General features: G+C 71.0%; 49 protein-coding genes and 5 tRNA genes (2 of these 54 running past the window's edge). 39 read left to right on the forward strand and 15 right to left on the reverse strand.

What is annotated here, in order from left to right:
• Window positions 1–2,704: the 5' portion of a nitrate- and nitrite sensing domain-containing protein gene (locus OHU35_RS30215; protein ID WP_405507538.1), read on the reverse strand. The gene continues 1,190 nt to the left of window position 1, outside the view; only the first 2,704 of its 3,894 coding nucleotides appear in the window; its start codon is at window positions 2,702–2,704; its stop codon lies beyond the left edge, outside the window.
• Between the two features lie 601 nt (window positions 2,705–3,305).
• Between OHU35_RS30215 and OHU35_RS30220 the strand changes: the two genes are divergently transcribed.
• From OHU35_RS30220 to OHU35_RS30265, 10 genes are all read left to right on the forward strand, one after another.
• Window positions 3,306–3,497 carry a hypothetical protein gene (locus OHU35_RS30220; protein WP_184598748.1) on the forward strand — a complete coding sequence of 64 codons (192 nt, stop codon included), beginning with the start codon at window positions 3,306–3,308 and terminating at the stop codon, window positions 3,495–3,497.
• Between the two features lie 173 nt (window positions 3,498–3,670).
• A complete protein-coding gene (locus tag OHU35_RS30225; protein ID WP_189727922.1) occupies window positions 3,671–4,447 on the forward strand; it encodes a fumarylacetoacetate hydrolase family protein in 777 nt (258 codons plus the stop codon).
• On the forward strand, window positions 4,440–5,924 hold the full coding sequence (gltX, locus tag OHU35_RS30230; protein ID WP_359896463.1) for a glutamate--tRNA ligase: 1,485 nt from the start codon (window positions 4,440–4,442) through the stop codon (window positions 5,922–5,924). The genes OHU35_RS30225 and gltX overlap by 8 nt, the downstream gene beginning before the upstream one ends.
• A 167-nt stretch (window positions 5,925–6,091) precedes the next feature.
• Entirely contained in the window at window positions 6,092–8,308 is a 2,217-nt protein-coding gene (locus OHU35_RS30235) for a FlgD immunoglobulin-like domain containing protein (RefSeq protein WP_405507541.1), read from the forward strand.
• A gap of 29 nt (window positions 8,309–8,337) precedes the next feature.
• Window positions 8,338–9,069: an HAD family hydrolase gene (locus tag OHU35_RS30240; RefSeq protein ID WP_189727929.1), complete on the forward strand. Its 732-nt coding sequence runs from the start codon at window positions 8,338–8,340 to the stop codon at window positions 9,067–9,069.
• Window positions 9,070–9,160: 91 nt separating this feature from the next.
• Window positions 9,161–9,232 (forward strand) — tRNA-Gln (locus tag OHU35_RS30245).
• A 21-nt stretch (window positions 9,233–9,253) separates the two neighbouring features.
• Window positions 9,254–9,326: transfer RNA gene (locus tag OHU35_RS30250), tRNA-Glu, on the forward strand.
• Between the two features lie 40 nt (window positions 9,327–9,366).
• A tRNA-Glu gene (locus OHU35_RS30255) sits at window positions 9,367–9,439 on the forward strand.
• Window positions 9,440–9,459: 20 nt separating this feature from the next.
• Window positions 9,460–9,531: transfer RNA gene (locus tag OHU35_RS30260), tRNA-Gln, on the forward strand.
• A gap of 28 nt (window positions 9,532–9,559) precedes the next feature.
• Window positions 9,560–9,632 (forward strand) — tRNA-Glu (locus tag OHU35_RS30265).
• 123 nt (window positions 9,633–9,755) lie between these two features.
• Here the strand turns inward: OHU35_RS30265 and ndgR are convergent.
• On the reverse strand, window positions 9,756–10,472 hold the full coding sequence (ndgR, locus tag OHU35_RS30270; RefSeq protein WP_184598579.1) for an IclR family transcriptional regulator NdgR: 717 nt from the start codon (window positions 10,470–10,472) through the stop codon (window positions 9,756–9,758).
• Between the two features lie 196 nt (window positions 10,473–10,668).
• Here ndgR and leuC point away from each other — a divergent pair, with 196 nt between their 5' ends.
• From leuC to OHU35_RS30290, 4 genes are all read left to right on the forward strand, one after another.
• Complete coding sequence (gene leuC, locus OHU35_RS30275; protein WP_189727931.1) at window positions 10,669–12,096, forward strand: 3-isopropylmalate dehydratase large subunit; 1,428 nt, start codon at window positions 10,669–10,671, stop codon at window positions 12,094–12,096.
• A gap of 6 nt (window positions 12,097–12,102) precedes the next feature.
• Window positions 12,103–12,696, forward strand: a complete 594-nt coding sequence (gene leuD / locus OHU35_RS30280; protein WP_189727933.1) for a 3-isopropylmalate dehydratase small subunit — start codon at window positions 12,103–12,105, stop codon at window positions 12,694–12,696.
• 277 nt (window positions 12,697–12,973) lie between these two features.
• On the forward strand, window positions 12,974–13,204 hold the full coding sequence (locus OHU35_RS30285) for a hypothetical protein (protein ID WP_189727935.1): 231 nt from the start codon (window positions 12,974–12,976) through the stop codon (window positions 13,202–13,204).
• A gap of 136 nt (window positions 13,205–13,340) precedes the next feature.
• Entirely contained in the window at window positions 13,341–13,985 is a 645-nt protein-coding gene (locus OHU35_RS30290) for an HU family DNA-binding protein (protein ID WP_189727937.1), read from the forward strand.
• 71 nt (window positions 13,986–14,056) lie between these two features.
• On the opposite strand, the gene OHU35_RS30295 is transcribed toward OHU35_RS30290, so the two are convergent.
• Both OHU35_RS30295 and cofC read right to left on the reverse strand, forming a co-directional pair.
• Complete coding sequence (locus tag OHU35_RS30295) at window positions 14,057–14,260, reverse strand: hypothetical protein (protein WP_184598572.1); 204 nt, start codon at window positions 14,258–14,260, stop codon at window positions 14,057–14,059.
• Window positions 14,261–14,269: 9 nt separating this feature from the next.
• Entirely contained in the window at window positions 14,270–14,908 is a 639-nt protein-coding gene (cofC, locus tag OHU35_RS30300) for a 2-phospho-L-lactate guanylyltransferase (protein ID WP_189727939.1), read from the reverse strand.
• Between the two features lie 159 nt (window positions 14,909–15,067).
• Here cofC and OHU35_RS30305 point away from each other — a divergent pair, with 159 nt between their 5' ends.
• From OHU35_RS30305 to OHU35_RS30315, 3 genes are read left to right on the forward strand one after another with little or no spacing between them, the layout of a single operon-like run.
• A complete protein-coding gene (locus OHU35_RS30305) occupies window positions 15,068–15,865 on the forward strand; it encodes a 1-acyl-sn-glycerol-3-phosphate acyltransferase (protein ID WP_189727941.1) in 798 nt (265 codons plus the stop codon).
• Window positions 15,862–16,872, forward strand: coding sequence for an NAD(P)H-dependent glycerol-3-phosphate dehydrogenase (locus tag OHU35_RS30310; RefSeq protein ID WP_189727943.1), 1,011 nt, complete (start codon window positions 15,862–15,864; stop codon window positions 16,870–16,872). Before OHU35_RS30305 ends, OHU35_RS30310 begins: the two co-directional genes overlap by 4 nt.
• Before the next feature lie 59 nt (window positions 16,873–16,931).
• Window positions 16,932–18,089: a D-alanine--D-alanine ligase family protein gene (locus OHU35_RS30315; protein ID WP_189727944.1), complete on the forward strand. Its 1,158-nt coding sequence runs from the start codon at window positions 16,932–16,934 to the stop codon at window positions 18,087–18,089.
• Between the two features lie 24 nt (window positions 18,090–18,113).
• Here the strand turns inward: OHU35_RS30315 and OHU35_RS30320 are convergent, their stop codons facing one another.
• Both OHU35_RS30320 and OHU35_RS30325 read right to left on the reverse strand, forming a co-directional pair.
• The gene (locus OHU35_RS30320; protein WP_372498786.1) at window positions 18,114–18,632 is read right to left on the reverse strand and encodes a DUF3515 domain-containing protein; all 519 of its coding nucleotides are present in this window, start codon (window positions 18,630–18,632) and stop codon (window positions 18,114–18,116) included.
• A 20-nt stretch (window positions 18,633–18,652) separates the two neighbouring features.
• Complete coding sequence (locus OHU35_RS30325) at window positions 18,653–18,886, reverse strand: Lrp/AsnC family transcriptional regulator (RefSeq protein WP_189727946.1); 234 nt, start codon at window positions 18,884–18,886, stop codon at window positions 18,653–18,655.
• A 206-nt stretch (window positions 18,887–19,092) separates the two neighbouring features.
• Here OHU35_RS30325 and OHU35_RS30330 point away from each other — a divergent pair, with 206 nt between their 5' ends.
• Together OHU35_RS30330 and thiD are read left to right on the forward strand one after the other, a co-directional pair.
• A complete protein-coding gene (locus OHU35_RS30330; RefSeq protein WP_184598561.1) occupies window positions 19,093–20,058 on the forward strand; it encodes a thiamine-phosphate kinase in 966 nt (321 codons plus the stop codon).
• Entirely contained in the window at window positions 20,055–20,846 is a 792-nt protein-coding gene (thiD, locus tag OHU35_RS30335) for a bifunctional hydroxymethylpyrimidine kinase/phosphomethylpyrimidine kinase (protein WP_189727948.1), read from the forward strand. Before OHU35_RS30330 ends, thiD begins: the two co-directional genes overlap by 4 nt.
• Before the next feature lie 90 nt (window positions 20,847–20,936).
• Here the strand turns inward: thiD and rpmB are convergent, their stop codons facing one another.
• Window positions 20,937–21,122, reverse strand: a complete 186-nt coding sequence (gene rpmB, locus OHU35_RS30340; RefSeq protein ID WP_004924906.1) for a 50S ribosomal protein L28 — start codon at window positions 21,120–21,122, stop codon at window positions 20,937–20,939.
• 264 nt (window positions 21,123–21,386) lie between these two features.
• Between rpmB and OHU35_RS30345 the strand changes: the two genes are divergently transcribed.
• Window positions 21,387–23,138 carry a DAK2 domain-containing protein gene (locus tag OHU35_RS30345; protein ID WP_405507547.1) on the forward strand — a complete coding sequence of 584 codons (1,752 nt, stop codon included), beginning with the start codon at window positions 21,387–21,389 and terminating at the stop codon, window positions 23,136–23,138.
• A gap of 9 nt (window positions 23,139–23,147) precedes the next feature.
• Here the strand turns inward: OHU35_RS30345 and OHU35_RS30350 are convergent, their stop codons facing one another.
• Both OHU35_RS30350 and OHU35_RS30355 read right to left on the reverse strand, forming a co-directional pair.
• Complete coding sequence (locus OHU35_RS30350; RefSeq protein WP_405507549.1) at window positions 23,148–26,090, reverse strand: tetratricopeptide repeat protein; 2,943 nt, start codon at window positions 26,088–26,090, stop codon at window positions 23,148–23,150.
• Complete coding sequence (locus tag OHU35_RS30355) at window positions 26,087–27,925, reverse strand: HSP90 family protein (protein ID WP_359896474.1); 1,839 nt, start codon at window positions 27,923–27,925, stop codon at window positions 26,087–26,089. The genes OHU35_RS30350 and OHU35_RS30355 overlap by 4 nt, the downstream gene beginning before the upstream one ends.
• 189 nt (window positions 27,926–28,114) lie before the next feature.
• Between OHU35_RS30355 and OHU35_RS30360 the strand changes: the two genes are divergently transcribed.
• The 8 genes from OHU35_RS30360 (at window position 28,115) to mutM (ending at window position 36,393) form a co-directional block, all read left to right on the forward strand.
• Window positions 28,115–31,357, forward strand: a complete 3,243-nt coding sequence (locus OHU35_RS30360) for a helicase-related protein (RefSeq protein WP_405507550.1) — start codon at window positions 28,115–28,117, stop codon at window positions 31,355–31,357.
• Window positions 31,358–31,441: 84 nt separating this feature from the next.
• Window positions 31,442–32,029: a 16S rRNA (guanine(966)-N(2))-methyltransferase RsmD gene (gene rsmD, locus OHU35_RS30365; RefSeq protein ID WP_189727956.1), complete on the forward strand. Its 588-nt coding sequence runs from the start codon at window positions 31,442–31,444 to the stop codon at window positions 32,027–32,029.
• Between the two features lie 26 nt (window positions 32,030–32,055).
• Window positions 32,056–32,535, forward strand: coding sequence for a pantetheine-phosphate adenylyltransferase (gene coaD, locus OHU35_RS30370; protein ID WP_189728227.1), 480 nt, complete (start codon window positions 32,056–32,058; stop codon window positions 32,533–32,535).
• A 58-nt stretch (window positions 32,536–32,593) separates the two neighbouring features.
• Window positions 32,594–33,694 (forward strand): cell division initiation protein, encoded by a 1,101-nt coding sequence (locus tag OHU35_RS30375; protein WP_405507552.1) that lies wholly within the window; start codon window positions 32,594–32,596, stop codon window positions 33,692–33,694.
• 128 nt (window positions 33,695–33,822) lie between these two features.
• Entirely contained in the window at window positions 33,823–34,467 is a 645-nt protein-coding gene (locus OHU35_RS30380) for a DUF177 domain-containing protein (protein WP_189727960.1), read from the forward strand.
• A gap of 2 nt (window positions 34,468–34,469) precedes the next feature.
• Window positions 34,470–34,643 (forward strand): 50S ribosomal protein L32, encoded by a 174-nt coding sequence (rpmF, locus tag OHU35_RS30385; protein ID WP_003951102.1) that lies wholly within the window; start codon window positions 34,470–34,472, stop codon window positions 34,641–34,643.
• A gap of 19 nt (window positions 34,644–34,662) precedes the next feature.
• Window positions 34,663–35,457 carry a ribonuclease III gene (gene rnc / locus OHU35_RS30390; protein ID WP_189728229.1) on the forward strand — a complete coding sequence of 265 codons (795 nt, stop codon included), beginning with the start codon at window positions 34,663–34,665 and terminating at the stop codon, window positions 35,455–35,457.
• 75 nt (window positions 35,458–35,532) lie between these two features.
• Window positions 35,533–36,393 (forward strand): bifunctional DNA-formamidopyrimidine glycosylase/DNA-(apurinic or apyrimidinic site) lyase, encoded by an 861-nt coding sequence (gene mutM, locus OHU35_RS30395; RefSeq protein WP_189727962.1) that lies wholly within the window; start codon window positions 35,533–35,535, stop codon window positions 36,391–36,393.
• Here the strand turns inward: mutM and OHU35_RS30400 are convergent.
• Window positions 36,383–36,781, reverse strand: a complete 399-nt coding sequence (locus tag OHU35_RS30400; RefSeq protein ID WP_189727964.1) for a helix-turn-helix domain-containing protein — start codon at window positions 36,779–36,781, stop codon at window positions 36,383–36,385. The two genes, mutM and OHU35_RS30400, sit on opposite strands and share 11 nt — an antisense overlap.
• A 69-nt stretch (window positions 36,782–36,850) precedes the next feature.
• A complete protein-coding gene (locus tag OHU35_RS30405) occupies window positions 36,851–38,002 on the reverse strand; it encodes a CAP domain-containing protein (RefSeq protein WP_189727966.1) in 1,152 nt (383 codons plus the stop codon).
• 162 nt (window positions 38,003–38,164) lie between these two features.
• On the opposite strand from OHU35_RS30405, the gene OHU35_RS30410 reads away from it, so the two are divergent.
• The 4 genes from OHU35_RS30410 to OHU35_RS30425 all read left to right on the forward strand — a co-directional run bounded on the left by OHU35_RS30410 (window position 38,165) and on the right by OHU35_RS30425 (window position 44,460).
• Window positions 38,165–38,446, forward strand: coding sequence for an acylphosphatase (locus OHU35_RS30410; RefSeq protein ID WP_189727968.1), 282 nt, complete (start codon window positions 38,165–38,167; stop codon window positions 38,444–38,446).
• A 379-nt stretch (window positions 38,447–38,825) separates the two neighbouring features.
• Window positions 38,826–39,029: a hypothetical protein gene (locus OHU35_RS30415; RefSeq protein WP_030852030.1), complete on the forward strand. Its 204-nt coding sequence runs from the start codon at window positions 38,826–38,828 to the stop codon at window positions 39,027–39,029.
• Window positions 39,030–39,239: 210 nt separating this feature from the next.
• A complete protein-coding gene (smc, locus tag OHU35_RS30420) occupies window positions 39,240–42,818 on the forward strand; it encodes a chromosome segregation protein SMC (RefSeq protein ID WP_405507555.1) in 3,579 nt (1,192 codons plus the stop codon).
• Window positions 42,819–43,041: 223 nt separating this feature from the next.
• On the forward strand, window positions 43,042–44,460 hold the full coding sequence (locus tag OHU35_RS30425) for a sugar porter family MFS transporter (RefSeq protein WP_189727970.1): 1,419 nt from the start codon (window positions 43,042–43,044) through the stop codon (window positions 44,458–44,460).
• 107 nt (window positions 44,461–44,567) lie between these two features.
• Here OHU35_RS30425 and OHU35_RS30430 read toward each other — a convergent pair whose 3' ends face one another.
• The gene (locus tag OHU35_RS30430; RefSeq protein WP_359896451.1) at window positions 44,568–45,539 is read right to left on the reverse strand and encodes an LLM class flavin-dependent oxidoreductase; all 972 of its coding nucleotides are present in this window, start codon (window positions 45,537–45,539) and stop codon (window positions 44,568–44,570) included.
• 151 nt (window positions 45,540–45,690) lie between these two features.
• Here OHU35_RS30430 and ftsY point away from each other — a divergent pair, with 151 nt between their 5' ends.
• Window positions 45,691–46,890: a signal recognition particle-docking protein FtsY gene (gene ftsY, locus OHU35_RS30435; protein ID WP_189727973.1), complete on the forward strand. Its 1,200-nt coding sequence runs from the start codon at window positions 45,691–45,693 to the stop codon at window positions 46,888–46,890.
• Between the two features lie 102 nt (window positions 46,891–46,992).
• Here the strand turns inward: ftsY and OHU35_RS30440 are convergent, their stop codons facing one another.
• On the reverse strand, window positions 46,993–47,658 hold the full coding sequence (locus OHU35_RS30440) for a bifunctional DNA primase/polymerase (protein ID WP_189727975.1): 666 nt from the start codon (window positions 47,656–47,658) through the stop codon (window positions 46,993–46,995).
• 446 nt (window positions 47,659–48,104) lie between these two features.
• Between OHU35_RS30440 and OHU35_RS30445 the strand changes: the two genes are divergently transcribed.
• The 5 genes from OHU35_RS30445 to ffh all read left to right on the forward strand — a co-directional run bounded on the left by OHU35_RS30445 (window position 48,105) and on the right by ffh (window position 55,719).
• A complete protein-coding gene (locus OHU35_RS30445) occupies window positions 48,105–49,595 on the forward strand; it encodes a hypothetical protein (protein ID WP_405507556.1) in 1,491 nt (496 codons plus the stop codon).
• Window positions 49,596–49,935: 340 nt separating this feature from the next.
• Entirely contained in the window at window positions 49,936–51,276 is a 1,341-nt protein-coding gene (locus OHU35_RS30450; protein ID WP_189727979.1) for an ammonium transporter, read from the forward strand.
• Window positions 51,273–51,611: a P-II family nitrogen regulator gene (locus tag OHU35_RS30455; protein WP_030231663.1), complete on the forward strand. Its 339-nt coding sequence runs from the start codon at window positions 51,273–51,275 to the stop codon at window positions 51,609–51,611. The genes OHU35_RS30450 and OHU35_RS30455 overlap by 4 nt, the downstream gene beginning before the upstream one ends.
• Before the next feature lie 28 nt (window positions 51,612–51,639).
• On the forward strand, window positions 51,640–54,087 hold the full coding sequence (locus OHU35_RS30460; RefSeq protein ID WP_189727981.1) for a [protein-PII] uridylyltransferase: 2,448 nt from the start codon (window positions 51,640–51,642) through the stop codon (window positions 54,085–54,087).
• Between the two features lie 81 nt (window positions 54,088–54,168).
• A complete protein-coding gene (gene ffh, locus OHU35_RS30465) occupies window positions 54,169–55,719 on the forward strand; it encodes a signal recognition particle protein (RefSeq protein ID WP_189727983.1) in 1,551 nt (516 codons plus the stop codon).
• Window positions 55,720–55,801: 82 nt separating this feature from the next.
• Here ffh and OHU35_RS30470 read toward each other — a convergent pair whose 3' ends face one another.
• Both OHU35_RS30470 and OHU35_RS30475 read right to left on the reverse strand, forming a co-directional pair.
• Window positions 55,802–56,404: a hypothetical protein gene (locus OHU35_RS30470; protein ID WP_189727985.1), complete on the reverse strand. Its 603-nt coding sequence runs from the start codon at window positions 56,402–56,404 to the stop codon at window positions 55,802–55,804.
• 139 nt (window positions 56,405–56,543) lie between these two features.
• The gene (locus OHU35_RS30475; RefSeq protein ID WP_359896449.1) at window positions 56,544–57,398 is read right to left on the reverse strand and encodes a methyltransferase domain-containing protein; all 855 of its coding nucleotides are present in this window, start codon (window positions 57,396–57,398) and stop codon (window positions 56,544–56,546) included.
• A gap of 199 nt (window positions 57,399–57,597) precedes the next feature.
• Between OHU35_RS30475 and proS the strand changes: the two genes are divergently transcribed.
• Window positions 57,598–57,671: the start of a proline--tRNA ligase gene (gene proS, locus OHU35_RS30480; protein WP_189727989.1), read on the forward strand. 1,342 nt of this gene lie beyond the right edge of the window; 74 of the gene's 1,416 nt are visible here — the first part of the coding sequence; it begins with the start codon at window positions 57,598–57,600; its stop codon lies beyond the right edge, outside the window.

Here is a 57,671-nt window from a genome sequence, read left to right on the forward strand (position 1 = left end):
CACCGGGCAGCTCGGCCCGCGGACCGCCGCGCGGCGGCAGCTGCGGCCGACGGCCCTGGCCCTGCTCGGCGTTGCCGCCCGGGCGCTGCTGGCCACGGCCGCCACCGAAGGCGTCCTGGCCCTGCGGCCCGTTCGTGCCCGCGGCCTGCAGGCCCTGCGGGGCACCCGGGGCCTGCCCGTACCCGGCACCGGCCGGAGCCGGACGGCCCTGCTGGGGCGCGGAGGGAGCACCCTGGTCGAACAACGACGGGGACTTCTCGGAACCCTGGGGTCCGCGCGCTCCGCCCGGCGCTCCCGGACGGCCACCGTCCGCGTCCCGCCCGGGCAGCGCGGCCCGCGGGCTCTGGCCCGGACCGAGCCGGCCCCCGCCGGACGCACCGGCACCGAAGGCACCGCCACCGGAGGGGCCCGCCCCGAGTGCGCCGCCGCCCTGGCCGGCACCGGCGCCACGCCGGGCCGCGGCCACACCGGCGGCGGCCTGCGCGGCGGCCGGACCGCCGCCACCGAGCGGCGGCTGGCCGGGCTGCTTGGGCTGGGGCTTCCTGCCGCCCTGGGCGACATCGACGGGCAGCATGACCAGCGCGGTCGTACCACCGGAGTCGGACGGGCGCAGCTGGATGCGGATGCCGTGCCGCTGCGACAGACGGCCGACCACGAACAGACCCATGCGGCGGGAGACGGAGACGTCCACCGTCGGGGGAGAGGCGAGCCGCTCGTTGATCGCGGCCAGGTCCTCCGGCGACAGACCGATACCGGTGTCGTGGATCTCGATCAGCACCCGGCCGTCGGGCAGCGCGTGACCGGTGACCTTGACCTTGGTCTGCGGCGAGGAGAACGAGGTCGCGTTCTCCAGCAGCTCGGCGAGCAGGTGCACGAGGTCGTTGACGACCCGGCCGGCCACTTCGGTGGTCGGCACGGCGGCCAGCTCGATGCGCTCGTACTGCTCCACCTCGGAGGCGGCGGCGCGGAGCACGTCGACCAGCGGGACCGGGCGGGTCCAGCGGCGGCCGGGCTCCTCACCCGCGAGGACGAGGAGGTTCTCACCGTTACGGCGCATACGCGTCGCGAGGTGGTCGAGCTTGAAGAGGGAGGACAGCTGGTCCGGGTCGGCCTCGCGGGACTCCAGCTCGGAGATCAGCGACAGCTGGCGCTGGATCAGACCCTGGGAGCGACGCGAGAGGTTGGTGAACATCGCGTTGACGTTGCCCCGCAGCAGGGCCTGCTCGGCGGCGAGGCGGACCGCCTCGCGGTGCACGTCGTCGAAGGCCGCGGCCACCCGGCCGATCTCGTCCCGGGAGTGCACACCGACCGACTCCACGGACGTGTCGACGTCCTGCGGGTCGGACTCGGACAGCTGCTTGACCAGCTCGGGCAGCCGGTCGGAGGCGACCTTGGTCGCGGTCTCCTCCAGGCGGCGCAGCGAGCGGATCATGGAGCGGGCGACGACGAAGGCGCCGACCAGTGACACACCGAGCACGATCAGGATCAGCGCACCGGAGATGATCGCGTCGCGCTCGGTGGCGCTGCGCAGCTCGCGGGCCTTCTGTTCCATCTCCTCGAGCAGCGTGTGCTCGATGTTCTTCATCTGCTGGATCTTGGTGGAGCTGTCGTCCAGCCAGTCGCGGTAGGACCGCTTGTCCTGCTGGGCGAGACCGCTCGCGGAGACCAGGGCACGGCCCGCGTAGGTGTCGGTGGCCTTGATCGTGCTGTTGCCGCCGTCCTCGATCGGCTTCAGCAGCTCGGCGGCGGCGTCCTCGCCGTAGATGCTCTTGAAGCTGCGGATCTCGGACTTCTGGCTCTCCAGGGAGGACTCGGCGTAGAGCCGGTCGTTCGGCGAGAGCTTGCCGGTCGTGGTGTTGCTCGCGGGCAGCGCCGCCGCGAGGGCCGCGCGCTGGATCGAGGAGTACTCCTTGGCGGAGGAGAAGGCCGCCAGGGCGCGGGTGCGCTGGATCATGTCCGGGTTGCTGGTCGCCTCGGCCATGTCCTGGGAGAGGTCGACCAGGTTCTCGATCAGACGGTGGTACGCCTCGATCGTCTGCGTGGAGTTGCCCTCGGAGGCGTAGGCGCTCTTGCGGATCTGCGCCAGGTCGCCCAGCTCGCCGGCGAGCTGGATGAGGTACTCGCGGACGCCCTTGAGGTTGCCTTCCTTGCTGGCGCTGTCGATCTCCTCGGAACTGTCGAGGAAGTTCTTCATCGCCCGGTCGGTCTTCTCACGCAGACCCTTGACCGTGAAGTCGGTCGCCTTGCCGCCGTGCGCGAGCGGGCCGGCCGACTGGTCGCGCTCCTCCTGGAGCGCCGCCGACAGCTCGGTGGCCTGCTTGGTCATGTCCGTCAGCAGCTTCATGTTGTCGAGCTGCTGGATGTCGTCCATGGACTGGTTGATACGCAGCGCGCCCAGCGAGGTGGCCGCGACCACCGGGAGGGCGAGCAGCGAGACCAGTCGGGTGGAGATGCGCCAGTTGCGCAGGGCTATTCGCGGGCCGGGGCCGGTGGGGCCCGTCGGCGCCTTCAGCGCCGGGGGCGGGCTCGCGGCGGCCCCCGAGGGGGCCGATGTACCGGACCGCCCGGAGCGCTCACCGCCGTCGCCGGCCGAGCCCGGGTTCTGGGCGTGCTGGGGCGCGGGGCCACCCTTCATAGGGCCAGTCCCGCCGTGCGGCTCCGGCTCCGCCGAAGCGCTGCCATCCCTCTTGAAACGTCCCTGCACTAGCGTCGCAACCTCTGGACCAGGCACCCCGTCGCGTGAGCGGCGGGGCACGGTGTCGGCGTTCTGGGGACGCCCTGAGTACGCCCCCGTGGTGGTCGTGAGTGACCGGCGCTGGCTCCCCCTTCTCGCCGCCGCTCGGCGCGTCTGTGCGCCCCCTGTGCGCCGGCTCGATCCTGCGGCGGTCCGTGAGATTCCAGCACAGCACAGGATCTCCAACAAGGCCCGTAGGTCGAGCCGTGACATAGGTGACACCACGTGAGGGCCGGATCACCGGACGTAGAAAGTGAGTTCGCCCATTTCGGACGTAAGCCCGCGAGTCGTCAAGTCGTGACGGGTGTCCCAGTCGCCATGATCAGGAGCGGAATGATGGCTTCAGGGGGTTTATATCCGTTTCGTGGGGGTGGGGCATGAGTCCCGATTGACCGATTCGCCCTCTGATTCGTGAGAAAACTCACATGCTGATCATGGTCCGTCCGCGATTGCGCCGGGAATCCCATGTTTAGCCTGACGCTTTACAGAGATGGCAAAACCGACAACCCGCGCCCGGCGCGAGGTCCATGGACCCGCCCGGCGCCGTCACAGGACAGGGTGCAAGTAAACAGTGAAGACGACGACGATGTTCCACAAGATCGCCAACCCGCGACGCACGACGCTGGCTCACTTGGACGACGCCGACGAACTGCAGACGCCGGAGCAGCCGGAGCACCGCGTCGAACTCCCCGCCCAGACCGCCAACCCCAAGCGCACCATCCTCACCGAGGTCCCCGTCGCGGCCGCCGCGGCCGCGGTGTGACACCAGGTAGTACGCGCACCGGCCGCCGACTGCTCAAGGCGGCAGGACACGAACATCGAGGGCGCCCTCCGACAGCGGGGGGCGCCCTTCATCATGAGCACGGCGCGGACACCCGCCCGCGTTAGCCTGGAGCGTCAGACTCCAGCCGCTTCAGTCAAGGGGCCAAGCATCCCGTGCGCATCGCCAGATTCTCCATCGACGGGAACGTCGCCTTCGGCGCCATCGAGGGCGAAAAGCAGGACGAGCTCGTCCTGGACATCATCAAGGGCATCCCGTTCGCGGACTTCGAACTCTCCGGTACGAAGGTGCCGGTGAGCAAGGTCAGGCTGCTGCCGCCGGTGCTCCCCAACAAGGTCGTGGCCTTCGGCCGCAACTACGCCGAGCACGCCAGGGAACTCGGCAACGAGGTCCCCGACGCCCCCTTCGCCTTCTTCAAGCCCTCCACCTCGGTGATCGGCCCCGGCGACGACATCCAGTACCCCTCCTTCTCCGAGGAGGTGCACCACGAGGCCGAGCTGGCCGTGGTCATCGGCCGGATGTGCCGCGAGGTCCCGCGCGAGCGCGTCCGGGACGTGATCTTCGGGTACACCTGCGCCAACGACATCACCGCCCGCGACGTCCAGAGGCGCGAGAAGCAGTGGGCCCGGGCCAAGGGCTTCGACAGCTCCTGCCCGCTCGGCCCCTGGGTGGAGACGGACCTGGACCCGGCCGACCTCACCATCCAGCTCACGGTCAACGGCCAGCAGCGCCAGCTGGGCCGTACGAGCGAGATGATCCACTCCATCGAGGACCTGATCGTCAACATCTCCGAGGCCATGACGCTGCTCCCCGGCGACGTGATCCTCACGGGCACCCCGGCTGGGGTCGGCCCCCTGAACGTCGGCGACGAGGTCGCCGTCACCATCGAAGGCATCGGCACTCTCACCAACAAGGTTGTCAAGCGTGGCTAGCGCACCCGGCACTCCCGTACGCGTCCGTTTCTGTCCGTCGCCCACCGGTAACCCCCACGTGGGCCTGGTCCGCACCGCCCTGTTCAACTGGGCGTTCGCCAAGCACCACCAGGGCACGCTGGTCTTCCGCATCGAGGACACCGACGCGGCCCGCGACTCCGAGGAGTCGTACACCCAGCTGCTCGACTCGATGCGCTGGCTGGGCTTCGACTGGGACGAGGGCCCCGAGATCGGCGGCCCGCACGCGCCGTACCGCCAGTCGCAGCGCATGGACCTCTACAAGGACGTCGCGGCCAAGCTGCTCGACGCCGGCCACGCCTACCGCTGCTACTGCTCCCAGGACGAGCTGGACACCCGCCGCGAGGCCGCCCGCGCCGCAGGCAAGCCCTCCGGCTACGACGGCCACTGCCGCGAGCTGACCGACGCCCAGGTCGAGGAGTACAAGGCCCAGGGCCGGGAGCCGATCGTCCGCTTCCGGATGCCCGACGAGACCATCACCTTCACGGACCTGGTCCGCGGCGAGCTGACCTTCACCCCGGAGAACGTCCCGGACTACGGCATCGTCCGCGCCAACGGCGCCCCGCTCTACACGCTGGTCAACCCGGTCGACGACGCCCTGATGGAGATCACCCACGTCCTGCGCGGCGAGGACCTGCTCTCCTCCACGCCGCGGCAGATCGCCCTGTACAAGGCGCTGACCGAGCTGGGCATCGCCAAGGAGGTCCCGTCCTTCGGCCACCTGCCGTACGTCATGGGCGAGGGCAACAAGAAGCTCTCCAAGCGCGACCCGCAGTCGTCCCTCAACCTCTACCGGGAGCGAGGTTTTCTCCCCGAGGGCCTGCTCAACTACCTCTCCCTGCTCGGCTGGTCCCTCTCGGCCGACCAGGACGTCTTCTCGATCGACGAGATGATCGCGGCGTTCGAGATCTCCGACGTGAACCCCAACCCGGCCCGCTTCGACCTGAAGAAGTGCGAGGCCATCAACAGCGACCACATCCGCCTGCTGGACGTGAAGGACTTCACGGAGCGCTGCGCCCCGTGGCTCCGGGCCCCGTTCGCCCCCTGGGCCCCGGAGGCCTTCGACGAGGCGAAGTGGCAGGCCATCGCGCCGCACGCGCAGACCCGCCTCAAGGTGCTCTCCGAGATCACCGACAACGTCGACTTCCTGTTCCTGCCGGAGCCGGCGGTGGACGAGGCCAGCTGGACCAAGGCCATGAAGGAAGGCTCGGACGCCCTCCTGCGCACCGCCCGCGAGAAGCTGGAGGCCGCCGACTGGACCTCCGCCGAGTCGCTGAAGGAGGCCGTCCTGGCCGCCGGTGAGGCCCACGGCCTCAAGCTCGGCAAGGCCCAGGCCCCCGTCCGTGTCGCCGTCACCGGCCGCACCGTCGGCCTGCCGCTGTTCGAGTCCCTGGAGGTCCTGGGCAAGGAGCAGACCCTGGCCCGGATCGACGCGGCGCTGGCGAAGCTGGCCGCGTAACGCACCACCCACCACGAGGGCGGCGTCCGCTTCGGACGCCGCCCTCGTCGTGTCCGCCCAGCCGTCACCCGGAGTTCACCCTTCCGGCCAACTCCTGTCTCCTGCGGGGGCGTTGGATGCCCCCTGTGCACACGGTGTGCGTGTGCGCCCTGGTACCGGGGGAGAACATGAGCCGTTCACGAAGACTTGTCCACGCGGCCGTCGGCGGGGTGGTGGCCCTGTCCTGCACCGTGCTGACCACACCCGCGCAGGCGGCACCCGACGCCGAAGCGCCGGTGGGCACCGTGCGCCTCGTCACCGAGAAGCGCGTGACCGTCGACTACCCGTGGGCCGGCGCCTCCGGCTTCCAGTACCGGCAGGGAACCACCTCGGTCACCACGGTGGACTACCCCGACGCGGTCCCGCCCGCCCACGCCGGCCCGGACGACCTGGCCAGCGGCACCGACGTGGTGAACACCCGCTCAGGCCAGACGGTCACGCAGAAGCACCGCTCCACGGGCGTCACCGCCACCGTCACGATCCCCTCAGGTCACGCCTACCGGGCCGCCGCGGGCTGGAGCGTGCTGACCATGGACGGCACCGGCGCCCTGCACGTCCTGCGCGCCGCCGCCGACGGCACCACCACGGACACCCTGGTCACCGGCTTCCCCACGGGCGCCCGGCCCGTCCTCTACCGCACCGGCGGCTCGGTCGGCCGTCTCGCGATCGTCTCCGCGCTGGACGGCCGGACGGCCGTGGGACTGGTCGACCTCACGGACGGCACCTACCGCACGTACGTGACCAGCACCGAGACGACCCCGCAGCTCGCCTTCAACGACCGCTGGCTGGTCGCCGACTGGAGGGCGATCCGCGTGGACGCCGAACCCGGCACCGAGCCCACACCCCTCACCAGGAGCGACGCCCAGCTCGAAGCCGTCGTGGGCGACCAACTGCTCCTCGGCAACCCGACCTTCGTCCTGGGCGGCACCGAGGCCGCGCTGACCGCCCGCTCCCTGGTCACGGGCGCCTCGAGCACCGTGCTCACCTCGTCCTTCGGCGGCATCGGCCCGACCCCGGACGGCGGAGCACTGGCCACCGCGGGCCCCTCCAGCCTCGACTGGGACATCCACCGGATCACCCTCACCGACAGCGGCGGCCTCACCACCACCAAGGTGGCCCGGGTCCCCGCGGCCTCGACCGGAGTGCAGGGACTGGCCGTCGCCGGCGGCGAGTTGTTCCTCTACGGCGCCACGCCGGGCGGCTCGCTCCGCTACAGCGGCTTCCAGCTGGACGCAACCGGCCGGCCCGCCGGGCCCCAGACCCGCCGCAGCCCCGGCCTGGACGCGTCCACCTGCCTCACCGGCGACGCCGCCTGCCCCCAGCACGAGGCCCTGGGCGACGGCCGGGTCGCCTACCTGTGGACCAGCGACACGGGCCAGGAATCCGTCCTCAGTGTCGGCCTCGACACCAGCACCATCCTCAACGGCCCCACGGACGGCGACTCCGGCGGCCGCCTGGCCGCCGGCACCGGCCGCTACGTGCTCTACAACGGCGCCTCCGGCAAGCAGCGGCTCGTCGACTTCCCGCGTGCCGCGACCGGCGGCGAGACCACCCTCACCCGCGACCGCACCGCCGCCGCCGTCTGGGGGCAGACCCTGTGGGCACCGGGCAGTACCCAGGGCTCGGTCACCGGCCGCAACCTCAAGACCGGCACGATCACCACCCTCGCCACCGGCGCCCCGTGCACCCCCACCGACATCCAGGCCGTCAACACCTGGCTCTACTGGTCCTGCGGCAGCTCCGCGGGCGTCTACGACCGGGCCACGAACCGCAGGATCACGGTCCCGGCCGACATCGGCCCGGCCCGCCTCGCCGACGGCTTCCTGCTCCGCGAGAACCGCACCACCCACGACCTGCTGCTCACCGACTTCCACACCGGCACGGCGACCACCCGCACCCTGGTCAAGCTGCCGGCCACGGACCAGAACACCGGCGGCAGCAACGGCCGCTGGGCCGTCGACCGCTTCGGCGGCCACATCGCCTACCTCAACGGCACGTACGGCGAGGTGTCGATCGTCCCCAGCGGCGTCCCCACCTCACCGCTCGCGCAGACCGAGGCCCAGGTCTACTCGCCGTCCGTGATCGGCAGGTCGTTCCCCTGGTCGCCGGTCTGGCAGCTGAACAAGCCGTCCACCTGGACCCTGACCCTGACCACGGCCTCCGGCACCGTCGTCCGCACCCTGACCGGCACCTCCACCGGAGCCGCCGTACGCCCCGCCTGGGACGGCACCACCGCCACCGGCGCCGGGGCCCCGTCCGGCGGCTACACCTGGAGGCTCAGCGCTCACCCCCGCGACGGCCAGGGGCCGGACCTCACGCTCTCCGGCACGATGACCCTGGGCTGAGCGCGGGGCGCGGTGGGTACGGTCGGACCATGAGCATCCAAGCCGTGGTCTGGGATGTCGACGACACCCTCTTCGACTACACCACCGCCGACCGCCTCGGCATGCGCGCCCACCTGACGGCCGAGGGCCTGCTCGACGACTACGACACCGTCGACCAGGCCCTCGCCCGCTGGCGGGAGATCACCGACCTGCAATGGGCGCGCTTCGCGGCCGGGGAGGCCACCTTCGAGGCCCAGCGGCGCGACCGCGTACGGGTGTTCCTGGGCCGCGACCTGACCGACGCCGAGGCCGACGCCTGGTTCCGGCGGTACCGCGCCCACTACGAGGAGGTCTGGACCCTCTTCCCTGACGTCCTGCCCGTCCTCGACGCCCTCGCCGCCAGCCACCGACACGCCGTGCTCTCCAACTCCAGCATCCACGTCCAGGACCACAAACTGCGCGTCCTCGGCGTCCACGACCGCTTCGAGAGCATCCTGTGCGCCGCCGAGCTAGGCGTCTCCAAGCCCGAGGCCGGCGCGTTCCTCGCCGCCTGCACGGCCCTCGATCTGCCGCCCCACCAGGTCGCCTACGTCGGTGACCACCCGGAGATCGACGGGCGGGGCGCCGCCGACGCCGGGCTGCTGTCGGTGTGGATCGACCGCGGCGGCATGTACGCCACGATCGAGCCACCCGTCGGTCCGCACCGCATCGCCTCCCTCGCCGAACTGCCCTCACTGCTCGGCCCGGATAGTCGTTTTGGAGCCCCGTCCACCTTCAGGTAATGTTCTTCCTGCGCCGCGGGGAGCGGGCCGGAAGGCAGGAACCCCAGGCGCACTACTAGAACAAGAACCCTCTCGGGGGCTTGCGTTCCAGTGGCCTATGGTGTAATTGGCAGCACGACTGATTCTGGTTCAGTTAGTCTTGGTTCGAGTCCAGGTAGGCCAGCTCGCAGAGCTCATCTGCAAGGCCCCCGTTGTGTAGCGGCCTAGCACGCCGCCCTCTCAAGGCGGTAGCGCCGGTTCGAATCCGGTCGGGGGTACAGGGTTCCGAAGGTCGACGATCATCTCGGAACTGCTAGGGCCCCCGTTGTGTAGCGGCCTAGCACGCCGCCCTCTCAAGGCGGTAGCGCCGGTTCGAATCCGGTCGGGGGTACTGACTGGTCTAAACCGCATTGGTCTATGGTGTAATTGGCAGCACGGCTGATTCTGGTTCAGTTAGTCTTGGTTCGAGTCCAGGTAGACCAGCTCGGACCTGCGGAAACGCAGGCTCCACGCCCCCGTTGTGTAGCGGCCTAGCACGCCGCCCTCTCAAGGCGGTAGCGCCGGTTCGAATCCGGTCGGGGGTACATAAGAGAAAGGCCCTCCACTTCGGTGGGGGGCCTTCTTCGTGTCCAACCCTCGGTGCGGTTTCGCTGGGGAAAGCCTGCCGCGGCGTTGAGGCCTGCTCTCCCCGAAAGCGATCAGTCGGTTCAGCCAGTGCGTCGCAGCGCCTCGGAGAGGCGTCCCGCCGCATCGATCACAGCCTGCGCGTGCATCCGCCCAGGATGCCGCGTCAACCGCTCGATCGGCCCGGACACCGACACGGCCGCCACCACACGGTTCGACGGGCCCCGCACCGGCGCGGAGACGGACGCGACGCCCGGCTCGCGCTCGCCGATCGACTGGGCCCAGCCCCGGCGCCGTACGCCCGACAGGGCCGTCGCCGTGAAGCGGGCCCCTTGCAGCCCCCGGTGCAGCCGCTCCGGCTCCTCCCAGGCCAGCAGGATCTGCGCCGAGGAGCCGGCCTTCATCGTGAGCGTCGAGCCGACCGGGACCGTGTCCCGGAGTCCGGACAGACGCTCCGCCGCGGCGACGCAGATACGCATGTCGCCCTGGCGGCGGTAGAGCTGCGCGCTCTCGCCCGTGATGTCACGGACGTGGGTGAGCACCGGGCCGGCGGTGGCGAGGAGACGGTCCTCACCCGCGGCCGCGGCGAGTTCTGCCAGGCGGGGGCCGAGAATGAAACGGCCCTGCATGTCGCGCGCCACCATGCGGTGGTGTTCCAGGGCCACGGCCAGGCGGTGGGCCGTGGGTCGTGCCAGTCCGGTGGCACCGACCAGGCCCGCGAGGGTGGCCGGACCGGACTCCAGAGCGCTCAAGACGAGAGCCGCCTTGTCCAGAACGCCGACGCCGCTACTGTTGTCCATGAAACGATACTCGCGTCTCACTCTGTGAAACGCAAGTTCAATTTTCCGTGGAACCCGCCACTCTGGAAGACACGAAGTCACAACGGCCCGTGACGTACGGGCCTGGCGGCGGATGCGCGGAATCCAGGGGCGCGGGCCCGCCTCCTCAAGATCTCTAGTTGGGCCGGCGGATCGTCGTCGGCCGGAGGGAACAGCGATGGGTAGGACACTCGCGGAGAAAGTCTGGGACGACCATGTCGTCCGGCGCGCCGAGGGCGAGCCCGACCTTCTCTTCATCGATCTGCACCTGCTGCACGAGGTGACCAGCCCGCAGGCCTTCGACGGCCTCCGTAAGAGCGGCCGCAAGGTGCGGCGCCTCGACCTCACCATCGCCACCGAGGACCACAACACCCCCACCCTCGACATCGACAAGCCCATCGCCGACCCGGTCTCCCGGGTCCAGCTGGAGACGCTGCGCAAGAACGCCGCCGAGTTCGGCGTGCGCCTGCACCCGCTGGGCGACGTCGAGCAGGGCGTCGTGCACGTCGTCGGCCCGCAGCTGGGCCTGACCCAGCCCGGCACCACCGTCGTCTGCGGTGACTCGCACACCTCCACGCACGGCGCCTTCGGCGCGCTGGCGTTCGGCATCGGCACCTCCCAGGTGGAGCACGTGCTGGCCACCCAGACGCTGCCGATGTCCCGCCCCAAGACCATGGCGATCACGGTCAACGGCGAACTGCCCGACGGTGTCACCGCCAAGGACCTGATCCTGGCGATCATCGCGAAGATCGGCACCGGCGGCGGCCAGGGCTACGTCCTGGAGTACCGCGGCGAGGCCATCGAGAAGCTCTCGATGGAGTCCCGCATGACCATCTGCAACATGTCGATCGAGGCCGGTGCCCGCGCGGGCATGATCGCCCCGGACGAGACCACCTTCGCGTACCTCCAGGGCCGCCCGCACGCCCCCGAGGGCGCCGACTGGGACGCGGCCGTCGAGTACTGGAAGACGCTCAGGACGGACGAGGACGCCGAGTTCGACGCCGAGGTCGTCATCGACGCCACCGAGCTGGCGCCGTTCGTCACCTGGGGCACCAACCCCGGCCAGGGCGCACCCCTTTCGGCGTCCGTCCCCGATCCTGCTTCGTACGAAGACGCATCGGAGCGCTTCGCCGCCGAAAAGGCCCTGGAGTACATGGGGTTGGAGGCGGGTCAGCCGCTGCGCTCCATCAAGGTGGACACCGTCTTCGTAGGCTCCTGCACCAACGGCCGCATCGAGGACCTGCGCGCCGCGGCCGAGATCGTCAAGGACCGCAAAGTCGCCGACGGCGTACGGATGCTGGTCGTCCCGGGCTCCGCGCGGGTCGGTCTGCAGGCCGTTTCCGAGGGTCTGGACGTCGTCTTCAAGGACGCCGGCGCCGAATGGCGGCACGCGGGCTGCTCGATGTGCCTGGGCATGAACCCCGACCAGCTGGCCCCGGGTGAGCGCTCCGCGTCCACCTCCAACCGCAACTTCGAGGGCCGGCAGGGCAAGGGCGGCCGTACGCACCTGGTGTCGCCGCAGGTCGCGGCCGCGACCGCCGTCCTGGGCCACCTGGCCTCCCCGGCCGACCTGTCCGCCGACACCCGTACGCCCGCTGGAGTCTGATCAGTCATGGAAGCCTTCACCACCCACACCGGCCGGGCCGTCCCGCTGCGCCGCAGCAACGTCGACACCGACCAGATCATCCCCGCCCACTGGCTCAAGAAGGTCACGCGCGACGGGTTCGAGGACGGGCTGTTCGAGGCCTGGCGCAAGGACGCTTCGTTCGTGCTCAACCAGCCCGAGCGGCAGGGCGCGACCGTTCTGGTCGCCGGCCCCGACTTCGGTACCGGCTCCTCCCGCGAGCACGCCGTCTGGGCGCTGCAGAACTACGGCTTCAAGGCCGTGATCTCCTCCCGCTTCGCCGATATCTTCCGCGGCAACTCGCTCAAGAACGGCCTGCTCACGGTCGTTCTGGAGCAGAAGATCGTGGATTCGCTGATGGAGATCGCCGAGAAGGACCCGCAGGCCGAGATCACCGTCGACCTGGTCGCCCGCGAGGTGCGCGCCGAGGGCGTCACCGCCTCGTTCGAGCTGGACGAGAACTCCCGCTGGCGGCTGCTGAACGGCCTCGACGACATCTCGATCACCCTCCGGAACGAGGAGGACATCGCCGCGTACGAGGCGAAGCGCCCCGTGTTCAAGCCGCAGACGATCCAGCTCTGATCCGGAGCACGATCCGCCGCCTCTGAACAAGGCGACTTTCGGCCACCGCAACACCCCCTCTGTACCCCCGATCAGCCCGATCGGGGGTACAGCTGTGTCTGCACCCGAACGGCCCTGCCCGACCGGAGGGCGACGCTCAACTTCCCACGTTAAGCCGGTGGTTGCCGGGGTACGCGAGGTGTACAGCCGCGACTTCCGCGCGTGCCCGGAAGGCCGTTTGCGGCGGCAGTTGTCCCCTGCGCAGGCGACAACTCGCCCCAGATGGCACAATCTGTGCATGGAACACGACGGCCAACTCGAGCTCTATGCGGCAGTCGCGGGCCAACTCAAGGAAGCGCACCAAAGGGTGCGCGCACTGCAAGTCCCGGAGGGCGTACGGATGGCGCTGACCCGGAAGCTGCTGGTCATTACGGCCGCGGCCAAGCACGATCTCGCCGACGCGGGAAGGCGGCTGGAACGGTTCACCGTGGACCTCGACGAGGGGCGACTCCCCGGCGAGGAACGCTGAACCGGACGACACCGCCGAGTTCGTTGCGGCACAAGGGTGAGAAGCCCGTTTCGTGTTTGATTTGCGGTATATATCTGCCTAACGTGCGAAAAAGCTTGAACACTTTCGTTCTGGCGATGTCTCCGAAGGGGAAGACGTGAACAAGGCGCAGCTCGTAGAAGCGATTGCCGACAAGATGGGCGGCCGCCAGCAGGCCGCCGATGCTGTCGACCACGTACTGGACGCCATCGTCCGCGCGGTCGTCTCGGGTGAGCGGGTTTCCGTCACCGGCTTCGGATCGTTCGAGAAGGTCGACCGTCCGGCCCGGTACGCCCGTAACCCCCAGACGGGCGAGCGGGTTCGGGTCAAGAAGACCTCCGTTCCGCGCTTCCGCGCGGGTCAGGGCTTCAAGGACCTGGTCAGCGGCTCGAAGAAGCTGCCGCGTGGTGGCGAGGTCTCGGTCAAGAAGGCGCCGAAGGGCAGCCTGACCGGCGGTGCCGGCGCGACGGTCAAGAAGGCCGCCGCGAAGAAGGCGACGACCGCGAAGAAGGCCGCCGCGAAGAAGGCCACCGCCAAGAAGACGACGGCGAAGAAGGCGACCACGAAGACGGCGGCCGCGAAGAAGACGACGGCGAAGAAGGCGCCCGCCAAGAAGACCACGGCGACCGCCAAGAGCACCGCCGCGAAGAAGACCACCGCCAAGAAGGCCCCGGCGAAGAAGGCCACGGCCAAGAAGGCGCCCGCCAAGAAGTCGACGGCGCGCAAGACCACCGCCAAGAAGACCACCGCCCGCAAGAAGTAAGGGCGCCGGGTACTCACGCGACGGGCCGGACTCCCGCATGGAGTCCGGCCCGCGGCGTGTTCAAGCAGAGGTCAGAGGGTCTGCAGCGTCACGAGAGTGATCCTGAGGTCGTCCTTCGCGCCTTCCACCTCGATGCGCACGCGCTGCCCCGGGCGCAGCAGCCTGAGACCCCCCGCGTCGAACGCCGGCGCGTCGAAGGGCACCGGGGTGCCGTCGTCCAGGAGCACCTGCCCGCTGCGGCTTTCGGGGTCGTACGTGTACGCGGTCGCCTGCATGGCCGCAGCCTACTGCCCGGGGATCAGCAACCGCGCGGCGGCCGCGGCCGTATGAGGACCGACCCCCAGGGCCAGCGCGTTGCGCAGGTCGTCGCCGGTGTCCACGTCCTGGCGTACGGAATCCACATCGGCAAGGCCCAGTTCCACGGCACCGGAGGCGCGGTGCCGGGCCCGGGAATCGGTGCCGAAGACGGGGAGCAATTCACGGCCCGGGGCGGCGGCCAGCAGGGTCGTACCGATTGCGGCCGCGTCCGGGAGAAATGCGCGCGGGAATTCAGCGGCCGCGTCGAGTACCCGAGTCAATTCCGGCGGGCGCAGTGCCGGCAGATCGGCGTTGAGCGCGGCCACCGGACTTCCGGGGCGAGTGGACCGTATGATCCCCGCCCCGTGCGCGAGAGCGGCGTTGAGGCCGCCGCCCGGCTCGTCGGGGATGATCGCGGCGCCGAGTACGGCCAGCTCACGGCCCGCCCGGGCGTCGTCCGTGACGACTGCCACATCCCGTACCGCGGGACAGGCCAGCGCGGCCGCCACGGTGTCCTGGGCGAAGGCGAGCGCCAGGCCCGGCCGCAGCCCGTCGTCCGCGGTGTCCGCAAGCCTGCTCTTGGCCTGGGCCAGGGGTTTCAGGGGTACGACCAACGTCCACTGCACAGGTGTTCCGTCCCTCTCTTGTCGCGGTCATTGTCACCCGGGGCATCGGGCGGCCGGTGGGTCGGGGCGTACGGTGTTCTCGACAGACCGGCGGCCTGGGGCGACACTTGTGCGGCCCCCCGGTGGCCCCCACTTCAGGCCCTAGAGGAAGGTGTCCGCGTGCCCCGCCGCAGAATCGGCTTCTGGTACCGCCTAGCTGCGGTGATCTGTAAACCGCCGCTGGTGGTTCTGCTCAGGCGGGACTGGCGCGGAATCGAGCACATTCCGGGCGAGGGTGGATTTATCACCGCGGTGAACCATAATTCGCACATCGATCCCTTCGCTTACGCGCACTTTCAGTACAACACCGGGCGCGTCCCGCGATTCCTCGCGAAGAGCGGGCTTTTCAAGAGTGGATTCGTCGGGGCCGCGATGCGAGGCACCGGGCAGATCCCCGTCTACCGCGAGAGCACGGACGCGCTCAGCGCATTCCGGGCCGCGATCGAGGCCGTGAACCGCGGTGAATGCGTCGCCTTCTATCCCGAGGGCACGCTCACCCGCGATCCGGAAGGCTGGCCCATGACCGGCAAGACCGGGGCGGCGCGCGTCGCCCTGGAGACCAAGTGCCCGGTGATCCCCGTCGCCCAGTGGGGCTGCAACGAGCTGCTGCCGCCGTACGCGAAGAAGCCGCACCTCCTGCCGCGCAAGACGCACCGCGTGCTCGCCGGACCGCCCGTGGACCTCACGCGGTTCTACGACCGGGAGATGACCGCGGACCTCCTGAAGGAAGCCACCGAGGTCATCATGGCCGCCGTCACCTGTCAGCTGGAGGAGATCCGCGGGGAGAAGGCGCCCGCCACGCCCTACGATCCGCGCCGGGAGCGGATCGAACAGCGGCGCCGCACCCAGACACAGCGGGGCGGGCAGGAATCGGTGCAGTCCGTGCAGTCGGCGCAGGAAGAGGGGCTGGGCAAGTGAGCAAGCCGGTCAAGGCGGCGGTCCTGAGCGCCGGTTCGTGGGGTACGGCGTTCGGCATGGTGCTCGCCGACGCGGGGTGCGAGGTCACCCTGTGGGGGCGGCGTCCGGAGCTCGTTGAGGCGATCAACTCCACCCGGACCAATCCCGACTACTTCCCGGGCGTCGCGCTGCCGGAGAACGTACGCGCCACCACGGATCCCGCGGAAGCCGCCGCGGACGCCGACTTCACGGTCCTCTCGGTCCCCTCGCAGACCCTGCGCGGCAATCTCGCCGACTGGGCCCCGCTGCTCGCCCCCGGCACGGTCCTCGTGTCGCTGATGAAGGGCGTCGAACTCGGCTCCGCGATGCGGATGAGCGAGGTCATCGACGACGTCGCCAAGGTCGGTCCGGACCGCATCGCCGTGGTCACCGGGCCCAACCTGGCCCGGGAGATCGCCGCGCGGATGCCGGCCGCCGCCGTGGTCGCCTGCACCGACGAGGCCGTCGCCCAGCGGCTCCAGGCCGCCTGCCACACGCCGTACTTCCGCCCGTACACCAACACCGACGTCGTCGGCTGTGAACTCGGCGGCGCGGTGAAGAACGTCATCGGCCTCGCCGTCGGCATCGCGGACGGCATGGGCCTCGGCGACAACGCCAAGGGCTCGCTCATCACCCGCGGCCTCGCCGAGACCACCCGGCTCGGCATGGCCCTGGGCGCCGACCCGCTGACCTTCTCCGGACTCGCGGGCCTGGGCGACCTGGTGGCCACCTGCTCCTCGCCGCTGTCCCGCAACCACACCTTCGGCACCAACCTCGGCAAGGGCATGACCCTGCAGGAGACCATCGCGGTCACCAAGCAGACCGCCGAGGGCGTCAAGTCCTGCGAGTCGGTGCTGGATCTGGCCCGCCGGCACGGAGTCGACATGCCGATCACCGAGACGGTCGTCGAAATCGTGCACGAGGGAAAGCCTCCGGTCGTGGCCCTCAAGGAGCTGATGTCGCGCAGCGCGAAGCCCGAACGACGCTGAGCGACGCGACGCCGGGGGCGCTGTCTCCCGGCCCTACCAACGGGTACTCTCAACCCGATATGAGCACCGAGAACCTCCCCCAGAGCCCCGAGCAGCCGCCTCGCAAGCCGCGTGTGGCCGTCGTGTTCGGCGGGCGCAGCTCCGAACACGGGATCTCCGTGGTCACCGCCGGCGCCGTCCTCAAGGCCATCGACCGGACCAAGTACGACGTCCTGCCGATCGGCATCACCCAGGACGGCCGTTGGGCGCTCACGGCGGACGAACCGGAGCGGATGGCGATCGTCGACCGGCGCCCGCCGAGCGTCGACGCGCTCGCCGAGTCCGACGAGGGCGGAGTGATCCTCCCGGTCGACCCGGCCAACCGCGAAGTCGTCTACAGCGAGCCGGGATCGGTCCCCAAGGCGCTCGGCGAGGTCGACGTGGTCTTCCCGGTGCTGCACGGCCCGTACGGCGAGGACGGCACCCTCCAGGGCCTTCTGGAGCTCTCCGGTGTCCCGTACGTGGGTTCGGGTGTGCTCTCCTCGGCTGTAGGCCAGGACAAGGAGTACATGAAGCGGGTGTTCACCTCCTTCGGGCTGGGGGTCGGCCCGTACGTGGTGGTCCGCCCGCGCGAGTGGGAGCGGGACGAGACCGCCGCCCGCAAGAAGATCGTGGACTTCGCCGGCGAGCATGGCTGGCCGCTGTTCGTGAAGCCCGCGCGCGCCGGTTCGTCGATCGGCATCACCAAGGTCGACGACCTTTCCGGACTCGACGAGGCGATCGCCGAGGCCCAGCGGCACGACCCGAAGATCCTGGTCGAGGCCGCGCTGCGGGGCCGCGAGATCGAGTGCGGCGTCCTGGAGTTCGAGGACGGCCCCCGGGCCTCCGCCCCCGCCGAGATCCCCACTCCCGAGGCGCACGCCTACTACGACTTCGAGGCCAAGTACATCGACTCGACGCCGGGGATCGTGCCCGCGCCGCTGACGCCGGAGGAGACGGCCGAGGTCCAGCGCCTGGCGGTCGACGCCTTCGAGGCGGCGTCCTGCGAGGGCCTGGTCCGCGCGGACTTCTTCCTCACCGAGGACGGCGAGTTCGTGATCAACGAGATCAACACGATGCCCGGTTTCACGCCCATCTCGATGTATCCGCAGATGTGGCAGGCGAGCGGGGTGTCCTACCCGGAGCTGGTGGACCGCCTGGTGCAGGCGGCACTTCGCCGTTCGACGGGCCTGCGCTGAATCGACCGCGCGTCGCAGGAGGTGTCAGGAGGCGATCCCCTCGGGGATCGCCTTCTTCACGGCGGAGGCCAGATCGATCAGCACCCCGGAGCTGTCCGGCCCCTCCGGCACGCGCACTTCCACGTACGCCTCCCGGTTCGCTGTGGTGAAGACGTGCCCCCCGTCGCCCCGCTCCTCCATCAGCCAGTCCACCCCGTTCACACCCCCGGCGACCGCGTCCGGATCACGCCCGTCCGCCACCTTCGGATCGATCATCTTCGGCGGCTGCGGAACACCGCAGCGCAGTATGATCGCCGGGCTGCCCCAGCCCGCCGTCAGCGCCGACGCGGGCTCGGGATCCTCGCGAGGCTCACCGTCCACCTTCGCGGGCAGTACCTTGTCCAGGTTCCGGCACAGTTCCGTGGCCTTGGCGCCCGGACTGGGAACCGCCGCCGACGCGCTGTCGTCTGCTGAGGAGCAGCCCGCGACAGTGATCAACAGCGCGAGAGCGGGCAGGCGGAACATGCGGAAGACAGAACGGTGCCGGTGACGGAAAGAGTTCACCGGCACAGGGTAGACGGGGGCTAGATATGGACGACCGGGCAGGTCAGGGTGCGGGTGATGCCGTCCACCTGCTGGACCTTGGCGACCACCAGGCGACCGAGATCGTCGACGGTGTCGGCCTGGGCCCGCACGATGACGTCGTACGGTCCTGTCACGTCCTCGGCCTGGACGACCCCAGGGATCTTGCTGATCGTCTCGGCGACGGTCGACGCCTTGCCGACCTCCGTCTGGATCAGGATGTACGCCTGTACCACGGAACCTCCAGGGCGGCCACGAGGATCATGTGGGGAAAAGGAACGCCACGGTATCGCGTCGCCGCTCACCACGGGGAGACCCGCGGGGACCGGGTCTTGCGCGCCGGGGCGCGGGTCCGGCAGAACGTGACGGTCACTTCGACCGTAGCGAGGCCCCAGATGCCTCGCGACCGGGCATGGACAGGGACAGAAGGGGAGAGAGGGCGATGAAGGGCACTGTTGGTGAGCTCGGTGAGTTCGGGCTCATCAGGGAGCTCACCTCCCGTCTGACCACCACCCCGGCGGTCCGGGTCGGCCCCGGCGACGACGCCGCCGTGGTGGCCGCGCCCGACCGCAGGGTCGTGGCCAGTACGGACATCCTGGTGGAGGGCCGGCACTTCCGCCGGGACTGGTCGACGGCCTACGACGTGGGCCGCAAGGCGGCCGCGCAGAACCTCGCCGACATCGCCGCCATGGGCGCCGTACCGACCGCGCTGCTGCTCGGTCTGGTCGTCCCGGCCGAGCTGCCGGTGACCTGGCCGAGCGAGCTGATGGACGGCCTGCGCGACGAGTGCCAGGTGGCGGGCGCCGCCGTGGTCGGCGGTGACGTCGTACGCGGCGACTCGATCATGGTGTCGATCACGGCGCTCGGCGATCTGCGCAACCAGGAGCCGGTGACGCGGGCGGGCGCACAGCCCGGCGACCTCGTCGCGGTGACCGGCTGGCTGGGCTGGTCGGCGGCCGGATACGCGGTCCTGTCGCGGGGGTTCCGCTCGCCGCGCGCGTTCGTGGAGGCCCATCGGCGCCCCGAGCCGCCCTACCACGCGGGTCCGGCCGCCGCCGGGCTCGGGGCGACCGCGATGTGCGATGTGAGCGACGGGCTGATCGCCGACCTCGGGCACATCGCCGAGGCCAGCAAGGTGCGGATCGACATCCGCTCCGGGGCGATCGACATCCCGACCCAGATGAACGACATCGGGCAGGCCGTCGGCGTCGACCCCATGCAGTGGGTGCTGACCGGGGGAGAGGACCACGCGATCGTGGCGACGTTCCCGTCGGACGTGAAGCTGCCCGCCCGCTGGAAGGTCATCGGCGAGGTCCTCAACCCCTCGGCGCTGCCCCAGGTCACGGTCGACGGAGCGCCGTGGACCAGCAAGGGCGGCTGGGACCACTTCGGAGACATAGAGTCATGATCCCCAACGTCCTGACGGTGGCGGGCTCCGACTCCGGCGGAGGCGCGGGCATCCAGGCCGACCTGAAGACGATGCTCGCGCTCGGCGTGCACGGCATGAGTGTCGTCACGGCGGTGACCGCGCAGAACTCCCTCGGCGTGCAGGGGGCTTGGGAGCTGCCCGTGGAGGCCGTGCGGGCCCAGTACCGCAGTGTCGTCGACGACATCGGCGTCCAGGCGGTCAAGACCGGGATGCTGGCCTCCGCGGAACTCGTGGAGGCGGTCGCAGAGTTGCTCGCGGGGACGGACGCCCCGGCGGTCGTCGACCCGGTGGGCGTCTCCAAGCACGGCGACTCCCTGCTCGCCGCCTCGGCGCTGGACTCCGTCCGTACGAAGCTGCTGCCGGTGGCGACGGTCGCCACCCCGAACCTCGACGAGGTGGCCCAGCTGACGGGGGTGCGGGTCGAGTCGGAGGAGCAACTGCGGCGGGCCGCGGCGGCCGTGCTGGCGTACGGGCCGCGGTGGGTGCTGATCAAGGGCGGGCACCTGCCCGGGGACGCCGTCGATCTGCTCACCGACGGCTCCGAGGAGCACTGGCTGCGGGCGCCGCGTCATGACAACCGGCACACGCACGGTACGGGCTGCACCCTGGCCTCCGCGATCGCCTCACAGCTCGCGAAGGGGCGGTCCGTGCCGGAGGCGGTGACGGCGGCCAAGGAGTACGTCACGGGGGCCGTCGCGGCCGGCTTCGCGCTCGGCGGGGGCATCGGGCCGGTGGATCACGGCTGGCGCTTCCGGGCCGGTTTCTGAGCGTCCGGCTCCGAACACGGCAAAGAGCCGGTCCACCTGAGGTGGACCGGCTCTTCAGCGAACCAGCAGTGGCCGCGCGCTAGCTGAGCGTCAGCGCGAGACCTTGCCGGCCTTGATGCACGAGGTGCAAGCGTTCACGCGCTTCGGCGTCCCGCCCACCACGGTACGCACACGCTGGATGTTCGGGTTCCAGCGACGGGGCGTACGGCGGTGCGAGTGCGAGATGTTGTTGCCGAAGCCCGGCCCCTTGCCGCAGACGTCGCAGTTGGCAGCCACGGGTCACTCCAAAGACTTCAGATGCACTTACGGTTAATCCCGGCATGCCGGGATCGAGATCGTGGGCTCAAGGAGCCGTCCGGTCTGAGTGGCGCTGCCAGGGGGAAGGCCCGATCGAGATCGGGCAACCGGAGCAGCATACAACGGCTGCACCCGTAGAGCGAAACTACCATGGCAGCTCAGGGGCCGGGCCCGGCCCGCCTCCGGTTCGGACCGCCCCGGAGACTACGCTGCGTGCCACGTCCAGCAGCTAAGGGAGGCGCGGTGGCGCAGGTGCCGCAGACATTCTTCGACGCTGTCGCGGTGCGCACCTGGTGTGGTCTCGCTCTCGAGACCCTGGGGCGGGCGCGTGAGGAGATCGACGCGATCAATGTCTACCCCGTGGCGGACGGGGACACCGGCACGAACCTGTACCTGACCGTGGAGTCCGCGGTCGCGGCGGTCGAGGCGGTGTTCGCGGGCCATGCGGCGGGGTCGGGCCCCGAGGGGCCGACGCTCGCCGATGCCGCCCGGGCGATGGCGCACGGGGCGCTCATCGGCGCCCGCGGGAACTCCGGGACGATCCTCGCCCAGCTGCTGCGCGGCATGGCCCAGGTGCTGGCCGACGACGAGGCCGCCGACGCCGACGGCCAGGGACTGCGGCTCGCCCTGCGGCACGCGGCCGACTCCGCCCGCCAGGCCGTGGCCCATCCCGTCGAGGGCACCGTCCTCACGGTCGCCTCGGCCGCCGCCGACGCCGCCGACGGTGCCGAGGGCGACTGCGGGAAGGTGGCCCGGGCGGCCTACGAGGGAGCGCGCACGGCCCTCGCCGCGACCCCGGGCCAGCTGCCCGTCCTGGAACGCGCCGGGGTGGTCGACGCCGGTGGGCGAGGGCTGGTGGCGGTGCTCGGGGCGCTGGTGGAGACGTTCACGGGGGAGATGCCGCGGGCGGTGGTGGCCGGTGCGGTGAGCGTGCCGGGGGCCAGGGCGTCCGGGGGAGTGGTTTCCAGCGCGTACATCGGCCCGGACGAGGACCTCCACGCGCGCGTGGAGCCCGCCGCAGTCGGCGGCCCGGGCGAGTGCGCGGACAGCACCGCCGCGGCGGACCAGGACGGGCCCGCCTTCGAGGTGATCTACCTCCTGGAGGCCGAGGACGCGGCCGTGGGGCGGCTGCGGGAGCGGCTCGACGCCCTCGGGGACTCCCTCGTCGTGGTCGGCGGTGACGGGCTGTGGAACGTCCATGTCCATGTCGACGACGCGGGCGCCGCCGTCGAGGCCGGCATCGAGGCCGGGCGGCCCTACCGGATCCGCATCACGCACTTCGGCGCCGGCGACGTGCACACCACCGGCGCCGAGCGGCCGCCCCGGGAGCGCGCCCAGCGTGCCGTCGTGGCCGTCGTGCCCGGTGAGGGCCTGGCCGGGCTGTACACCGAGGCCGGCGCGACCACCGTGCTCGCACGCCCCGGGGAGCCGCCCGCGAGCGGCGAACTCGTACAGGCCGTACGGCGGGCCCACGCGCGCGAGGTCGTGCTGCTGCCCAACGACGCCGAACTGCGTCACACCGCCGCGGCGGCGGCCGAACAGGCCCGTACGGAGGGCATCCGCGTGGCCCTCATCCCGACCCGCTCGGCGGTCCAGGGCATCGCCGCGCTGGCCGTGCACGAGCCGGAGCGCCGCTTCGACGAGGACGTGGTGTCGATGACCTCGGCGGCCGGAGCGACCCGCTACGCCGAGGTCACCGTCGCCGAACGCCAGTCCTGGACGATGGCCGGCATCTGCCAGGCCGGCGACGTCCTGGGCCTCATCGACGGCGACGTGGCCGTGATCGGCGCGGACCTCGCGGCCACCGCCGAGACCGTCCTGGACCGGATGCTCGCGGCCGGGGGCGAGATGGTCACCCTGGTGCTCGGCGACGACGCCCCCGAGGCGATCGCCGAGCACCTGGAGGGCCGGGTCCGCGAGGGATACCTCGCCGTCGACACGGTCGTGTACCGGGGCGGACGGCAAGGGGCCCTGCTCCTCATCGGCGTGGAGTAGGGCAGGAACTCACCCCTGCCGCTCCGCCACGGACTGGAGCATGTGCCCGGCCTCCGCCCGCCGGGCCCGCACCTCCTGGCCCTCGACGGCCCCCGTGTCGTCGAAGCCGTCGTGTCCCTCGTACGCCGCCAGTACCGCACGCGCGCGTGCCACTGCCTCGGCGGGGCGGCCCAGGTCGGCCTCCAGCCAGCCCGCGGCCAGCTCGGCGCCGGTGCGGCTGTGCAGGGCACCGTCCCCGAGGGCCGTGAACGCTTCCACCGACCGGACCACTTGGGACAGGGCCTCCTCGAACACGGCCCGGGTCGAGGCGTCTTCGACGCCTTCGGAGACGGAGCGGGCCAGCAGGTCGCCGAACTGCCGGTGGGTGTGGCCCAGTTCTGCTTCGAGCCGGAGCCGGGACTCCTCGTCGGCGGCCGTGTCCCGCGCCGCCTCGCACTCCCGGACCGCGCTCGCCATCAGGCCGCGTGCCTCCTCCAGCCCGTCCGGCGCGTGCAGCGCAAGCCAGGCGCGGGCGCGCAGGGAGCGGACCAGCCCATGGGTGTTGCCGAGTGCGCGCCACAGGTCGCCCGCGCGCCGGTAGGCCCGGTCCGCCTCGGCGGCCAGCCCGGCCTGCCCGAGCGACTCACCGGCCAGGTGGGCGAGGGTGGCATGGTCGTGCTGCTCGGGCCAGTGCCGGGCGATCTCGGCCGCCTGCAGACGCCGTTCGGCGGCCGCGCGGTGCTCGCCGAGTTCGCTCAGGCAGTCGCCGAGCCACCACTGCGTCTGCACGACCGCCCCGTCGCCGTGCGTCTCGGCGGTCAGATCGGGCAGCGCCGACTCCAGCACCTCGGCGGCCTCGGCCCACCGCCCCTGCCGCAGCAGGAACCCGCCGAGCTGCTGCCGTGCCCAGGCACCCAGCGTCGCGCTCTCGCCCGCCTCGTCGGCCCAGTGCGCTGCCTGCAGGGCGTGCTCGGCGGCCTCCACGGCCTCGCCCCGGCCGCCGACCACCTCGGCGAGCTGGAGGTGCAGCTGGGCCCGGCCGGGCGCCTCCAGGTGGGGCCCGCCGTGCTCCAGGGCCGCACGCAGCGCCCGTTCCGCCTCCGCCATGTCGTCGAGGTGGTGGGCCAGGGAGGCGAGCCGGGCCTCGTACTCCACCGCGAACCAGGGCAGCCCTGCCGCGACGAACGCCGCCGCGCCCCGCGCGAACAGACCCGCCGCCGTCTTCAGGTCCCCGGCCAGTCCCGCCAGCTCGGCGAGCATCGCCTGCGCCTCGGCGGTCCGCGCGGCCAGCCGTACGTCCTCCTTGGTCCGGCCGTCGACGAGCGCCAGGACTTCGCGGACGGCGGCTTCGGCCTCGGCGAGCACGGCCTCCGTCCCGGGGCCCTCGGCCTCGTGCGCCCGGCGCATCAGGATCCGGGCCCGTCCCATCACGACGGACGCCGTCTGCCGTAGGCCCGTGCCGCCGGCGGCGTGCAGCGCGAGGATCTCGTCGTACGGGCCGGTCACGGCCGCGACCGCCTCGGCCACGTCGCCCCCGAGAGCGCGTACGTACGCCGCACGCGCGCGTGCCGCCAGGGCCTCGCCCGGGTCGCCCGCCTCGGCGTACAGCCCCGCGGCCCGCTCGAAGAGCGCGGCACCCTCGGGGCCGAGGCCCATCGCCTCGTGGTCCGCGATCTCGGCCCGGTCACGCGGGTCCAGCTCGACACCCTCCGCGGCCCCGGCGACCGCCGCCCACGCCTCCACCGCGTTGGGCAGCAGGTTGTCCGACAGCCGCCGTGCCTCGGCCAGCAGTGCCGCCAGATCCGGCTGCCCGGTGACAGCGGTCGTCACGGCCGGGGGAGCGGGCGCAGGGACCCGCCGCACCGACCGCACCCCCAGCGGCAGCCGCTCCACCAGGGGTTGCCGCGCCATACGCGCGCGGGCCCGCTCGCTGACGTGTCCCGTGCCGTTGCGCTCGTCGAAGCGCGCCGCCAGGGCCAGGGCCTCCGCACGCGCGTGCGTGGCCAGTTCCCGGGCGGTCCACTCCCGGCCGGGCGGGCCCGGCACCTGCCGGTCGCCCAGCCCGAGGCCGGTCAGGCGGTCCATGAGCAGGGCCACCACGCTCATGAAGTCCAGCCTGCTCTGCGGCTGCCCGTCGTCCGTGAAGTACGCGGGCCGCTCCGCGAGCAGTTCGAGACCGCGCGCCTCGTTGCCGGTCAGCGCGCAGAACTCCACGTGCTCCGCGTACGCGCCGCGCATGCTCTCCATGGCCCGTACGAGCCGGACGCCCCGCAGATGGTGCGCGCGTGCCTCGTCCGGGCGGCCCAGCCGCAGCAGCGGCACCAAGGAGGAGGCGAGGGCCGTGTGCGGCTCGTGGGCGCAGGCGTACTCGCCCTCCAGCACCGGCCGCCACAGCTCCACGGCCTCCGCGTCCCGGCCCAGCTCCGCCTGCCACCAGCCCTGCCCGTGCAGCTCGCACGCGTGGCAGTCGGCCATGCTGTCCCGGTCGGCGGCCAGCCACGCGGCGTACGCCCGCTCGGCCCGAGCGATGTCCCCGACATGGGCGGCCACGCTGTGCTCGGCGCTGCGCACGGCCCGCTCGGAGTACCCGCCGATCCGGTAGCGGTGCTCCATCTCGCCGAGCCACTTCTCGATCGACGCGAGCGGGATGTGCGGCTGGTCGAGCATGCCGGACGACACCCACTTGAAGACCCAGTGCAGCGAGTGGGTCTCGTACTCGTCGAAGTCCTCGGGGCGTTCGTCCCACATGCGCAGCAGCCGGGCGAAGGGGACGAACATCTTCCCCTTCTCGGAGCTGTAGTTGTAGACCTTCAGCTGGTGCCCGAGGGCCTCGATCACGGCGAGCGGGATGTTCAGCTTCTCGGCCGCCGTCAGCAGCTCCTCCGCGCGCGCGTTGCGGGCAGGGCCCTCCGGCTCGTCGGAGTTCTCCGCCATCGCCCGGCGCAGGGCGTCGAAGTCGGTGATCTCACTCATGCCTGACCGTCCTCGCTGTGCGTGGCCCACTCCAGGAGACCGATGAACGCGCGGTTGAGCAGCGCCGAATCGGCGGGCCTCAGCGGCCGCTGCGCCATCAGCAGGGCCTGCCCGTACAGCGACTCCGTCGCCGTGCCGATCAGCTCCGGGTCGTGCAGCGCGCTGATCCGCCGGACCAGCGGATTGAGATGGTTGAGCACCAGACGCGCGCGTGGAGCACTGCCGCGCAGCGAGCCGAGGATGCCCGCCCACAGGTCGTCGGCCTGCGCCTCGGCATCGGCCCGGGCCTGTTCGTGCCGCGCGTCCCGGTCGTCGAGGTGCAGCGCGGGCACCGAGAGCGGGTGGAAGGCGCGCAGCACCACATCGCAGCCCAGCTGGTCGAGCCGGGCCCGCGCCGCCGCCAGGAAGCCCGAAAGGGCCAGCTCCTCGGCCGGGTCGACCGCGTCCAGATGGGCGGTCACCGTGTCCGCGTCCAGCTCCGCGACCACGGTCCCCGGCCGTACCGAGGGCAACGCCTCCACCAGCTCGCTGTCGTACGTGTAACCGCCGTTGATCACGCCGATGCCCTGCGCGGACGCGATCGGCGCGACCTGCCGGTACTCCTCGACGGTCCGCGTGAAGTGCACCACCGGGTGCCGCTGCGCGAACTCCTCCAGGGACAGCCGCCCGTCGGTCGTCTCGAAGGGCAGCCACGGCAGCATCGTGCGCAGCATCTCGCGGTCGTGCCGGGCCAGCGACTTCACACCCAGGTGGTGCACCGAAAGGAACGCGGCCAGCCGTTCCGGATCACCGGCCGCCAGGCCCGTCAGCCACGCGCGGATCCTCTCGCCCAGCGCCTCCCGTACGGCGGCCAGGGTCTCGTCCTCGTACAGCGACTCGCGCGAGGCCGTCGGCCGCAGGCTGTCCGTGTCGAGCACGCAGCGCACGAAGAACGCCCAGTCGGGCAGCAGCTGCTCGGCCCGCTCGGTCAGCAGCATGCCCTTGAGATGCACGCGATGACCCGCGCGCTGGGCCGGGCTGACCGCCGACGGCAGCACATACGCCACCCCGCGGATGCCGGCCAGCGGCACGGCCAGGTCGATCGTGTCCAACGGGGTGAAGCCGAACAGGTCGTGGCAGTGCCGGGCGAGGGCGACGCGGCGGTTGGCCGGGCTCGGATACGAACGGTCCCAGGGCGCCGGGAGGTCGGTGACCGCCTCGTCGCCCACCCGGACGTCGTACGGCAGCAGCGACCCGAAGTCCCGTGCCAGGGCCGCGACCCGCTCGGGAGTGAGCCACTCCGCCGCCCCGGCCCGGGCCACCAGATACACGGTCGTGCCCGGTTCGGGCCGCTCGGCGTCCGGCAGGGTCCGCACGGTGTACGAGCCGTCGTCGCGCGCCGTCCACTCCACGGGAGGCGCCCCGGGCGTACGGGCGCTGCGGCTGACGACCCGGATCCGCTCGGCCACGACGAAACAGGCCAGCAGCCCGATGCCGAACTGCCCGAGGAAGTCGGAGCGGGCCTCCTGAAGACCCTCGGCGCGCTTGGAACTGCGCCCGATCGTGGCGAGCAGGCTGTGCACGTCCGCCTCGGTGAGCCCCACGCCGGTGTCCTCGACCCGCAGGGTGCCGCCCTGCGCGGACAACCGCACCCGGGCCGGGGCGTCGGGCTCCGCCGCGCGTCTGGCGGTGATGGCGTCCACCGCGTTCTGCAGCAGCTCGCGCAGATACACCTTGGGACTGGAGTAGAGGTGGTGGGAGAGCAGGTCCACGAGACCACGCAGGTCGACCTGGAACGTATGAGGTGACTGAGGTGAACGGGGTGCCTGGGAAGCCTGTGAGGTCTCGGAATCCATCATCACGGCGCCGGTGGGAGGACTCGCGACGGCGCGGGGTCGGGCGGTCCCGGTGGGGCGGTGACCGCGAAGAAGGGCCGGGAGCGCGCCATCCTAAGGCCCGAACCAGCCGTCTGACCAGGGGTTTCCGGGACGTATACGGCAACGTCCGCCGCGGCCTCTACGGCATTGTCAGTGGCGTGGTGTGCAATGGATCTCGTGCCCGCACTGGAAGAACCGCTGCAACAACCACTGAAGTCGGTGCTCGGCCCCGCCACCGCGAAGGTGATGGCCGAGCACCTCGGCCTGCTCACCGTCGGCGACCTGCTCCACCATTACCCGCGCAGATACGAGGAGCGCGGCCAGCTCACCCACCTCGCCGACCTCCCCATGGACGAGCACGTCACGGTGGTCGCCCAGGTGGCCGACGCCCGCCTGCACAGCTTCGCCTCCGCCAAGGCCCCGCGCGGCAAGGGCCAGCGCCTCGAAGTCACCATCACGGACGGCAGCGGCCGGCTCCAACTGGTCTTCTTCGGCGCTGGTGTTCACAAGCCCCACAAGGAGCTCCTGCCGGGCACGCGCGCGATGTTCGCGGGCAAGGTCTCCGTCTTCAACCGCCGCCTCCAACTCGCCCACCCCGCCTATGAGTTGCTGCGCGGCGACCCGGATGAATCCGTCGAGACCTGGGCCGGCGCCCTGATCCCGATCTACCCCGCCACCGCCAAGCTGGAGTCCTGGAAGATCGGCAAGGCGCTCCAGACGGTCCTGCCCACGGCCCAAGAGGCCGTCGACCCGCTGCCGGACTCCCTGCGCCAGGGCCGCGGCCTGGTCCCCCTCCCCGAGGCCCTGCTGAAGATCCACCGCCCGCACACCAAGGCGGACATCGAGGACGCCCGCGCCCGCCTCAAGTGGGACGAGGCCTTCGTCCTCCAGGTCGCCCTCGCCCGCCGCCGCCACGCGGACGCCCAACTCCCGGCGGTCCCCCGCGAGCCCACCTCCGACGGACTCCTCGCCTCTTTCGACGCCCGCCTCCCCTTCACCCTCACGGACGGCCAGCAGCGGGTCTCCAGGGAGATCTTCGACGACCTGGCCACCGACCATCCGATGCACCGGCTGCTCCAGGGGGAGGTCGGTTCGGGAAAGGCACAGCCGCTTGACTCACTGGTGCTCACACCCACGGGCTTCCGTCCCATGGGAGACCTACGGGTGGGCGACGAGGTGGTGGTGCCGGACGGGGACATCACGCTGATCGACGGCGTCTTTCCCCAGGGGGAGCGTGATGTGTGGCGCCTGGTTCTGTCCGACGGGAGTTCCGTCGAGTGCGACGACGAGCACCTCTGGATCGTCGGTACGAGCTGCGGGTGGCACCGCGGCCAAGCTCCCAAGGTCATGACGACCCGGGAGATCCGTCTCGACACGTTCAAGGCCAACGGGTCGTCGAAGTGGTACATCCCAGCGGCTAAGCCGGTCGATCTGGGCGGCGACTCCCGGCTGCCCCTCGACCCGTACCTGTTCGGTCTGCTGCTGGGAGGCGGCTCGTTCCGGCACAACCTCCGCCTCTCCACCATCGATGACGAGATCCGTGACGCGGTAGCCACGGCAGTGGCGCCCGAATGCCGGCTGGTACCGGTGAAGGGATCGCGCTGTGACTACACCATCCAGCTATTGCGGCGTGCAGGAGGCGTGCGCAACCCCGTAATCCAGGCCTTGCGGGAGTGGGGCCTCTGGGGAGCGACATCCCACGGCAAGTTTGTCCCGGACGACTTCAAGAACACGCCGGTCAAGGACCGTCTCGCCCTGCTGCAAGGGCTTCTGGACACGGACGGCACCATCCAGGCCGACGGCCTGAGCATCTCCCTCTGCTCGGCTTCGCGCCGGCTCGCGGAGGACGTCGCCTGGCTCGTGCGGTCTCTGGGCGGCCGGGCGCGGGTACTCCCGAAGAAGGCCGCGTACAACGTGTCCGTGGCCCTGCCGGACGAATACGCCCCGTTCCGGCTCACCCGCAAGGCCGAACGCGTGCGCGCAAGGCCGAAGTACAACACGTTCCGGCGCGGCATCCGGGCGGTCGAATACGTGGGACGCAAGCCCGTCCAGTGCATCAGCGTCGCCCACCCGAGCCATGCCTACATCACCGACAACTTCACCGTCACCCACAACACGATGGTCGCCCTGCGCGCCATGCTCGCCGTGGTCGACGCCGGTGGGCAGGCCGCCATGCTCGCGCCCACCGAAGTGCTGGCCCAGCAGCACCACAGGTCCGTCGTCGAGATGATGGGCGAGTTGGCCGAGGGCGGCATGCTGGGCGGGGCCGAGCGGGCCACCAAGGTGGTGCTGCTCACCGGGTCCATGGGCGCGGCCGCCCGCCGTCACGCCCTGCTCGACCTCACCACCGGCGAGGCCGGCGTCGTCATCGGCACGCACGCGCTGATCGAGGACAAGGTGCGGTTCCACGACCTGGGCCTGGTCGTGGTCGACGAACAGCACCGCTTCGGCGTCGAGCAGCGCGACGCCCTGCGCGGCAAGGGCAAACAGCCCCCGCACCTCCTGGTCATGACCGCCACGCCCATCCCGCGCACGGTGGCGATGACGGTCTTCGGCGACCTGGAGACCTCCGTCCTCGACCAGCTCCCGGCCGGCCGCTCGCCGATCGCCAGCCATGTCGTCCCGGCCGCCGACAAGCCCCACTTCCTGGCCCGGGCGTGGGAACGGGTCCGCGAGGAAGTGGGCAACGGCCATCAGGCGTACATCGTCTGCCCACGCATCGGCGACGAGGAAGACGACCCCAAGAAGTCCGCGAAGAAGAAGTCTCCCGAATCCCCGGAGGACGCCGCCGAGAAGCGCCCGCCCCTCGCCGTCCTCGACGTGGCGGACCAGCTCTCCAAGGGCCCGCTGAACGGCCTCAAGGTGGAGGTCCTGCACGGCCGTATGCAGCCCGACGACAAGGACGCGGTCATGCGCCGGTTCGCCGCGGGGGAGACCGACGTCCTGGTCGCCACGACGGTCATCGAGGTCGGCGTCAACGTCCCCAACGCCACCGTGATGGTGATCATGGACGCCGACCGCTTCGGCGTCTCCCAGCTCCACCAGTTGCGCGGCCGCGTCGGCCGTGGCTCGGCGCCCGGCCTGTGCCTCCTGGTCAGCGAGATGCCCGAGGCGAGCGCGGCCCGCCAGCGCCTGAACGCCGTCGCCGCCACCCTCGACGGCTTCGAACTCTCCCGCATCGACCTGGAGCAACGCCGCGAGGGCGACGTCCTGGGCCAGGCCCAGTCGGGCGCCCGGACCAGCCTGCGGATGCTCGCGGTCATCGAGGACGAGGAGATCATCGCGGAGGCGAGACAGGAGGCGACAGCGGTGGTCGCCGCCGACCCGGAGCTGACCGGCCTGCCCGGCTTGCGTACGGCTCTTGATGCCCTCCTGGACGAGGAGAGAGAGCAGTACCTGGAAAAGGGGTGAGGGTGACTGACCCTTTCAGGGGCGCGGGGAACTGCGCGACCAGCCACACTGATACCTGAAGCCGCCCACGACCAAGGACCGCAGATGACCCGCGTGATCGCCGGCCAGGCCGGCGGACGCCGCCTGGCCGTCCCGCCAGGCACAGGAACCCGCCCCACGTCGGACCGCGCCCGAGAGGGCCTGTTCTCCACCTGGCAATCCCTCCTGGGCGGCCCCCTGGACGGCGAACGCGTCCTCGACCTCTACGCCGGCTCCGGAGCCGTAGGCCTGGAGGCCCTCTCCCGAGGGGCGGGCCACACCCTCCTCGTCGAGGCCGACGCGCGAGCGACCCGCACGGTCCGCGAGAACGTGAAGTCCCTCGGTCTCCCCGGCGCCGAGGTCAGATCAGGCAAAGCGGAACAGATCATCCGTACGCCGCCCCCCGGCGAGCCCTACGACCTCGTCTTCCTCGACCCCCCGTACGCCGTCACGGACGACGATCTTCGCGAGATCCTGCTCACACTCCGTACGGAGGGCTGGCTCGCCGAGGAAGCCCTCGTCACCGTGGAGCGCAGCACCAGAGGCGGTGAATTCCGGTGGCCCGAGGGTTTCGAAGCCCTCCGGGCCCGTCGCTACGGCGAGGGAACGTTTTGGTACGGTCGCGCCGCCTCTACGTGCGAAGACGCACGATGACCGGACCGGAGAGCGAGGGAACACAAGTGCGCCGCGCCGTCTGTCCCGGGTCGTTCGACCCGATCACCAACGGACACCTCGACATCATCTCCCGCGCCTCCAGGCTGTACGACGAGGTCTACGTCGCGGTGATGATCAACCAGGCCAAGAAGGGTCTGTTCGAGATCGAGGAGCGGATCGACCTGATCCGCCGGGTCACCGCCGAGTACGGGAACGTCCGTGTCGAGGCCTTCCACGGCCTGCTCGTCGACTTCTGCAAGCAGCGTGACATCCCCGCCATCGTCAAGGGCCTGCGCGCGGTCAGCGACTTCGACTACGAGCTGCAGATGGCCCAGATGAACAACGGCCTCTCGGGCGTGGAGACTCTCTTCATCCCCACCAACCCCACCTACAGCTTCCTGTCGTCCTCCCTGGTCAAGGAGGTCGCGACCTGGGGCGGGGACGTCTCCCACCTCGTCCCGGCGGAGGTCCTCCAGGTCCTCAACGAGCGTCTGCGCAAGGACTGATGGGACTACAGTCGACCCGTCCGTCTCCAACGCATCTGTAGAGAGTGGCGAGCACACGGTGGACGTGCAGAAGAAGCTCGACGAGATCGTCTCCGCGGTCTCCGGCGCCCGGTCCATGCCCATGTCGGCCTCGTGCGTGGTCAACCGCGCCGAACTGCTCTCGCTGCTGGAAGAGGTGCGCGCGGCGCTGCCCGACTCGCTCGCCCAGGCCCAGGAGCTGATCGGCGGCCGCGAGCAGATGGTCGAGCACGCCCGCCAGGAGGCCGAGCGCATCATCGGGCAGGCGCACGCCGAGCGCGGCTCTCTGATCTCCGACACCGAGGTCGCCCGCCGTTCCCAGGCCGAGGCCGACCGGATCCTCGCCGAGGCCCGCCAGGAGGCCGAGGAGGTCCGCGCCGAGGCCGACGACTACGTCGACTCCAAGCTCGCCAACTTCGAGGTCGTCCTCACCAAGACCCTCGGCTCCGTCGGCCGCGGCCGCGAGAAGCTCCTCGGTACCGGCCCCGGCGTCGACGACCAGGGCTACGAGGACGAGGACGCCCCCGAGCGCAGCCATGACCCGGAGACCCTGCGCCGTACCGCCGACGAGTACGTCGACGCCAAGCTCGGCTCCTTCGAGGCCGTCCTCGCCAAGACCCTGGAGGCCGTCGGCCGCGGCCGGCAGAAGCTGCACGGCCGTATCGCCAGCGACGACCTCGGCGCCCTCGCCGACGACCTCAGCACGGTCCGGCACTCCAGCGACGCCGACTACCTCGCCGACCTGGCCGCCCTCGCGGAGCAGAAGCCCCCGGCCGAGCAGCCCGCCCAGCAGCAGGACTACGGGCAGCCACAGCCGGCCTACGGCTACCAGCAGCAGCCCGACCCCTACAGCGGCTATCCGCAGCAGGCCTACGCCGCCCAGCAGGACCCGTACGGCTACCAGCACGCCGATCCCTACTCCGCCACCCCCGGCTACGCTCCGGCGGGAGGACCCCCCTTCCAGGGCTACGACGCCCAGCAGGCCGGGTACGACCCGAACCAGGTCCAGCAGGCCCAGCAGGCGCAACAAGTCCAGCAGAGCCAGCAGGGATACGCCCTCGACGAGACCAGCCTCTTCGACACCGGCATGATCAGCGCCGAGCAGTTGAGGGCCTACGAGCAGGGCCGCGGCAACGGCTGAGCACCGGATTGGGCCGACAGCGAAAGGTCCAGTATCCTGGCTCTTCGGTCGCGCGTACGTCCGCGATCCACGCTGCCCGGAACACCGAAGGGCGGCAACCCTCTCAGCTCGCAAGATCGAAAGCAGGAATGGCTCTGAACGCCCGCCTCGACCACCGCAACCCCCTCGTGTTCGACACGCACGAGCTGGGCCGGCGGCCCGGTGCGCTGCAGCGCCTGACCCGCACGGTCGACGCTCCCAAGGATTTCGGTATCAAGGGAGTCATCGGAGTGCCGGAAGGCGCCCCGGTGGAGCTCGAACTCCGCCTGGAGTCGGTCATGGAAGGGGTGCTTGTCACAGGCACCGCCCGTGCCGGGGCCGAGGGGGAGTGCGTAAGGTGTCTGGAGCCGCTTCAGCTCGACGTCGAAGCGGAATTCCAGGAGATGTTCTCGTACCCTGACGCCGACGACCGGGGCCGCGTGATCGCGGAACCGGGCGACGACGCCGAGGACGACGAGGACAGGCTCTTCCTCGAGGACGGCTTGTTCGACCTCGAGACCGTGCTGCGTGATGCGGTGGTGCTCGCACTGCCGATGCAGCCGGTGTGCCAGGAAGACTGCCCTGGTCTGTGTGCCGAGTGCGGTGCGCGACTGGCGGACGACCCGGACCACCACCACGACGCCGTCGACATCCGTTGGGCGGCTTTGCAGGGACTCGCCGGCACCATGAAGGACGGCGAGAAGGACGAGATGAGCGGCGCCGAACCGGGCGTCGACGAGAAGCAGGAGAAGTAGCCGTGGCTGTTCCGAAGCGGAAGATGTCGCGCAGCAACACGCGCCACCGCCGGTCGCAGTGGAAGGCTGCGGTCCCCACCCTGGTTGCGTGCGAGCGCTGCCACGAGCCCAAGCAGCAGCACATCGCGTGCCCGTCTTGCGGCACCTACAACAAGCGCCAGGTCCTCGAGGTCTGAGCGGCTGGTGAGAGGCACTGTGTCCACGCCGAAGAAAAACTCTGCGGACAACCAGGCCTCGTCCCACACGCTGTTGGAAGGGCGGCTCGGGTACAAACTCGAGTCCGCCCTTCTGGTGCGTGCGCTGACCCACCGTTCCTACGCGTACGAGAACGGCGGTCTGCCGACCAACGAGCGTCTGGAGTTCCTCGGGGACTCCGTCCTCGGCCTCGTGGTCACGGACACGCTGTACCGAACCCACCCCGACCTGCCCGAAGGCCAGCTGGCCAAGCTGCGGGCCGCGGTGGTCAACTCGCGTGCGCTGGCGGAGGTGGGCCGTGGGCTCGACCTGGGCTCCTTCATCCGGCTCGGCCGGGGTGAAGAGGGCACGGGAGGCCGGGACAAGGCGTCCATCCTCGCCGACACCCTTGAAGCGGTGATCGGTGCGGTCTATCTCGACCAGGGACTGGAGTCCGCGGCGGAGCTCGTGCACCGTCTGTTCGACCCCCTGATCGAGAAGTCCTCGAACCTCGGAGCCGGCCTGGACTGGAAGACCAGTCTCCAGGAGCTCACCGCGACCGAGGGGCTCGGCGTGCCCGAGTACCTGGTCACGGAGACCGGCCCCGACCACGAGAAGACCTTCACTGCTGCCGCCCGCGTCGGAGGCGTCTCGTACGGCACCGGCACCGGCCGCAGCAAGAAGGAGGCGGAGCAGCAGGCCGCCGAGTCCGCCTGGAGGTCCATCCGGGCCGCGGCGGACGAGCGCGCCAAGGAGGCGGCCGCCCAGCAGGCCGCCGCCGACGAGAGCGCCGGCCCCGAGCCGGCGTCCGCCTGACCGAACAGAAACAGCGCACCCGAGCGCCCGCCCCTGCCCGGGGGCGGGCGCTCGGCTCGTACACCGGGGGAGCCCATGCCCGAGTTGCCCGAGGTCGAGGTCGTCCGGCGCGGCCTGGAGCGGTGGGTCGCCCACCGGACGGTCGCCGAGGTCGAGGTGCTGCACCCGCGCGCGGTGCGCCGCCACCTCGCGGGCGGCGACGACTTCGCGGACCGTCTGAAGGGCCATCGCATCGGCACACCCAGCCGCCGGGGCAAGTACCTGTGGCTGCCCCTGGAGGACACGGACCAGTCGATCCTGGCCCACCTCGGCATGAGCGGCCAGCTGCTGGTGCAGCCGCACACGGCTCCCGACGAGAAGCACCTGCGCATCCGCGCCCGCTTCACCGACGCCCTGGACACCGAACTCCGCTTCGTCGACCAGCGCACCTTCGGCGGTCTGTCGCTGCACGACAACACCCCCGAGGGCCTGCCCGACGTCATCGCGCACATCGCCCGCGACCCGCTCGACCCGCTCTTCGACGAAGAGGCATTCCACCGGGCGCTGCGCCGCAAGCGGTCCACGATCAAACGGGCCCTGCTCGACCAGTCGCTGATCAGCGGAGTCGGCAACATCTACGCGGACGAGGCCCTGTGGCGGGCCCGCATCCACTACGAGCGCCCGACCGCGACCTTCACACGTCCGCGCACGCTGTCGCTCCTGGGCCATGTGCGGGACGTGATGAACTCCGCCCTCGCGGTGGGCGGCACCAGCTTCGACAGCCTCTACGTCAACGTCAACGGCGAGTCGGGCTACTTCGACCGGTCCCTCGACGCGTATGGCCGCGAGGGCCTGCCCTGCCGGCGCTGCGGCACACCGATGCGGCGGCGGCCCTGGATGAACCGGTCGAGCTACTACTGCCCGAAGTGCCAGCGACCGCCGCGGATCACGCCCTAGCGGAGTCGTACCGCTCGCGCGCGGCCAGGACGTCGTCCATGCTGCCCTCCACGAAGTGGATCAGGGCGAGCAGCCGCTCGGCCACTCCGCGTCCCAGCGGCGTCAGTTCGTAGTCCACACGGGGCGGGTTGGTCGGCTGGGCCTCGCGGTGGACCAGGCCGTCGCGCTCCAGCGCGTGCAGCGTCTGGGACAGCATCTTCTCGCTCACACCGTCGACCCGGCGGCGCAGCTCGTTGAAGCGCAGCGACCCCTCGTACAGAGCGGTCAGCGCGAGCCCGCCCCAGCGGCCTGTGACGTGCTCGAGCGTGCCACGCGAAGGGCAGGCCTTGGCGAACACGCTGTACGGAAGGTCGTCCAGCCCCTCCGTGAGCTCCTGGGTGGTGGTCATCCCCCCAGGATACGCCAGCACAGCGCTGGCCAAAAGATTGCGCTAACTACTGGTTAGTGCTGGGAGGGTCTAGTAGCCGAAGTTCTGGGTCCACCACGGGCCGCCCGACCCGAGCTCGACACCGACGCCCAGCGTCTTGAAGTCGCAGTTCAGGATGTTGGCGCGGTGGCCGGGGCTGTTCATCCAGGCATCCATCACGGCCGCCGCGTCCGCCTGGCCGCGGGCTATGTTCTCCCCGCCGAGGTTGGATATCCCGGCGGCCTCGGCCCGGTCCCACGGCGTCTTGCCGTCGGGGTCGGTGTGGTCGAAGAAGCCCCGGGCGCGCATGTCCTCGCTGTAGTTCTGCGCCAGCTCGGTCAGTGCGCTGTTCGCGGCGAGCGCGCTGCAGCCCACCTTGGCCCGCTCCTCGTTCACCAGCTTGAGCACCTGGGCCGCGGCGGCGGACTCCTCGGAGAGGGCGGCGGGGGCGCTGGGCTTCTCGGGCGCCTGCGTGGCCGTACGGGAGGGAGTGTTCTCCGGCTTCCTGCTGGGGGTCGCGGCCGGCTTCTTCTTCTCCGGCGTCTTCTCCTGCGTCTTTTCCGGCTTCTCGGGCGTCTTCGTGGGCGCGGCCGAGGACGTCGAGGCGGACGGCGACGGCGACAGGGAGCGCTCGGCGTCCCGGCTCGTGGGCGTGCCGCCCCGGCTGTCGGCGCTGCCGGAGGTGCCGCCCTGTCCGGTCGGGGTGTTGGTCGGGGTGTCCGCGGCCTGCACCTTGTCGGCGCCGCCGTCGCCGCCGAGCTTGTAGTTCTCGAGGCCGGGAACCGCGCCCGTGGCCACCGCGACCGTGCCGATGGCGACCGCCGCGGACACGCCGAGCAGGCCCGTGCGCATCGGCCGTGCGGCCTTCTTCCGGCGGCGGTGCGAGCCCGCCCGCCGGGTGCCGCCCTCGGGGGTGAAGCCCTCGCTCGCGAAGACGGCCGTCTCGGCGGTCCGCTGGCGGGGAATGGCGGCGTACCCGCCGTCACCCGCCGCGGTGGCCTCCGTCTCGAACAGGTAGGCCTCGCTCCGGGCGTACGTGTCGGCGTACGCCTCCGGGTTCAGATAGGGCGCGATGCCCATGGTGGGGCCGTCCTCCGCGCCGTGCAGCGGATCGTGGCCCTCCGCGATGCCGTCGGTCTGCATGATCCCCGTGGCGCTGCCCGTGGCGGCGCGGCCGGCGTCGGAGCGACGGTGGCGTCCCATGTTCTGGCCTTCCTCGTCCTGGCGGTCGACTCGTCCTCGAGATCAACACCAAACTCACTCGATGGTGTGAGTTTCATATGAGATTCGTTGGGTGGGGACGGTACCGCATGGCGCAAGTGGAGGAAGTGAGCCCGAGGGAGATTGGGCGGTTAGGTTGCAGTCATGAGCGAGGATGTGCGACTGGTCGCCTGGGTGCGTGGACGCGTCCAAGGTGTGGGTTTCCGCTGGTTCACGCGGGCCAAGGCCCTGGAGATCGGCGGCCTGAGTGGTTTTGCTCTCAATTTGGGCGACGGCCGGGTCCAAGTGGTCGCGGAGGGCGCGCGAGAGGGTTGTGAAGGCTTGCTGGAGTGGCTAGAGGGTGACGACACGCCCGGCCGTGTAGACGGCGTCACCGAGATCTGGGACACACCTCGCGGCGGCTACGACGGCTTCGCCATCCGCTGATCCAGCACCGGAGGGGGGCCTCGGGGGCGCACTCCGACAGGCCGCCGACGGCCGCCCCGGACGGAAACTGGCTGGTGATTGCCAAGAATCGCTTGCCTTGGCAGGCTCCGCACGCAAGGATGATCGCCACGCCCCGAGGGCCCCGCAGAAGCCGCAGTGCCGCCGTGTCAGGCCGCGTGCGCCCGGTCGGCCCCCAATACGGGGCGTGATCGTGTTGACCGTCAAACTTTTTGGTGAGACGCTGAAAGCCCCGCGCACCTTAGCTGTTTGGCATGGCTGAACGGCGGTACAACTCCAGGCCCTGCCAAGCATCGCGGGTGCGAATCCCTCACGACCCACACCGCATCGGTCGGTCACGCATTGTGGAGGACCATCCATCATGGCAAAGGCGCTTCTCGGTTACGTCGGCGGCTCCGACCCTCGACTCCTCGCCGAGATGCGACGGCTCCAGCAGCGCGTCCAGGACCTGGAATCCGAGCTCGGACGAATCCAGGCCGAGAACGAGGCGCTGACGGCTGCCGCTTCTCACGACAGGATCATGGAGAGCGTTGACGCACACCAGGCGGAGCCTGCGCTCACCTGATCACTGCATCGCTCCACAACAGCACAGCAGTGGTTGGGCCGCCCGTCATAACCGCTAAGTTGTCAGAAGTGCAAGGGACGCCGTCGGCGTCCCTTCTTTCTTTCCCCCGCATCCTTTCACCGTCTTTAACGTGTGGTCTGCCCTGCGCGTTCAGCGGCGAAACCGTGGGTTCATGGAGTGAGACGAACCCGGGCGGTAGAGTCCGGCGGCGTGCACCTCAAGGCCCTGACCCTCCGCGGGTTCAAGTCGTTCGCCTCGGCGACCACACTCCGGTTCGAACCTGGGATCACGTGCGTCGTAGGACCGAACGGCTCGGGCAAGTCCAACGTCGTGGACGCGCTCAGCTGGGTCATGGGCGAGCAGGGCGCCAAATCGCTGCGCGGCGGCAAGATGGAGGACGTCATCTTCGCCGGCACCACCGGCCGCCCCCCGCTGGGCCGCGCCGAGGTGTCGCTGACCATCGACAACTCCGACGGGGCCCTGCCCATCGAGTACGCCGAGGTCACCATCACGCGGATCATGTTCCGCAACGGCGGCAGCGAGTACCAGATCAACGGCGACACGTGCCGCCTCCTCGACATCCAGGAGCTCCTCTCCGACTCCGGCATCGGCCGTGAGATGCACGTCATCGTCGGGCAGGGCCAGCTCGACTCCGTACTGCACGCCGACCCCATGGGCCGCCGCGCCTTCATCGAGGAGGCCGCCGGCGTCCTCAAGCACCGCAAGCGCAAGGAGAAGGCGCTGCGCAAGCTGGACGCGATGCAGGCCAACCTCGCGCGCGTGCAGGACCTCACCGACGAACTCCGACGCCAGCTCAAGCCCCTCGGGCGCCAGGCCGCCGTCGCCCGCCGGGCCGCCGTCATCCAGGCCGACCTGCGCGACGCCCGCCTGCGGCTGCTGGCCGACGACCTCGTACGGCTGAAGGAAGCCCTCAACGCCGAGGTCGCCGACGAGGCCGCGCTGAAGGGACGCAAGGAGGCCGCCGAGCAGGAGCTGCGCAAGGCGCTCCAGCGCGAGGCACTCCTCGAGGACGAGGTACGTCAGCTCACGCCGCGCCTCCAGCGCGCCCAGCAGACCTGGTACGAGCTCTCCCAGCTCGCCGAGCGGGTGCGCGGCACGATCTCGCTGGCCGACGCCCGCGTGAAGAGCGCCACCTCCGCGCCCCCCGAGGAGCGGCGTGGCCGCGACCCCGAGGACATGGAGCGCGAGGCCGCCCGCATCCGCGAGCAGGAGGCCGAGCTGGAGGCGGCCCTGGAGGCGGCCGAACGTGCCCTGGAGGACACGGTCTCCCACCGCGCCGAGCTGGAGCGCGCGCTGACCCAGGAGGAACGGCGACTCAAGGACGCCGCCCGCGCCATCGCCGACCGGCGCGAGGGACTGGCCCGGCTCAGCGGCCAGGTCAACGCGGCCCGCTCGCGCGCGGCCTCCGCCCAGGCCGAGATCGAACGCCTGGCCGCCGCCCGCGACGAGGCCCAGGAGCGGGCCGTCGCCGCCCAGGAGGAGTACGAGGCCCTCAAGGCCGAGGTCGACGGCCTCGACGCCGGCGACGCCGAACTCGCCGAACAGCACGAGGCCGCGAAGCAGCAGCTCGCCGACGCCGAGTCCGCCCTCACGGCAGCCCGCGAGGCGGCCACGGCGGCGGAACGGAAGCGCGCCGCGACCCAGGCCCGCCACGAGGCCCTGGCCATGGGCCTGCGCCGCAAGGACGGCACCGGAATACTGCTCGCGGCGAAGGACCGCCTCTCCGGCTTGCTCGGCCCGGCGGCGGAACTCCTGACGGTGACCCCGGGACACGAGGTCGCCCTCGCGGCTGCATTCGGGGCGGCTGCGGACGCCATCGCGGTCACGACCCCGGCATCAGCGGCCGACGCCATCAGACTCCTCCGCAAACAGGACGGAGGCAGGGCGACTCTGCTCCTGGCAGGAGATCCTCGCCCTGGGGGCGCGGGGAACTGCGCGACCAGCCCCGACGAACCCGCGGACGAACGACGAATCTTCGCTGCCGACCTGGTCCGCGGCCCCGCCGAGCTGATGCCCGCCGTACGACGGCTCCTCCACGGCATCGTCGTGGTCGACACCCTCGAAGACGCCGAAGACCTCGTCTACACCCACCCCGACCTCACCGCCGTGACCGCCGAAGGCGACCTCCTCGGCGCACACTTCGCCCACGGCGGCTCCGCCGGCGCCCCCAGCCTCCTCGAAGTACAGGCCTCCGTGGACGAGGCCGCCGCCGAGCTGGAGGAGCTGGCCGTCCGCTGCGAGGAGCTGACCGAGGCCCAGCACGAGGCCGTCGAACGGCGCAAGGAGTGCGCCGCACTCGTCGAGGACGTGGGGGAGCGGCGCAGGGCCGCCGACCGGGAGAAGTCGTCCGTCGCCCAGCAGCTCGGCCGGCTCGCCGGGCAGGCGCGGGGCGCGGCGGGGGAGGCCGAGCGGTCCACGGCCGCCGCTGCCCGGGCACAGGAAGCCCTCGACAAGGCCCTCGCCGAGGTCGAGGAACTCGCCGAGCGACTCGCCGTCGCAGAGGAGATGCCGATCGAGGAGGAGCCCGACACCTCCGTACGGGACCGGCTCGCCGCCGACGGTGCCAACGCCCGCCAGACCGAGATGGAGGCCCGCCTCCAGGCCCGTACGCACGAGGAGCGGGTCAAGGGCCTGGCCGGACGGGCCGAGTCGCTCGACCGGGCCGCCCGCGCGGAACGCGAGGCACGCGCGCGTGCGGAGCAGCGGCGGGCCCGGCTGCGGCACGAGGCGGCCGTCGCCGAAGCCGTCGGCTCGGGCGCACGGCAGCTGCTCGCGCACGTCGAGGTCTCCCTGGCCCGCGCCGACGAGGAGCGCACCGCCGCCGAGGCCGCCAAGGCCCGCCGCGAGCAGGAACTCGCCCGCGCCCGCACCGAGGGACGCGATCTCAAGGCCGAACTCGACAAGTTGACGGATTCGGTCCACCGAGGCGAGGTACTCGGCGCCGAGAAGCGGCTGCGGATCGAGCAGCTGGAGACGAAGGCGCTGGAGGAGCTGGGTGTCGAACCGGCCGGACTGGTGGCGGAGTACGGACCGCACCAGCTCGTGCCGCCCTCGCCCCCCGCCGAGGGCGAGGAGCTGCCGGAGGACCCGGAGCACCCGCGCAACCGGCCGAAGCCGTATCTCCGGTCCGAGCAGGAGAAACGTCTGAAGTCGGCCGAGCGCGCCTACCAGCAGCTCGGCAAGGTGAACCCGCTCGCCCTCGAGGAGTTCGCGGCACTGGAGGAACGCCACCAGTTCCTCAGCGAGCAGCTCGAGGACCTGAAGAAGACGCGGGCGGACCTCCTGCAGGTGGTGAAGGAGGTCGACGAGCGCGTCGAGCAGGTCTTCACCGAGGCCTACCGGGACACCGCCCGGGAGTTCGAGGGCGTCTTCAGCCGGCTCTTCCCCGGTGGTGACGGGCGGCTGATCCTGACCGACCCCGACAACATGCTCACCACGGGCGTGGACGTCGAGGCCCGGCCGCCGGGCAAGAAGGTCAAGCGGCTGTCGCTGCTCTCGGGCGGGGAGCGGTCGCTGACCGCCGTGGCGCTGCTCGTGTCGATCTTCAAGGCGCGGCCCAGCCCGTTCTACGTCATGGACGAGGTCGAGGCCGCCCTCGACGACACCAACCTCCAGCGGCTCATCCGGATCATGCAGGAGCTGCAGGAGGCCTCGCAGCTGATCGTGATCACCCATCAGAAGCGCACGATGGAGGTCGCCGACGCGCTGTACGGCGTCTCCATGCAGGGCGACGGTGTGTCGAAGGTCATCAGCCAGCGCCTGCGCTAGATGGATGCCGTATACACCTGCCTCACCTGCGATGCTTGGTGACTTCAATTCTTGAACACATCGTCACCACACTCCTGTCGCAGATTCACGTCTCTCGCCCTATTGACTTCGAAACTTGAAGGCATAGTCTCGGCAACGTTCCTTTTACCTTCAGGTACCTTCAGGTGGCACCTCGAAGGGCTGATCCCCTCCGGCAGCGTTGCCGGTGGCCCGAGGAGTACACGTGACCAGCACAGCGCAGGCACCCAAGTCCGGAGCCAGGACGGCTCACCCCGAGCATCTCGGGCACGTCATCTTCATCGCTGCGGCGGCCGCGATGGGCGGTTTTCTCTTCGGCTACGACAGTTCCGTGATCAACGGTGCCGTCGAGGCCATCCGCGGCCGCTACGACATCGGCTCCGCAGCCCTCGCCCAGGTCATCGCCGTCGCCCTCATCGGCTGCGCCATCGGCGCCGCGACCGCAGGCCGGATAGCCGACCGCATCGGCCGCATCCGGTGCATGCAGATCGCCGCGGTCCTCTTCACGATCAGCGCCGTCGGCTCCGCGCTCCCCTTCGCCCTGTGGGACCTCGCCTTCTGGCGCGTCGTCGGCGGTTTCGCCATCGGTATGGCCTCCGTGATCGGCCCGGCCTACATCGCCGAGGTCGCCCCGCCCGCCTACCGCGGCCGGCTCGGCTCCTTCCAGCAGGCCGCGATCGTCATCGGCATCGCCGTGTCGCAGCTGGTCAACTGGGGTCTGCTGAACGCCGCCGACGGCGACCAGCGCGGCAAGCTGATGGGCCTGGAGGCCTGGCAGGTCATGCTCGGCGTCATGGTCGTCCCGGCCGTCCTGTACGGCCTGCTCTCCTTCGCGATCCCCGAGTCCCCGCGCTTCCTGATCTCCGTCGGCAAGCACGAGCGCGCCCGGGAGATCCTCACCGAGGTCGAGGGCAAGGACATCGACCTGGACGCCCGCGTAGCCGAGATCGAGCACGCGATGACGAGCGAGCACAAGTCCAGCTTCAAGGACCTGCTCGGCGGGAGCTTCTTCTTCAAGCCGATCGTCTGGATCGGTATCGGCCTGTCGGTCTTCCAGCAGTTCGTCGGCATCAACGTCGCGTTCTACTACTCCTCGACGCTGTGGCAGTCGGTCGGCGTCGACCCGGCGGACTCGTTCTTCTACTCCTTCACCACGTCGATCATCAACATCGTCGGCACCGTGATCGCGATGATCTTCGTCGACCGCATCGGCCGCAAGCCGCTCGCGATCATCGGCTCGGTCGGCATGGTCGTCGGCCTGGCGCTGGAGGCCTGGGCGTTCTCCCACCCCCTGGTCGACGGCAGGCTGCCGGCCGCGCAGGGCTGGATCGCCCTGATCGCCGCGCACGTCTTCGTCCTCTTCTTCGCCCTGTCCTGGGGTGTGGTCGTCTGGGTCATGCTCGGCGAGATGTTCCCCAACCGGATCCGTGCCGCCGCCCTGGGCGTGGCCGCCGCCGCGCAGTGGATCGCCAACTGGGCCATCACCGCGAGCTTCCCGTCGCTGGCCGAGTGGAACCTCTCCGTGACGTACGTGATCTACACGGCCTTCGCCGCGCTCTCCATCCCGTTCATCCTGAAGTTCGTCAACGAGACGAAGGGCAAGGCCCTGGAGGAGATGGGCTGAGCCAGCCCCCCCCCGGACTCGGGGAGAAGGGCCAAGTCCCCGCTGCCCCTCTCCCCGTAACCCGCCGCCGCCCCGGTTCGGCCACTGCCCGAGCCGGGGCGGCGGTCTCATGCGGTCAGCCGGGGCAGCACCCGCTCCGCGAACAGCTGCAGACTCCGCCACCCCTCCTCCACCGGCATCCCGCCCGCCAGCGGATGCAGCACATAGGAGTCCAGGCCCAGCTCCGCGCACGCGTCGGGCGTGAGGATCCGGTACACGCCCTCGGCGCGCAGTTCCCCGACCGTCGTCGCGGCCGACTTCACGGCCGAGCGCACCCCGCTCGACTGCCAGGAGGCGTACGTCCGTGCCTCGTGCAGGAAGTGCCTGCCGTACTCCGCCCAGGCCCGGTCCGGGTCCTCGGCCAGGTGCAGCAGCGGCGTCTCGGCGGCGGGCATCATGACCCAGCCCTCGGTGCCGTACTCGGCGAGCCGGTCCTTGTAGTACGCCTCCAGCTCCGGCAGATGCGCGCTGGGGAAGAAGGGCAGGCCGAGCCGGGCGGCCCGGCGGGCGGCGGCCTTGGAGGAGCCGCCGACCAGGAGCAGCGGGTGCGGGTCGGTGTACGGGCGCGGGGTGATGCGGACCGTGCGGCCCCGATAGGCGAAGGGCTCGCCCGTCCACGCCTTCAGCAGCGTCTCCAGCAGCTCGTCTTGGAGCCGGCCGCGCCGGGCGAAGTCCACGCCGAACAGGTCGTACTCCTCGGGCCGGTATCCGATCCCGGCGACCGTCACCAGCCGGCCGCCGCTCAGCAGGTCCAGCACGGCGATCTCCTCGGCCAGCCGCAGCGGGTCGTGCAGCGGGCCGATCACCGCCGAGACCGTGACCGCGACACGCCGGGTCGCGCCGAAAACGGCCCCCGCGAACGCGAACGGGGACGGCAGCCAGTTGTTGTCGGCGCCGTGGTGCTCCTCCGTCTGCACGGTGGTGACGCCCCGGTCGTCGGCGTACGAGGCCATCTCCAGGGCCGCCCGGTAACGGGCGCCGAGCTCGGCGGGGGAGGCCCCGGGAGCGACGAGGTTGAAGCGTGCGACCGTGACGGGCATGGGGACGTCTCCCTCCACCGGGCGGGTGTCCGGGGGACGTTAGCTGACGATGCGTCAGACATCCAGGGGTGTGGAGATCCGGCTGCCCTCGGCCCCGGAGGACGGCACAAGCGGGGTGACCCGGGGGCCCATGGCTGATACTGGACGCGTTATGGACATCGTCATCCTTGCTGTAGTCATCGCCGTGGTCGTGCTCGGCGCGCTCGGCGGGCTCATCGTCGGCAGCCGGCGCAAGAAGCAGCTGCCCCCGCCCCCGCCCGCAACGCCCGACATCACCGCCCCACCGGCCGAGCCGCACGTCGGCGACGAGGCCGAGACGCCGCGGGAGGAACCGCGGCGCACGATAGAGGAGGTGGATCTCCCGGACGGCTCGGCTCCCGTCACCGTCGAGGAGCCGCCCGCCGAAGCTCCCGAGATCGAGATCCCGGAGCCCACCGCGGGCCGCCTGGTCCGGCTGCGGGCCCGTCTCTCCCGCTCGCAGAACGCCCTCGGCCAGGGGCTGCTCACGCTGCTGTCGCGCGAGCACCTCGACGAGGACACCTGGGAGGAGATCGAGGACACGCTGCTCACCGCCGACGTCGGTGTGCAGCCCACCCAGGAGCTGGTCGAGCGCCTGCGCGAGCGCGTGAAGGTGCTCGGCACCCGTACCCCCGTCGAACTGCGCACCCTGCTGCGCGAGGAACTGCTCACACTGGTCGGCCGCGACATGGACCGCGTGGTCAAGACCGAGCCGGAGGACCGCAAGCCGGGCATCGTGATGGTCGTCGGGGTCAACGGCACCGGCAAGACCACCACCACCGGCAAGCTCGCGCGCGTCCTGGTCGCGGACGGCCAGAGCGTGGTCCTGGGCGCCGCCGACACCTTCCGGGCCGCCGCCGCCGACCAGCTCCAGACCTGGGGCGAGCGCGTCGGCGCCCACACCGTGCGCGGACCGGAGGAGGGCGACCCGGCCTCCGTCGCCTTCGACGCGGTCAAGGAGGGCAAGGAGATGGGCGCGAACGTCGTGCTCATCGACACCGCCGGCCGTCTGCACACCAAGACCGGCCTCATGGACGAGCTCGGCAAGGTCAAGCGGGTCGTGGAGAAGCACGCCCCGGTGGACGAGGTGCTGCTCGTGCTCGACGCCACCACCGGCCAGAACGGCCTGGTCCAGGCCCGGGTCTTCGCCGAGGTCGTCGACATCACCGGCATCGTGCTCACCAAGCTGGACGGCACGGCCAAGGGCGGCATCGTGGTCGCGGTCCAGCGCGAGCTGGGCGTTCCGGTCAAGCTCGTCGGGCTCGGCGAGGGCGCGGACGACCTGGCGCCGTTCGAGCCGGAGGCGTTCGTTGACGCCCTTATCGGGGAGTGAGCTCCGAACCAGCCGAGTGGAGCACCTCCGGATATCCGGATGCGCACGGCGAAGCGCCCGCCCCGAGACACCGTCGGGTCGGGCGCTTCGCTGCGAACGGGGTCAGGCCCGTGACCGATGCGCCACATACGCCAGCGTGCCCAGCACCAGGCGGGCCTCCGGCGCCCTGGACGCCGAGTCCAGGGCGGGGGAGCGCAGCCAGCGCACCGGGCCCAGACCGCCGCGGTCGGAGGGCGGTGCCGTGATGTGCGTACCGGGACCGAGGCCGCGCAGGTCGAGGGCGGCGGGGTCGTCCCAGCCCATGCGGTAGAGCAGGCCGGGCAGATCGGCGGCGGCGCCGGGGGCGACGAAGAAGTGGGCGCGGCCGTCCGGGGTCGCCGCGACCGGGCCGACGGGCAGGCCCATGCGCTCCAGCCGGGCCAGCGCACGGCAGCCGGCGGGTTCGGCCACCTCGATGACGTCGAACGCCCGGCCGACCGGCAGCATCACCGAGGCGCCGGGGCACTCGCCCCAGGACTCGGTCACGTCGTCCAGCGTCGCCCCGGCGGGGATCACCGGCGCGAAGTCCAGCGGATGCGCGCCCGGCGCCGGGCAGTCGCGACGGCCGCAGGAGCAGGCGCCCGCCGACGCCCGGGCGCCCGGGACCACGTCCCAGCCCCACAGCCCGGTGTACTCGGCCACGGCGATGCCGTCCGACGTGCGGCCGCGGCGGCGCGAGCCGGACCGGATGTCGCGCATGCCCCGGCTGATGCCGATCGTGAAGCCCATGCCCCCTCCAACGGGTCCGACGCACCGGTGGTTACGCAGCGGTCGCTCTGCGTGACTCTCTGTTTCCGCCTTCCCGGGCGGCGGTCCGTTCAGTCAGCGCCCGGACGTGCCCAGGGTGGTGTACTCGACGACACGCGCCCCTCGGTGCATCGCTGCACCCGCTCCTGGTTGTGCTGTGTCAAGTGAATCGCGAGGAGGCGTACGTGAGTTCATTCGAAGGGGTGGCGAATGGTGGCGTTTCCGTGTGAGCCGTGGCTGGACGGGTGATCGTAGGATTACTTTGTGTGCACGAGTCCTGGGGGCACATGCACTCGTGGGTATGCCGGAGGCAAGTCGGTATTCCGTTCGATGGGTGACAAGGGCCGGACGGGCGGCCGTACGAACCGGCATGCTGATAGGGCTTGGCGCACTCGGCGACAAGTGGTCTCAGGGATGGGGGCGTTCCAGTGAGCGGCAACGGCGGAAGCGGAACGAACGCTGCGAGCGCGACGCACGCTGACAAGCGCCAGAACGAGCTGCTCACCTCCTGGTTCGTGCGCAGCGGCTGGTCCAAGGGCGAGCTCGCCCGCCAGGTCAACCGCCGGGCACGCCAGCTGGGCGCCAACCACATCTCCACGGACACCTCGCGCGTCCGCCGCTGGCTCGACGGCGAGAACCCCCGCGAGCCGATCCCCAGGATCCTGTCCGAGCTGTTCTCGGAGCGTTTCGGTGTCGTCGTCTCCGTCGAGGACCTGGGGCTGCGCACCGCGCGCCAGTCACCCTCCGCGACCGGCGTCGACCTGCCCTGGACGGGCCCGCAGACCGTGGCCCTGCTCAGCGAGTTCTCGCGCAGCGACCTGATGCTGGCGCGGCGCGGCTTCCTCGGGAGCTCGCTGGTCCTGTCTGCGGGCCCGGCCCTCATCGAGCCCATGCAGCGCTGGCTCGTCCCCTCGCCCCCGGCCCAGCGGTCGGAGCCCGAGTCCGGCTCCGGGCGGGCCCGTGGCCGGCTCTCCAAACCGGAGCTGGACCTCCTGGAGTCCACGACCGTGATGTTCCGGCAGTGGGACGCCCAGTGCGGCGGCGGCCTGCGCCGCAAGGCGGTCGTCGGCCAGCTGCACGAGGTGACGGACCTGCTCCAGGAGCCCCAGCCCGAGGCCACCACCCGGCGGCTGTTCAAGGTCGCCGCCGAACTCGCCGAGCTGGCCGGCTGGATGTCGTACGACATCGGGCTCCAGCCGACCGCGCAGAAGTACTTCGTCCTCGCGCTGCACGCCGCGAAGGAGGCCGGTGACCGGCCCCTCGGCTCCTATGTGCTGTCCAGCATGAGCCGGCAGATGATCCACCTCGGGCGGCCCGACGACGCGCTGGAGCTGATCCACCTCGCGCAGTACGGCAGCCGCGACTGCGCGAGCCCGCGCACCCAGTCGATGCTGTATGCGATGGAGGCCCGCGCCTACGCCAACATGGGACAGCCCGGCAAGTGCAAGCGGGCGGTCCGGATGGCCGAGGACACCTTCGCCGACGCCGGCGAGTGGGACGAGCCGGACCCCGACTGGATCCGCTTCTTCTCCGAGGCCGAGCTGTACGGCGAGAACTCCCACTCGTACCGCGACCTGGCCTATGTCGCCGGCCGCAGCCCGACCTACGCCTCGCTGGCCGAGCCCCTGATGGAGCGGGCCGTGGCGCTCTTCGCCGAGGACGGCGAGCACCAGAGGTCGTATGCGCTCAACCTGATCGGCATGGCCACGGTGCACCTCCTCCGGCGCGAGGCCGAGCAGAGCACGGTCTTCGCCGCCCAGGCCATGCAGGTGGCCAAGAAGGTCCGCTCCGAGCGGGTCAACACTCGTATCCGAAAGACGGTCGACACGGCCGCGCGGGACTTCGGTGACCTCGGCGAGGTCGTCGACCTCACCGAACGGCTCGCCGTAGAGCTGCCCGAGGCCGCGGAGGCGGTCTGACCGCCACCCTCCGAGACCCCTGAACCCCGGCCGCGGCCGGCCCTCCCGAACTGCCCGACTCGGCTCCCCCATGCCAGGTCATCGGAAGGCCGACCGCGGCCGGCCTGTGCGTCCCGAAGACAGCGGGACCGAAGGTTGCGCCACGATAACGATCGGCGCGCCCGCAATCCGGCAGTTCATCGACGCGTAACACAGAACGCGCCTTCGTCACGGTCGCGAAACAACGAGGGGCTTCCACCGAAACCGCGCTGCGCCAATCTCGTGGCGCATAACCGGCCCGCCCCTCATTCCGCTCGAGGCTTCGCCCGCACGGGGCCGTACCAACGACGAGGAGACGCCGATGGCACCAGCCATCACCCTTGCCGCAGAAGCACCCAAGCTGTCTGCCGCCAACACAGGGTTCATGCTCATCTGTTCCGCCCTGGTGATGCTCATGACCCCGGGTCTGGCCTTCTTCTACGGAGGCATGGTCCGCGTCAAGAGCACCCTGAACATGCTGATGATGAGCTTCATCAGCCTCGGGATCGTCACCATCCTGTGGGTGCTGTACGGCTTCTCCATGGCGTTCGGCACCGACTCCGGGAGCCTCATCGGCTGGAACTCGGACTGGGTCGGCCTCGGCAACATCGGCCTGACGGAGCTCTGGCCCGGCTACACCGTCCCGGTCTTCGTGTTCCTGGTCTTCCAGCTGATGTTCGCGATCATCACGCCCGCCCTGATCAGCGGTGCGCTCGCGGACCGCGTGAAGTTCAGCGCGTGGGCGCTGTTCATCGCCCTGTGGGCCACGGTCGTCTATTTCCCGGTCGCGCACTGGGTCTGGGGCGCCGGTGGCTGGGCCTTCGAGCTGGGCGTGATCGACTTCGCCGGTGGTACAGCGGTCCACATCAACGCCGGTGCCGCCGCGCTCGGCGTGATCCTGGTCATCGGCAAGCGCGTCGGCTTCAAGAAGGACCCGATGCGCCCGCACAGCCTGCCGCTGGTCATGCTCGGCGCCGGTCTGCTGTGGTTCGGCTGGTTCGGCTTCAACGCCGGCTCCTGGCTCGGCAACGACGACGGCGTCGGCGCGCTGATGTTCGTCAACACGCAGGTCGCCACCGCCGCCGCCATGCTGGCCTGGCTCGCCTACGAGAAGATCCGGCACGGCGCGTTCACCACGCTGGGCGCCGCCTCCGGCGCCGTCGCGGGCCTGGTCGCCATCACCCCGGCCGGTGGCGCGGTCACCCCGATGGGCGCTATCGCCGTCGGCGTCATCGCCGGTGTGCTGTGCGCCATGGCCGTCGGCCTGAAGTACAAGTTCGGCTACGACGACTCCCTCGACGTCGTCGGCGTCCACCTGGTCGGCGGTGTCGTCGGCTCCCTGCTGATCGGCTTCTTCGCCAGCGGCAAGGGCCAGTCCGAGGTCGAGGGCCTCTTCTACGGCGGCGGCCTGACCCAGTTCTGGAAGCAGTGCGCCGGTGTCTTCGCGGTGCTCGCCTACTCCCTGATCGTCTCCGCGATCCTCGCCTTCATCCTCCACAAGACCATCGGTATGCGGGTCTCCGAGGACGAGGAGGTCGCCGGTATCGACCAGGCAGAGCACGCCGAGACCGCATACGACTTCAGCGGCGCCGGTGGCGGTGCCGCCAAGACCGCCGTCACGGCCCCGGTCGCCGCGGCCGCGAGCAAGAAGGTGGACGCATGAAGCTCATCACCGCCGTCGTGAAGCCGCACCGGCTCGACGAGATCAAGGAGGCCCTGCAGGCCTTCGGAGTACACGGCCTGACGGTCACCGAGGCCAGCGGCTACGGTCGTCAGCGGGGCCACACCGAGGTCTACCGCGGTGCCGAGTACACCGTCGACCTGGTCCCCAAGATCCGCATCGAGGTCCTGGTCGAGGACGACGACGCCGAGCAGCTGATCGATGTCGTGGTCAAGGCGGCCCGCACCGGCAAGATCGGTGACGGCAAGGTCTGGTCCATCCCGGTCGAGACGGCCGTACGGGTCCGGACCGGCGAGCGCGGCCCCGACGCGCTCTGAGGCAGGCAAACAGAACAGGAGTCGCTGGGTGACGGGTACGGACGTGCAGAAGGAAGCAGAGGACTCGGGACCCAGCGGCTACGCGGCGGCCCGGCTGCGTCTCCTCACCGAGGAGACGCGGTCCGGGCCGCCGCGCCGTGCGGCCCTGGCCGAACTGACGGACGACTGGCTCACCGGCCTGTTCGCCGCCGGGGCGGAGGGACTGCGCGGGGCCTCCCTGGTCGCCGTGGGCGGCTACGGACGAGGCGAGCTGTCCCCACGCAGCGACCTCGACCTGCTCCTGCTGCACGACGGCAGCGACACCAAGGCGGTCGCCGCCCTCGCCGACCGGCTCTGGTACCCCGTCTGGGACCTGGGGCTGGACCTCGACCATTCCGTGCGCACGCCCGTCGAGGCCCGCAAGACGGCCGGCGAGGACCTCAAGGTGCAGCTCGGCCTGCTGGACGCCCGGCACATCGCCGGCGACCTCGGTCTCACCGCCGGACTGCGCACGGCCGTGCTGGCCGACTGGCGCAACCAGGCGCCGAAACGCCTCCCCGAACTCCAGGAACTGTGCGCCGAGCGCGCCGAGCGCCAGGGGGAGTTGCAGTACCTGCTGGAGCCCGACCTGAAGGAGGCCCGGGGCGGGCTGCGCGACGCCACCGCCCTGCGCGCCGTCGCCGCCTCCTGGCTCGCCGACGCCCCGCGCGAGGGCCTGGCCGACGCCCGGCGCCGGCTCCTCGACGTACGGGACGCCCTGCACCTGGCCACCGGGCGCGCGACCGACCGGCTCGCCCTCCAGGAGCAGGACCAGGTGGCCGCCGAGCTCGGTCTGCTCGACGCCGACACGCTGCTGCGGCAGGTGTACGAGGCGGCACGGCTCGTCTCGTACGCCAGCGATGTCACCTGGCGCGAGGTGGGGCGTGTGCTGCGGTCGCGCGCCGTGCGGCCCCGGCTGCGCGCCATGCTGGGCGGCGGGAAGCCCGTGACGGAGCGGTCTCCGCTGGCCGAAGGGGTGGTGGAGCAGGACGGCGAGGTGGTGCTCGCCCGTGCCGCGCGCCCCGAGCGGGACCCGGTGCTGCCGCTGCGCGCCGCGGCGGCCGCCGCGCAGGCCGGACTCCCGCTCTCCCTGCACGCCGTACGGCGCATGGCCGCCGCCGCACGCCCGGTGCCCACGCCCTGGCCCGCCGAGGCACGCGAACAGCTCGTGACCCTGCTCGGCTCCGGCCGCCCGACCGTCGAGGTCTGGGAGGCCCTGGAGGTCGAGGGTCTGATCACCCGGCTGCTGCCCGACTGGGAGCGGGTGCGCTGCCGTCCGCAGCGCAACGCCGTGCACCTGTGGACCGTCGACCGGCACCTCATCGAGACCGCCGTACAGGCCTCCGAGTTCACCCGCCGGGTCAGCCGCCCCGACCTGCTGCTGGTCGCCGCGCTGCTGCACGACATCGGCAAGGGCTGGCCCGGCGACCACTCCGTGGCCGGCGAGATCATCGCCAAGGACGTGGCCGCCCGCATCGGCTTCGACCGCCACGAGGTGACGGTCGTCGCCACCCTCGTACGGCACCATCTGCTCCTCGTCGAGACGGCCACCCGGCGTGACCTGGAGGATCCGGCCACCGTGCGCTCCGTCGCCGAGGCCGTGGGCTCCCAGGGCACCCTGGAACTGCTGCACGCGCTCACCGAGGCCGACGCCCTGGCCACCGGACCGGCCGCCTGGTCGTCCTGGCGCGGCTCGCTCGTCGCCGACCTCGTCAAGCGGGTCTCGGCGGTGCTCGCCGGGGACGCCCCGGACGACCCGGAGGAGGGCGCGCCGACGGCCGAGCAGGAGCGGCTCGCCCTCGAGGCGGCCGCGACGGGCAGCCCGGTCCTCGCCCTGCGGGCACAGACCGAGCCGCCCGCCGGTCAGGAGCCGTCCGGCGACCCCGAGCCGCTGGGTGTGGAACTTCTCATCGCCGTCCCCGACCAGCCGGGCGTCCTGCCCGCGGTGGCCGGTGTCCTCGCCATGCACCGGCTGACCGTGCGCACGGCGGAACTGCGCTCCCTGACCCTCCCGGACGGCGTCGACGGCTCCGTCCTGCTGCTGGACTGGCGGGTCGCCGCCGAGTACGGCTCCCTGCCGCAGGCCGCCCGGCTGCGCGCGGATCTGGTCCGGGCCCTGGACGGCTCCCTGGACATCGCCGGCCGCCTCGCCGAACGGGACGCGGCCTATCCGCGCCGCCGGGGCGTGGTCGCCCCCGCGGCCCGGGTGTCGGTCCACCCGGCCGCCTCCCGGCTGGCCACGGTCATCGAGGTACGCTCCCAGGACGCCCCGGGCCTGCTGTTCCGCATCGGCCGCGCCCTGGATGACGCGGGCGTACAGGTGCGCAGCGCGCATGTCTCCACACTCGGCGCCAACGCCGTGGACGCCTTCTACGTGACCGGCCCGGAGGGCGCGCCCCTGCCCGGGGACGAGGCGGCTTCGGTGGCGCGGAAGCTGGAGGAGACTCTGCGTGGGTGAGGCCGACCCGCCGACTTGTCACGCCGGGATACCCTGGAGGGCGATTCCCTGTAGCCACCAACCCTGAGGACCGCGAGCGCCGTGTTCGATACTCTTTCCGATCGCCTCTCAGCGACCTTCAAGAACCTGCGCGGCAAGGGGCGTCTCAGCGAAGCGGACATCGACGCCACGGCCCGGGACATCCGGATCGCGCTCCTCGAGGCGGACGTGGCGCTGCCGGTCGTCCGGACGTTCATCAAGAACGTCAAGGAGCGCGCCCTCGGTGCCGAGGTCAGCAAGGCGCTGAACCCCGCCCAGCAGGTCCTCAAGATCGTCAACGAGGAACTCGTCACCATCCTCGGCGGCGAGACCCGGCGCCTGCGCTTCGCCAAGCAGCCGCCCACCGTGATCATGCTGGCGGGTCTGCAGGGTGCCGGTAAGACCACCCTCGCGGGCAAGCTCGGCCGCTGGCTGAAGGAGCAGGGCCACTCGCCGCTGCTGGTCGCCTGTGACCTCCAGCGCCCGAACGCCGTGAACCAGCTCAGCGTCGTCGCCGAGCGCGCGGGCGTCGGCATCTACGCGCCGGAGCCGGGCAACGGCGTCGGCGACCCGGTCAAGGTCGCCAAGGACTCCATCGAGCACGCCAAGTCCAAGGTCCACGACATCGTGATCGTGGACACCGCCGGCCGCCTCGGCATCGACCAGGAGATGATGCAGCAGGCCGCTGACATCAGGGACGCGGTCAGCCCCGAGGAGATCCTGTTCGTCGTCGACGCGATGATCGGCCAGGACGCGGTCAACACCGCCGAGGCCTTCCGCGACGGCGTCGGCTTCGACGGCGTGGTGCTCTCCAAGCTCGACGGTGACGCCCGTGGTGGTGCGGCCCTGTCGATCCGGCAGATCACCGGCAAGCCGATCATGTTCGCGTCGAACGGCGAGAAGCTCGACGACTTCGACGCCTTCCACCCTGACCGGATGGCCTCCCGCATCCTCGACATGGGTGACCTGCTCACCCTGATCGAGCAGGCGGAGAAGACATTCAGCCAGGAAGAGGCCGAGAAAATGGCCTCCAAGCTGGCGTCCAAGAAGGGCCAGGACTTCACCCTGGACGACTTCCTGGCCCAGATGGAGCAGGTCAGGAAGATGGGCTCCATCTCCAAGCTGCTCGGCATGCTCCCGGGCATGGGCCAGATGAAGGACCAGATCCAGAACCTCGACGAGCGGGACGTCGACCGTACGGCCGCCATCATCAAGTCGATGACCCCGGCCGAGCGCCAGGAGCCGACGATCATCAACGGCTCGCGCCGCGCCCGTATCGCGCGTGGTTCCGGTGTCGACGTCAGCGCGGTGAAGAACCTGGTCGAGCGGTTCTTCGAGGCCCGCAAGATGATGTCCCGCATGGCCCAGGGCGGCGGCATGCCCGGGATGCCCGGCATGCCGGGCATGGGCGGCGGTCCCGGCCGGACGAAGAAGAAGCAGAAGCAGGCCAAGGGCAAGCAGCGCTCCGGCAACCCGATGAAGCGCAAGCAGCAGGAGCAGGAGGAGGCCGCCCGCCGGGCCGCCGCGGCCGAGGGCGGCAGCGCCTTCGGACTGCCGCAGCAGGGCGGTAAGGACTTCGAACTCCCCGACGAGTTCAAGAAGTTCATGGGCTGACGGCCCGTACCGCACGACACCGAGGGCGCCCCCTTTCTCTACGGAAGGGGGCGCCCTCAGTGCTCTGTGGGTGACCGGCCGGTCAGGCGTTCGGGAACTTCCAGATGTAGGGCTCGCCGTCCTCCTCGGACCAGTGGACCTCGACGTTCTTGGCGTTCGCCGGGATCACGTAGGTCTCGCAGAAGACGTGGCTCTCGCCCTGCTTCCAGCTGTCGACGTCGTAGGGGTCCTCGCAGCCCGCGGCGTCCTCGGACGCGCCGATGAGGACGGTGCCGCGCTGCCCGTCGGCGAAGACCGTGGTGCCGTCGTGCACATCGGCACCGTCGGTGAGGGCGGGGCCGCTCTTGTGCGTGTACTTCAGGTAGGCGGTGGCCAGCACCTTGCCCTTGACCTTGTCCGGCTCCGAGACGGCCTTGGCGGCCTCGGCCTCGGTGCCCACGTCCACCTTCTGCGCCAGGATCTCGTAGGTGACCTTGCCCGGGTCCTCCTCGACCTTGCCCGTGGCGCTCTCGCCGCTCCCCATCTCGCCGCCGGACGTCGGCTCCGGCGACGGGAAGACCTTGGCCTTCTCGGTGGCCGGGCTCTTCGCGCCGGCGTTGTCGTCGCCGCCTCCGCAGGCGGTGAGCGACAGAGCGAGGACGGCGACGGGCGCGACGAGACGCAGCGCGGTCTTGTGGTGCGGCAAAGCAGCTCCTGTATGCAGATGTGTAGATCCCCCGAGCGGTGGATCAGATTAAGCGGTCATGATCCACTTCATGGCACCAGAAGCACCGCACCGTGCTTTCTTCACACCATTCACACCTGCACCGGACAAGGTTTGATCTTTATGGAACCCGAGCGATCAGATAGCGGAACACATTGGGCATCCACACGGTCCCGTCCTGCCGCTGGTGCGGATGCAGTGCCTCGCTCAGCTCCTTGTCGACCTGCACCTGGTCGGTCGCGGCCATCGCCGCGTCGAAGAGCCCCGTCGACTTGAGCCCGCGTACCGCGCTGTCCGCGTCGGCGTAGCCGAAGGGGCACGCCACCCGCCCGGAACCGTCCGGCTTGAGCCCGGCCCGCTGGGCGACGTCCTCCAGGTCGTCGCGGAGGGCGGGACGCCAGCTGCCCGTGTTGCGCAGCGGCTCCGCCAGCTTGGTGGCCACCCGCAGCACGGACGTCGTGGCGCACCGCTCCGGCGGACCCCAGCCCGCCAGCACCACGGCCGCACCGCGCTCGGCGAGCGGCGTCGCCTCCGCGAGCAGCCCGCTCATCCCCTCCGAGTCGCCCGCGAGGCACCCGATCGGCTCGAAAGCCGTCACCAGGCTGTACGCGGGAGCGCCCGGCACCGCCGCGTCCCGGGGCGAGCCCTCGACCAGCCGGGTCTCCGCACGCGGGCGCGTGCCCCACGCCTCGGGCTGCAGCCGCTCCCGTGCGAAGGTCATTCTTTCGGGGGAGAAGTCGACACCGGTGACCGTCGCTCCCCGGGCGGCGGCCATCAGCAGGGCGAGTCCGGAACCGCAGCCGAGGCCGAGCAGCCGCGTGGCGGGACCCACGTCCAGTCGCTCGTAGACGGCCTCGTAGAGCGGTACGAGCATCCGCTCCTGGATCTCGGACCAGTCACGCGCGCGTGCACGCAGGTCCACGCGGGGTGCGGCCCCCGCGTGAGGCAGGTGCTGCCGCACGAGCGTAGGTGTCATAAGTAAGCGCCCCAATCCGCCGAGAGTTGCCTCTTGCCCGATTCCATGGCCCCCGTGACAGTGCGCTCGCACTACCCCCGTATGCCAGGAAACTCCCCCCTCGACCTGTCGTCCAGTGGAATGCGCCCCGGCATATGAGTTGTCATGTGCCTATGGCGAGATTTCACATTCCGGCAACTTGGGCCCGTACCATCTCGCCATGACCAAGGCACCCGTTCTCACCCCCCGGGCGGACGATTTCCCGCGCTGGTACCAGGACTTGATCACCAAGGC

The organism is Streptomyces purpurascens (genome assembly GCF_045040895.1).
Classification (GTDB): Bacteria; Actinomycetota; Actinomycetes; order Streptomycetales; family Streptomycetaceae; genus Streptomyces; species Streptomyces purpurascens.

Coding starts and splice junctions, on each gene's coding strand:
- OHU35_RS30235 (WP_405507541.1), top strand. CDS start 6,092: ATGAGCCGTTCACGAAGACTTGTCCACGCGGCCGTCGGCGGGGTGGTG.
- OHU35_RS30240 (WP_189727929.1), top strand. CDS start 8,338: ATGAGCATCCAAGCCGTGGTCTGGGATGTCGACGACACCCTCTTCGAC.
- ndgR (WP_184598579.1), bottom strand. CDS start 10,472: ATGGACAACAGTAGCGGCGTCGGCGTTCTGGACAAGGCGGCTCTCGTC.
- leuC (WP_189727931.1), top strand. CDS start 10,669: ATGGGTAGGACACTCGCGGAGAAAGTCTGGGACGACCATGTCGTCCGG.
- leuD (WP_189727933.1), top strand. CDS start 12,103: ATGGAAGCCTTCACCACCCACACCGGCCGGGCCGTCCCGCTGCGCCGC.
- OHU35_RS30285 (WP_189727935.1), top strand. CDS start 12,974: ATGGAACACGACGGCCAACTCGAGCTCTATGCGGCAGTCGCGGGCCAA.
- OHU35_RS30295 (WP_184598572.1), bottom strand. CDS start 14,260: ATGCAGGCGACCGCGTACACGTACGACCCCGAAAGCCGCAGCGGGCAG.
- OHU35_RS30315 (WP_189727944.1), top strand. CDS start 16,932: ATGAGCACCGAGAACCTCCCCCAGAGCCCCGAGCAGCCGCCTCGCAAG.
- OHU35_RS30330 (WP_184598561.1), top strand. CDS start 19,093: ATGAAGGGCACTGTTGGTGAGCTCGGTGAGTTCGGGCTCATCAGGGAG.
- thiD (WP_189727948.1), top strand. CDS start 20,055: ATGATCCCCAACGTCCTGACGGTGGCGGGCTCCGACTCCGGCGGAGGC.
- OHU35_RS30350 (WP_405507549.1), bottom strand. CDS start 26,090: ATGAGTGAGATCACCGACTTCGACGCCCTGCGCCGGGCGATGGCGGAG.
- OHU35_RS30355 (WP_359896474.1), bottom strand. CDS start 27,925: ATGGATTCCGAGACCTCACAGGCTTCCCAGGCACCCCGTTCACCTCAG.
- OHU35_RS30360 (WP_405507550.1), top strand. CDS start 28,115: ATGGATCTCGTGCCCGCACTGGAAGAACCGCTGCAACAACCACTGAAG.
- rsmD (WP_189727956.1), top strand. CDS start 31,442: ATGACCCGCGTGATCGCCGGCCAGGCCGGCGGACGCCGCCTGGCCGTC.
- OHU35_RS30380 (WP_189727960.1), top strand. CDS start 33,823: ATGGCTCTGAACGCCCGCCTCGACCACCGCAACCCCCTCGTGTTCGAC.
- mutM (WP_189727962.1), top strand. CDS start 35,533: ATGCCCGAGTTGCCCGAGGTCGAGGTCGTCCGGCGCGGCCTGGAGCGG.
- OHU35_RS30400 (WP_189727964.1), bottom strand. CDS start 36,781: ATGACCACCACCCAGGAGCTCACGGAGGGGCTGGACGACCTTCCGTAC.
- OHU35_RS30405 (WP_189727966.1), bottom strand. CDS start 38,002: ATGGGACGCCACCGTCGCTCCGACGCCGGCCGCGCCGCCACGGGCAGC.
- OHU35_RS30410 (WP_189727968.1), top strand. CDS start 38,165: ATGAGCGAGGATGTGCGACTGGTCGCCTGGGTGCGTGGACGCGTCCAA.
- OHU35_RS30415 (WP_030852030.1), top strand. CDS start 38,826: ATGGCAAAGGCGCTTCTCGGTTACGTCGGCGGCTCCGACCCTCGACTC.
- OHU35_RS30430 (WP_359896451.1), bottom strand. CDS start 45,539: ATGCCCGTCACGGTCGCACGCTTCAACCTCGTCGCTCCCGGGGCCTCC.
- ftsY (WP_189727973.1), top strand. CDS start 45,691: ATGGACATCGTCATCCTTGCTGTAGTCATCGCCGTGGTCGTGCTCGGC.
- OHU35_RS30440 (WP_189727975.1), bottom strand. CDS start 47,658: ATGGGCTTCACGATCGGCATCAGCCGGGGCATGCGCGACATCCGGTCC.
- OHU35_RS30450 (WP_189727979.1), top strand. CDS start 49,936: ATGGCACCAGCCATCACCCTTGCCGCAGAAGCACCCAAGCTGTCTGCC.
- OHU35_RS30455 (WP_030231663.1), top strand. CDS start 51,273: ATGAAGCTCATCACCGCCGTCGTGAAGCCGCACCGGCTCGACGAGATC.
- OHU35_RS30475 (WP_359896449.1), bottom strand. CDS start 57,398: ATGACACCTACGCTCGTGCGGCAGCACCTGCCTCACGCGGGGGCCGCA.